Genomic DNA, 57,671 nt, shown 5'->3' on the forward strand with positions numbered 1-57,671 from the left:
GCAGGGGGGACCCTGTGGGAGAGTAGGACGCCGCCGAACAATCATTGTGGGAAAGCCCCGCACCTTATGGTGCGGGGCTTTTCTGCGTTCAGGGGGAGCGGGGGAGAGAAGGGGCGAGGGCTCCCCCAGGGAAGCCCTCGCCGGCCGTTCAGTGCGTGGGGTGGGGGTGTGCCGCCGTCGCCGCCGATGCCGTCGCCTCGCGCAGGGCCGTCTTCGCCCTGGCCGGATTGACCTCGGTGCGGGCGATGACCGTCGGGACCGCGATGCCGGGCATCAGGAGGCGCCACATGCGGGTCACGCGGTCCACCAGGTCGGCGCGGTCCTCGCTCGCCACCGCCGAGTACGTCTGCATCCCCGTACACGACTCGACGACGAATTCGGCCAATTCCGAGGGCTCGATCCCCGACAGGAGCTCGCCCTTCTCGGCCGCCACGCGCAGGCAGTCCGCCATGATGCGGCTCCAGTCCTGGTACGGCGCGATGTCGCGGAAGCCGAAGGAGCCCTGCTCGCTCGTGAGGCGGACGCCGGCGCGGAGCACCACGTCCGTCTGGAGCTGGTGGGCCCAGACCAGGGTGATGTCCACCAGGCGCTGCAGGCCCTCCGAGGAGAGCCAGGGGACGATCGAGTCCGGCTGCGCGTTCATCACGGCGCGGGCCAGGTCTTCCTTCGATTTGAAGTGGAAGTAGAGAGCCCCTGCCGTCAGGTCGGCCTCCGTCAGGATGCGGTTGATGCTCGCGCCGGCGAAGCCAGACTTGTCGAAGACGACTGCCGCGGCCCGCAGGATCTCCTTACGGGTCTGGATGGCCCTCTCCTGCTTCGGCTGCTGCGCCACGGTACCTCCTAGAACAAACAGAACATTTCTTATGTTACGCAAGGATCATTGGTGCTGCCAACCTCCCTGGTGGAGCTCAGGGGGTCTGGGCGGTTAAGGGAGGCATGTCAAGAAATAGCGGGCGTGGCCGAAATCGCTTGGGTAAGCAATGAGCCTTCCTTTACTATTCCTTTGCGCAAAACAAAACGAGCATTCTTTATTTTCATCACTGGAACAGCGTCTGTCACTCGCACCAGCTCTTTTCCATGCTTCTCAGGGGGAATCCAGATGTCCGTCACCGTTGCCAGCGAGAGACCAAGTGACCTGCACGACCTGCTCGCCCACTCCATACCGAGAGAGTTCGTCCACAAGACCGTCGAGTCCGAGGTGCTGCTGACCGGCTGGGTCCCGGTCGGGTCCGACCGGTTCAAGGTCACCGCCCGCTGGCCGGTCGACCACGCCTTCTACGGGCCGGTCAACGGGCACCACGATCCGCTGCTGATCGCCGAATCCGTGCGCCAGACCGTGCCGTTGCTCAGCCACGCGGCCTACGGCGTGCCCTTCGGGCACCGGCAGACCTGGAGCGCCTTCCGGTACGAGATCGACCCCGCCGCCCTGGTCGCCACCGGCGGCCCCGCCGAGGTCGAGATGGACATCCGCTGCTCCGACGTGGTCCGGCGGGCCGGCCGGTTCGTCTCCGTGCGCATGGACGTCGAGATGACCGTGAACGGTGCCCGGCTGGGCTGGGTGGAGACCGCCTTCTCCGACATGTCGCCGGCCGTCTACCCGCGGCTGCGCGGCGCCTACGCCGACATCGACGAGGCCGTGCGGCGTTCCGTACCGCTGGCGCCGCCGATGCCGCCGGGCCGGGTGGCCCGGTCCCGCTTCGTCGACGTGGTGCTCGCGCCCACCGACTCGCCGCTCAGGACCGAGCTGCGGGTGGACCACTCGCACCCGTTCCTCTTCGACCACCCGGTCGACCACGCCCCCGGGATGCTGCTGCTGGAGGCCGCCCGGCAGGCCACGCACGTCGCGGCGGGGGACCGGCCGGTGATCGCCAGTGCCATGGACGTCGTCTTCACGCAGTACGTCGAGTTCGACGCCCGCTGCTGGATCCACGCGGCCATGGAGGACGGCGCCGAGGGGCGGGTCCGTGTCGACGCGGAGCAGAACGGGGTCTCCGCCTTCCGTGCCTACGTCACCACCACTCCGCTCCGGCCGTCCCGCCGGGTCGGCAAGATTCCCGGGCCGCGCAGCTGCCGGGGGCGTTGAGCTCCTTCGGGCCGGCCGGGGGCCGGCCGGCCGACTCGTTCATCTCTCAGGGGGATTCGTCATCATGGTTCAGCCGCTCGCCCATCTGCGCCTCTGCGCCGTCAACATCGACGGGGTCATGCTGGAGGACACCTTCAGCCCCGTCATCCACCACTTCCTGGTCAGCCGCGGCGTCACCTACACCGCCGACGTCGAGCGCGGCATCTTCTCCCAGCGGCGGGCCGTCGCCGGGCGGCTGATGGCCGAGGCGATCGGCGGCGGCATGACCGGGGAGCGGGCGCTGGAGGAGTACTTCGAGGAGCGGGCGCGGTTCGTCGCCGAGCACCCGGTGCGGATCAGCGACGGGGCGGTGGAGCTGCTGGAGCGGCTGCGGGCCGCCGGGCTCGCGACCGTCTGCTACGGCGGGCTCGGCAAGGAGCACTTCGACGCCTTCCTCGGCACGTACGCGGGGCTCTTCGACGAGCCCGGCTACATCTGCACGAACGACGTCAGGCCGGGGCTGCGGGAGATCGCCGCGGACCACTTCGGGCTGGCCTTCGACCAGGTGCTCGTCATCGACGACGTGGCCCGGGTGGGGGAGGAGGCGGGGCGGCTCGGGATGCCGTTCATCGGGTACCCGAGCTCCTTCGCGCACAGTTTCCAGCGGCAGTTGATGGCCGAGGCCGGGGTCCGGCATGTGGTGGACTCGCTGCACGCGGTCGACGGGGAGCTGCTGCGGACCGTCGACGCGGAGGCCGCGGCCCTCGGGCCGGGGCGCTGAACGGATTCGGTACGGACAGAGGGGGAGCGTGAGTTCGATGGGAATGCTGGACGGCAAGGTGGCCATGGTCACGGGGGCTTCGAGCGGCATCGGGGCGGCGGCCGGGCGGCTGTTCGCGGCCGAGGGCGCGGCGGTGGTGCTGGTCGCGCGGCGCAAGGAGCGGCTGGACGCGCTGGTCGGGGAGATCCGCGCGGCGGGCGGGCGGGCGGTCGCCGCGGCGGCCGACGTGACGGACTCGGCGGCGGTCGAACGGGCCGTCGCGCTGGCGGTGGAGAGCTTCGGCGGGCTGCACGCCGCGTTCAACAACGCGGGGTACGCGACGGCGGGGGTGCCGCTGCACGAGATGGACGAGGCGACGTACGAGCGGACCGTCGGCGTCAATCTGGGCGGGGTCTGGAACTGCATGAAGCACCAGCTGCCGGTGATGCTGGGCTCCGGGGCCGGCGGTTCGATCGTGAACACGTCGAGCGTGGCGGGGCTCAAGGCGACCGGGGCGTCGGCCGCGTACGTCGCCGCGAAGCACGCGGTGATCGGGGTGACGAAGGCGGCGGCCTGGGACTACGCGCGGCAGGGCATCCGGGTCAACGCCCTGGTGGTGGGGGCGACCAGGACCGAGATGATGGACGGCGTCCTGGACGCCTTCCCGGACCTGGAGGAGACCTTCCTGGCCGATTCGCTGCAGCACCGCATGTCGGCGCCCGACGAGGTGGCGCAGGCCGCCCTGTGGCTGTGCAGTGACCGTTCCTCCTTCGTCACGGGCAGCGCCATGGCCGTCGACGGCGGGTCCACCGCGCGGTAGGACGGGCTCTCGTGGGGGCGGCCGGGTCTTCCCGGCCGCCCCTTCGCGCGTTCCGCCTTCTGCGGCTTCGGGTCAATGCCGGTGGGTGGCCCACAAACATACAGAACGCTTGCTATTTTTTGAGCACCAGAAGACGCGGGGGCATCGGAGGCAGAGAAGGAGAGCAGTCGGATGGCTATGCAGCTGAGGGCCGTGCGGACGCGCGGCGCGCTGGTCAGGGCGGCGGCGGTCGAGTTCGACGAGGCCGGCTACGAAGGTGCCCGGCTGGCGCACATCAGCGAGCTCGCGGCGGTCTCGATGGGGGCCCTGACCTTTCACTTCCCCGCCAAGTCGGCGCTCGCCGACGCGGTCGAGGAAGAGGGGCTCGCCATCACGAAAGCCCTGGTGGAGCGCCTGTGTGAGGGGCGTGCGCCCGGTCTGGAGGGGGTCATCGGGCTGACCGTGGGGCTCGTGGGACTGCTGGAGGAGGACCTGGTCGTGCGCTCCTCCGTCCGGCTGGCCCGAGAGCGTCCGGGGGGCGCGGGGCGGTGGGCGGAGGTCTGGCTGCCGGCCGTGCGGGACCAGTTGGTGGCGGCGTACGAGGGCGGGCGCTCGCCCCGGGTCGAGGAGCTCAGACAGACCCTCGCGGACATGGTGGTCTATCTGCTCGCCGGGGCGGAGTCCCAGGTCAGAGCGGGTGCTCACGGTCCGTCCAGTGTCACGCGCAGCGTCGCGGACCGGATGGAGCGGATCTGGCGGCTGGCGCTGGCCGGGGTCGCGGCGGGCGGGGCCTGAGGGCCGCTTGAGGGGGCCTGAGGGGGCTTGCTGGACGCCTCCGGAGGGTTTCGCGGGGGCTCGTGAGGTGGGGGAGGCGTCGAAAACCCCTAGAAAAACAAAGCGAACGTTCTGTATGGTTCATCGGGTCGGGGGGCGATCCGTCCTCCGGGGCGCGTGCCCATCGGGCGTTCGCTTGGCGCATCGCAGAGAAACGGGGAAGTCCGTGAACGAAGTCGCCGGGACCACGGTGGATGTCGCGATCGTGGGCGCCGGGCCCGCCGGGCTCTACGGCGCCTACTACGCGGGCTTCCGGGGCCTGTCCGTGGCCGTGATCGACGCCCTCGACGAGCCGGGCGGCCAGGTCTCGGCGATGTACCCCGAGAAGCTGCTGTACGACGTGGCCGGACACCCCGGCATCAAGGGCCGGCAGCTCGTCGACAACCTGCTCGCGCAGGCCGCGCCCTTCGGCACCACGTACCTCCTCGGCCGCACGGCCGTCAGCCTCACCCCGCGCGGTGAGGGCTGGACGCTCGGCGCCGACGACGGCACCCGGATCCACGCGGGCGCCGTCGTGGTCGCCGCCGGACTCGGCCGCTTCGTCCCGCGCAAGCTGCCCTGCTCGATCCCGTACGAGGGCAGGGGTGTCGCCTACCACGTGCCGAGGCTCGCCGACCACGGCGGGCGGGACGTGGTGGTCGTCGGCGGCGGCGACAGCGCGGTGGACTGGGCGCTCGCGCTGGAGCCGATCGCCCGCAGCGTGACCCTGGTCCACCGGCGGGCCACCTTCCGGGCCCACGACTACAGCGTCCGGCAGCTCCACGCCTCCTCGGTGCGGATCCTGACCGACGCGCAGGTCGTCGCCTGCCACGGCGCCGACCGGCTCGAACGGGTCGAGGTCCGCGCGGGCGACCGGACCCTGGAGCTGCCCGCCGACGCGCTGGTCGCGGCGCTCGGCTTCTCCTCCGGGCTGGGCCCGGTCGGCGACTGGGGCCTGGAGCTGGAGCACCGCCGGATCCGGGTGGACCAGTCCATGCGGACCAGCCTGCCGGGGGTGTACGCGGTCGGCGACGGCTGCACCTACCCGGGCCGGGTCCCGCTGATCTCCGTCGGCTTCGGCGAGGCGGGCACCGCCGTCAACCACGCGGCGGTGGCCCTGCGGCCGGGCGAGCGGCTGGCGCCGGAGCACTCCTCCGACACCGTGCCGCCGTCGCCGTCGCCGTCGCCGTCGCCGTCGCCGTCGCCGGCTCCCGCGCCCGCCGCCGTCGCCACTCCCGCGCCCGCCGCGGAGCCCGCCGTCACCGCGCCCGGCACCGCGCCCGTACCCGCGCCGCTCGCCGTGCTCGTCTGAGCCCGGTCCCGGCGCGAACCCACCACTCCCACCCGTACAGAGGGGACCTGGAAGCGATGAAACACACGCTCACACTCATGCCGGACGGCGTCGAGGTGGCCCTGGCGCAGGGCTCGCCCCTGACGGACATCGAGTACGAGACGTCCGAGCCGCTGATCCCGTTCGGCTGCCGCTCCGGTGCCTGCGGCGCCTGTGTCGTCGAGGTCATCGACGGCGCCGAGGCCCTCGGCGAGCGCGATCCCGAGGAGGCCGACTTCCTGGAGGACCTGGGCTGGGCCGACGGCAACCACCGCCTCGCCTGCCAGTGCCGCCTCCTGGCCGCCGCGACCGTCCGCGTCGTGGACCAGTAGCACCGCCCCGCCGTCCGTCAGCGCGAAAGGCCCGTCCGCCGGCCGCACCCGGTCACCCCACACATCGAGTCTCCAGGAGTCCTCATGTCAGTGATCAACCCGGAAGCCCCCGCCGCCCGCCGCGCCGCCCCGGCCGGGCCCCCGGCCCAGGAGCGGGCGGGGTCCGCGCGGCAGCCGCTGCCCCGGCCGCCCGTCGCCGTGGAGCCGCGCCAGAGCATGGCCGTGCTGCCCGGCTTCCTCCAGTACCCGCTGACGGTCTTCACCGGCCGTGCCCTGCCCGGACAGCGCTCCCTCGGCTGGACGCCCACCTTCCACCTGGTGACCGCGACGGCCTCGCTCCTCGTCGGCCTCGGCGTCAGCGTCACCGGCTACGCGCTCGGCGGTCTCGCGCTGCTGCTGCTTCTTCCCGGCTGGGCGATGACCCTGCACGGGATGCGCAACCTGCGGATGATGGTCTACCACCAGTGCTCGCACCGGAACATGTACCGCAGCCGAAAGCCCGACAAGGCCATCGGCCACGCGATATCGAGCCTGCTCGTCATCCAGAACTTCGCCCGCTACAGCCGTGAGCACGTCGCCGACCACCACGCCCTGGGCCACATGACCCTCCAGGACCCCACGGTCCAGGCGTTCCTGGTCAGCCTCGACATGCACCCGGGGATGACCCGGCGGCAGATGTGGCGCCGGCTGCTGCTCAAGCTGGTCTCGCCGCGCTTCCACTTCGCCTTCTCGGTCTCCCGGATCCTCTCCTTCTCCAAGGAGTCCGCCCGCAGCGAGAAGGTCACCGCGCTCGCCCTGTACGGCACGGCCGTCGCCGCCACCGTCCTGACCGGCACCTGGCAGGCGCTGCTCGTGGTCTGGTTCGTCCCGCTCGTGCCGCTCTTCCAGATCAGCAACACCCTGCGCCTGTGCGTGAAGCACACCTTCCCGGTCAAGGGCGTCGAGGACCGGCGCAGCCGCGCCTACTTCACCTCGCTGACCAACGCCATCTTCATCGGCGACGCGGCCCCCTCGCCCGAGCTGCCCGCCGTCCGGCGCGCCCTCGGCTGGACCCGCTGGACGCTGCGGACGCTGTTCGTGCACGCCCCGGCCCGCTACCTGGTGCTCACCGGCGACACCGTCGTCCACGACTACCACCACCGCCACCCGCGCAGCGACGACTGGTCGAACTACATCTTCGCCCGCCAGCGGGACGCCGAGGAGGCCCTGGCCGCCGGCGACCCCAACCGGCCGCCGTACCACGAGGTGTGGGGCCTGGTCCCCGCGATCAGCTACGTCTTCGACTCGCTGTCCTCGGCCGACGCGGAGGAGTTCGACGTGAAGCGCCTCAAGTCCGTCAGCAAGCGCGAGCTGTTCGCCGCCTTCGACGACTGAGCCGCCGCCGCGCCCGCCCGGGGCCCTCGCGGCCCCGGCCCGGCGCGCGGCGCCGAGCGCCCCGCCTCCCCACCGTCTGCCCACTCCGGATTCAGGAACCCATCGATGCGAACCACCTCCCACCAGGAACAAGCGGCTCGTACGGTCATCCTCGGCGTCGCCGCCAGCGACAGCCACGCCGTGGCCAACCACCTCATCGCCTACTCGCTGCGCGGTCTCGGCTTCGACGTCGTCAACCTCGGCACCTGCACCCCCGTCGACGAGTTCGCCGAGGCGTGCGCCCGGCACCCCGAGGCCGAGGCCGTCGTCATCGGCAGCCTCAACGGGCACGTCCACGAGGATTTGCGCGGCCTCGACAAGGCCAAGCAGTCCGGCCGGATCGGCTGCCCCGTCATCGTCGGCGGCAACCTCTCGGTCGGCAGCCACAAGGACGGCTCCTCGCACGAGCGGCTGTACGCGGCCGGGGTCGACCACATCCTGTCCGACCCCTCCGAACTGCCGGGCCTGCTCGACGCGCTGCGCGCCGAGCGCGAGCGCACCGCCCTGGCCGCCGGGCGGGCCGCCTCATGAGCCTCACCTCCCTGCCGGCCCGGGGCCCGGCCCCGCACCCCGACCTGGCGGCGGCCCCGCTGCCGACGCCCGCCGAATCCGCCGCGTACATCCGCGCGCTCGGCAAGCCCACCGCGGCCGAGGTCCTGGACCGCTGCCGCGCCCAGGGCCGGGTCGCCATCCAGCCCCGCTGCGGCGTCGGCGGCCACGAGGAGATGAAGGCGCTCCTCGCCACCCTGGAGGCCGAGGCCAGGCCCGACATCCTCACCCTCACCATCGACTCGCACACCCGGCTGCTGCGCTTCGAGGAGGCCCTGCGCACCCTCAACCTGCGCCCCGCCGACCTCAACGGCTACCCGATGGTCGCGCACGGCTGGCGGCGCGGGCGCGAGCTCAACGAGCTGGTCGCCGCGCCGCTGGAGATCCGGCACGGCTCGCCGGACGCCCGCACCCTGTTCGACGTGTCCGTGGCCTCCGGCATCACCTCCTTCGAGGGCGGCGGCATCTCGTACAACCTGCCGTACTCCAAGGCCGTGCCGCTCGCCGACTCCCTCGGCGCCTGGCAGGACGTGGACCGGCGGTGCGGCGAACTCGCCGAGCACGGGGTGGTCGTCGACCGGGAGCTGTTCGGCACGCTCACCGCCGTGCTCGTGCCGCCGTCGATCAGCCTCGCGATCAGCGTCCTGGAGGCCGTGCTCGCCGCCCGCGCCGGGGTCCGCTGCATCTCCGTCGCCTACCCGCAGGGCGGCCACCTCGCCCAGGACGTCGCCGCGCTGCGCGCCATCGCCGTCCTCGCCGAGCGCTACCTGCCGGACGGTGTCACGGTCCACGCGGTGCTCCACGAGTTCATGGGCGTCTTCCCGCGCGACCGGGGCAACGCCGAGGACCTGATCTTCTACGGGGCCCTGGTCGCCCGCCTCGGCGGCGCCTCCAAGCTGATCACCAAGACCCACCAGGAGGCGTACGGGATCCCCGACACCACCGCCAACGTGGAGGGCCTGCGGCTCGCCGACCGCGCCAACTCGCCGCTGCTCGACTTCATCCGGGTCGACGAGGACCAGGTGGCCCGGGAGCTGGAGTGGATCCTGGCCGAGGTCGCCGACCTGGTCGAGCCGCTGCTGGCCGCCCCCGACCTGATCGGGGCCGTCGTCGGCGCCTTCGCCGAAGGCCGGCTCGACATCCCGTTCAGCGCCAGCCGCTACGCCCGCTCCGACCTCATCCCGCGCCGCGACCGCTCGGGCGCGATCCGCTACCTGTCCACCGGCGCGCTGCCCTTCTCCGCCGCCCACGTGGCCCGCAACACCGAGCTGCTGCACGCGGTGGACGGCCCGGACCCGGCCCTGGACGCGCTGATGCGCGGACTGACCGGCGACATCAACCACTTCCGCCACGTGTTCCGCGAGGAGGAACGGCCCCCCGCCGCCTCCGCCGCCCCGACGCCCGTCTCCGCCCCCGCCCCCGCCGCCGTGCTCACCGAACCGAGGAACTGATCCGATGCGAGCCGTCCATGTCACCGAGGCCGGTGCCCCCTCCGCCCTCCTCCCCACCGAGCTGCCCGAACCGGTCGCCCCGCCCGGCCAGGTCGTCGTCCGCAACGCCGCCGTCGGCCTCAACTTCATCGACGTCTACTACCGCAACGGCACCTACCCGGCCGCGTACCCGCTGGTCCCGGGCCAGGAGGCGGCCGGCGTCGTGACCGCCGTCGGCGAGGGCGTCGACGAGATCACCGTCGGCGACCGGGTCGCCTACGCCACCCAGCTCGGCGCCTACGCCGAGTACACCGCCGTCCCCGCCGCCAAGCTGGTCTCCGTACCGGAGGGCGTCACCCTCGACGACGCCGCGGCCGTGCTGCTCCAGGGCCTGGCCGCGCACTACCTCAGCCACACCAGCCACCCGGTGGCCGCCGGCGAGACCGTCGTCGTCCTCGCCGCCGCGGGCGGGCTCGGCCGGCTGCTCACCCAGCTCGCCGCGCACCGGGGCGCCACCGTCGTCGCCGTCGCCTCCACCAAGGAGAAGCGCGAGACCGCCCTCGCGGCCGGCGCCCACCACGCCGTGCCCTACGAGGACTTCGACACCGCCGTCCGCGAACTCACCGGCGGCGAGGGCGCCCACGCGGTCTACGACTCGGTCGGCGCCGCCACCTTCGAGACCAGCGTGAAGGCGCTGCGCCGCCGCGGCACCCTCGTCGTCTGCGGCCTGTCCAGCGGCCCCGTACCGCCCTTCGACGTCGAGCTGCTGCGCACCTCCGGCTCGCTCTACCTGACCCGCCCGACCCTCGCCGACCACGTGCCGGACGCCGCCTCGCTGCGGGCGGCGGCGGCCGAGCTGTTCCGCTACGTCGCCCAGGGCGTCGTCCGTCCCGAGGTGGGCGCCCGGCTGCCGCTGGCCGAGGCGGCGCGGGCGCACGAGCTGCTCGAAGGGCGCGGCACGACCGGCAAGGTGCTGCTGACGCCATGAGTGTCGACATCGGAACGAGCGCGCCGACGCGTACGGGCACGGGTGCGGGCACGGGGGCGCCCTCGGGCGCGGCGGCGGGCCGGGCCCGCCGGGGCCTGGGCCTCGGCGTGGTCCCGGCGCCCGCGCTCATGCTCGTCGGCATGGTCAGCACCCAGCTCGGCGCGGCCTTCGCCAAGCAGCTGTTCGGCACCGTCGGACCGGCGACCATCACCCTGATGCGGCTCGGCTTCTCGGCCCTCGTGCTGCTGCTGTGGTGGCGGCCCTCGCTGCGCCTGGACCGGCGCACGGCCGGGTCGGTGGCGGCGCTCGGCGTGGCCATCGCGGGCATGAACATCTGCTTCTACCTGGCCATGGCCCGGATGCCGGTCGGCGTGGCGCTGACGGTCGGCATGGCCGGCCCGCTGGCCGTCGCGGGCTTCGCCTCGCGGCGCGCCGCCGACCGGCTGTGGATCGTGCTGGCCGCCCTCGGCATCGGGCTGCTCGGCTGGCAGGGCGGCGCGGCCGGGCTCACCGGGCTGCTGATCGCGCTGGCCTGCGCCGTCTTCTGGGGCTCCTACGTGCCGCTGTCGAAGCGGGTCGGCGCGGTGCTGCCGGGCGGCGGCGGGCTCGCGCTCGCCATGGCCTTCGGCACGCTCTGCTCGCTGCCCGCCGGGCTCGCCGAGGGGGCCGGGACGCTGGCCCGGCCCGAGGTGCTGGCCTTCGGCTTCGGCGTCGCGATGCTGTCCTCGCTCGTCCCGTACACCTGCGAGATGGAGACCCTGCGCCGGGTCTCGGCCACCGTCTTCGGCGTGCTGCTCAGCCTGGAGCCGGCGATCGGCGCGCTGGTCGCCCTGCTCGTGCTGAGCGAGACGCTCTCGCTCGCCCAGGCCGCCGGTCTGGTCGCGGTGGTCGTCGCGTCGATCGGCGTCATCCGGGGCTCCCGCAAGGCCCCCGGATCCGGATCCGGACCCGCGCCCGATCGCGGTGCCGGTGCCGATCCCGGTGCCCGGACCGCCCCCGTACCGGTCTCCCCTCCCGCCCTCACCGAAGGAACCGACAAGTCATGATCTCCACCGGCAGCAAGGCAGCGCTCGCGGGCCGACCCGAGGGCCTGGAGCAGCTCAGGACCCTCCTCGACGCGGCGCTCGGCGCGCTCGGCGACGCGGCCCTCAAGCGCGGCGGCCCGGTCGCCGCCGGCGGCCCGGTCGCCGCCGGCGGCCCGGAGGCGGCGGTGGCCGCCGTGGCCGAGCTGCTGGGCGACGGGCGCTTCCTCGCCGAGGAGCCCGCCGCCGCGAAGGTGACGGAGCTGTTCGAGGCGTACGCCCGCTGGTCCGTCGACCTCACCCACCCCTCGGCCGTGGCCCGGATGCAGTGTGCCCCGACGGCCGCGTCCGCCGCCGCCGAACTGCTCGCCGCCGCGCTCAACCAGTCGCTGCACGCCTGGGAGAGCGGGCCCTTCGCGCTGGAGCTGGAGCGGCGGCTGATCGCCGAGATGGCCTCCTGGGTCGGCTTCGGCGCCGGGGCGGGCGGCACCCTGACGCCGGGCGGCTCGATCTCCAACCTGATGGGGCTGCTGTTCGCCCGCGACCGGGCGCTGAAGGACTCCGGCGGGGCGGGCGAGGTGTCGGCGGCCGGGCTCGCGGGCCGCGCGGTCCGGCCCCGGATCCTGTGCTCCGCCGCCGCCCACTTCTCGGTCGCCCGCGCCGCCGGCTTCCTCGGGCTCGGCCGCTCGGCCGTGGTCAAGGTGCCGGTGGACGACCGGGGCCGGATGCTCGCCGCCGAGGCCCGCCGGATCGTCGAGGGCTTCGCGCCCGACGAGGTGCCCGTCGCCCTCGTCGCCACGGCCGGCACCACCGACCACGGCTCCTTCGACCCGCTGCCCGAACTGGCTGACCTGGCAGCCGAGTTCGGCATCTGGCTGCACGTGGACGCCGCCTACGGCATCGGCGCGCTGTTCTCCCGGACCCTGGCCCCGCTGCTGACCGGCCTGGACCGGGCCGACTCGGTCGCCTTCGACCTGCACAAGTTCGGCTGGGTGCCCGCCTCGTCGAGCGTGGTCGTGGTGCGCGAGCGGCGGCACATGGAGTGCCTGGACGAGCAGGCGGTCTACCTCAACCCCTCCGACGACGAGGCCCTCGGCTTCACCGCGCTGCTCGGCACCTCGCTCCAGACCACCCGCCGCTCCGACGCCCTCAAGATGGCCGCGACCCTGCTCACGGTCGGCCGCGAGGGCATGGGCGACTGGGTGGACGCCTGCCACGCGCAGGCCCGGTACGCGGCGGGCCGGATCGCCGCCGCCGAGGGCCTGGAACTGCTCGCCGAGCCGCTGCTGAGCACGGTGATCTTCCGCTGCGCGCCCGGCTCGGACGCGGCGCCGGCCGACGAGAGCGCCTGGAACGCGGCGGTGCGCAGGCGGCTGATGGCGGACGGGAAGGCGTTGCTGGCCCGGACGAGGATCGCCGGCCCGGACGGCACCCCGCGGGTCCACCTGAAGCTGGTGTTCCTCAACCCGACGACGACCGAGGACGACATCGACGCCCTGCTCGCGGACGTCTCGGCCGCCGCGCGCGGGCTCGCCAAGGAGGCGGCGACGGGGCGTTAGCGGTACGCAAGCGGGACGGCAGGGCGAGGGGGGAAGGTAGATGGTGTCGGCATCGAACGGGGAGGCCGGCGGACCGAACCATCGTCTTTTCCCACGGGGGAGCACCATCATGCGTACGCAGCGCAAGAGCACCGTCCTGGCCGTCACCGCCGTCGCCGTCCTCTCGCTCGGCCTCACCGCCTGTGGTGGCGGCGACGACGCCGCCACCCGCGACGAGGGCGCCGCCTCGGCGTCCCAGGGCCAGGCGGGCGGCTCGACGGGCGGCGCGGGAGACGCCACCACCACCGGCGCCTCGACCAAGGGCGGCACCGCGACGGGCGGGACCACCGGCGGCACCGGGGGCGGCACCGCGGGCGGCTCGACGGCGGGCGGCTCGACCGGCGGCTCGACGGCCGGCGGTTCGACCGGCGGGTCCGCCAAGAACGCCTCGACCGGCAAGTCCTCGGCGAACGCGCCCGCCTGCGCGTACAACGACGTGAAGATCACGGCGGCGAAGGCCGACGAGACGCCGACCGAGCACATCACCCTCACGGCGACCAACACCTCGGGCAAGACCTGCCGCCTGTACGGCTACCCGCTGATCGCCTTCGGCCCGATCCAGACCGCCAAGGACGTCCCGGCCGTCGCCAAGAGCAAGCCCGCCGCTCCGGTGGTGCTCCAGCCCGGCGCGCCCGCGTACGCCAACGTGCGGATCGCGCTCGGCGGCGTGCACGAGGACAACAAGGTCGTGAACAGCTTCAACGTCAACCTCTTCGCGGGCGCCGACCCGGCCGAGGGCAGCGTCGTCGTCAAGGCCCCGGCGGGCGGCCTGGCCGTCGACGAGGCCGTCGCGAAGACCGGCTACTGGACGTACGAGCTCCGCAACGGTGCCGACGAGTTCTGATCCCGCCCGGGAACCGCCTTTCCCGGACCGACTGCGCCGCCTGCCCGCTCAGGCGGCCAGTCCCGTTTTCGCCCCCGCCCCGCACAGCGGCAGCACCGTCGTGCCGGGGAGCGCGGGCGCCGCGCGGACGGCCGCCCAGCAGGCGGCGCCGGTCGGTTCGACGTACAGGCCCCGGCGGGCGAGGTCGAGCTGGGCGGCCCGCAGCTGCTCCTCGGTGACGGTGCGGAAGGTGCCGCCGCAGGCGCGTACCGCGCGCAGGATCTGGGCGGCGCGCGGGGGCGCGGGGATGGCGATGCCCTCGGCGAGGGTGGGGCGGACCGGGGCGGGCGCCTCGGGCTCGGCCGCGCCCGCGCGGAAGGCGGCGGCCAGCGGGGCGACCGCCTCGGCCTGGACGGCGACGAGCGCGGGGCGCCGTTCGACGAGCCCGTGGGCCAGCAGCTCCTCGACGGCGAGGGCGGCGCCGAGCAGCAGCGTCCCGTTGCCGACGGGCAGCACGAGGGTGTCGGGGAGCCGGCCGCCGAGGTCCTCCCAGAGCTCGTAGACGTAGGTCTTGGTGCCGTGCAGGAAGTGCGGGTTGTGGACGTGCGAGGCGTAGAAGACGCCGGGCTCGCCGGCCGCGGCGCGGGCGGCCCGCGCGGTGGCCTCGCGGTCGCCGGGGACGACGACGGTCCGGGCGCCGTGGGCGCGGATCTGCTCCAGCTTCTTGGCGGAGGTGGCCTCGGGCACGTACACGGCGCAGTCGAGTCCGGCGCGGGCGCAGTAGGCGGCGATCGCGGTGCCCGCGTTGCCGCTGCTGTCGGCGAGCACGGTGCGGGGGCCGAGCCGGCGGGCGAGTTCGGCGAGCATGACGGCGCCCCGGTCCTTGAAGGACAGGGTCGGCATGAGGAAGTCGAGCTTGGCCGAGACGGTGCCGTCGAGGGGCACCAGCGGGGTACGGCCCTCGCCGAGGGTCACGTGGGGTGCCCGGGTGCTGTGGGGCGGTTCGGTCGCGAGCGGGAGGACCTCCTCGTAACGCCACAGGGAGTTCACCCGTGGCCCGAGGGACGGGAGGGACACGGGTGCCGAGGTGAACTCCAGGTCCCAGGGACCGCGGCAGCGCGGACAGCACCAGGTGAGCGAGGAGCCGGGGGCGTGGACCTGGCAGCGGGGGCACACGTAGGCGGTCATGGGCGCCAGCATGGCAGCGGTGTGGCGGGTATGTGACGTCGCGTCAGGCGCCCTTGTGCGATTCCCGCGCATCCGCCAGCCTTTCGCTCGGCACCCCGACACGACGAACGGCCCGGGCATCCCTGTGCCCTTTGTCATGCACCTGTCGCGGCTCTGCCGTACCCCCACACAGCAGCGCACCACCAATGAGGAGGACCCCTCACATGTCCGTGATGCGTGATTCCAGGCGCAGGCTGGCCGCCGCGAGCGCCGTCGCCGTCGCCGCCCTCGCGCTCGGCTCCCTCGCCGCCGTCCCGGCCACCGCCGCCGGGACCGGCGCCGAAGGCGTCATCCTGAACGCCGGCGCCGAGGGCACCGTCGCCAACAGCTACATCGTCACCCTCCGCGAGTCCGCCGCGCAGGCGGAGACCGCGCGGGGCCGGGCGATCGCGACGAAGTTCGGCGCGAAGATCAAGCGGACGTACACCGCCGCCCTCAACGGCTACTCCGTCGAGCTCTCCGAGCCGCAGGCGCGCAAGCTCGCCGCCGACCCCGCCGTCGAGAAGGTCAGCCAGAACCGCGTCTTCCACGTCGACGGCACCCAGCCCTCCCCGCCGTCCTGGGGCCTGGACCGGATCGACCAGAAGGCCCTCCCGCTGAACCAGAGCTACACCTATCCGGACAGCGCGGGCCAGGGCGTCACGGCGTACATCATCGACACCGGCGTCCGCATCACCCACAGCGACTTCGGCGGGCGCGCCTCCTACGGCTACGACGCCATCGACAACGACAACACCGCGCAGGACGGGCACGGCCACGGCACCCACGTCGCCGGCACCGTCGCGGGCAACGCGTACGGCGTGGCCAAGAAGGCGAAGATCGTCGGCGTCCGGGTCCTCGACAACTCCGGCTCCGGCACCACCGAGCAGGTCGTCGCGGGCATCGACTGGGTGACGGCGAACGCGGTCAAGCCGGCCGTCGCCAACATGAGCCTCGGCGGCGGGGTCGACTCCGTCCTCGACGACGCCGTGCGCCGCTCCATAGCCTCCGGCGTCACCTACGGCGTCGCGGCCGGCAACGAGACCGACAACGCGGCCAACCACTCGCCCGCCCGGGTCGCCGAGGCGATCACGGTCGGCGCCACGACGTCCACCGACGCCAAGGCCGGCTACTCCAACTACGGCGCGGGCCTGGACCTGTTCGCCCCCGGCTCGTCCATCACCTCGTCCTGGAACAGCAGCGACTCGGCGACCAACACCATCTCCGGTACGTCGATGGCGACCCCGCACGTCGTCGGCGCCGCCGCCCTGTGGCTGGCCGACAACCCGACGGCCACCCCGGCGCAGGTGGCCACGGCCCTGGTGAACGCGGCGACCCCGAACGTCGTGACCAGCCCCGGCAGCGGCTCCCCGAACCGGCTGCTCTTCGTCGGCGGCGGCGGCACCACCCCGCCGCCCGGCAAGAAGTTCGAGAACACCACGGACTACGCGATCAACGACAACGCGACCGTCGAGTCCCCGGTCACCGTCACCGGCGTCACGGGCAACGCCCCGGCCGCCCTCCAGGTCCCGGTGAACATCGTGCACACCTACATCGGCGACCTCCAGGTCCAGCTGATCGCCCCCGACGGCTCGGCCTACACCCTGAAGGCCTTCGGCACCGGCGGCAGCACGGACAACATCAACACCACCTACACCGTGAACGCCTCCTCCGAGGTCGCGAACGGCACCTGGAAGCTGCGGGTCACGGACAACGCCGCGGCCGACACCGGCAAGATCGACTCCTGGGCGCTGCAGTTCTGACGCTCGGCGGAACGACGAGGGCCTGAGCGCGCGGCGCGGGCCCGCATGACGGGGGAGGGGGTGGTCGCCGGAGCCGGCGGCCACCCCCTCGGCGCCGTCCCCGGCCGATACCGGATACCGGTACGGGCCACGGACCACGTACGATGCGCGCGCCCGTTCGATCGCCGATCCGCCCGCCCCGAGGAGCCCCGTACTCGTGGACCCGTCCCAGCCGCCCCAGGATTCTCCGGCCCCGGGAACCCCGGAACCACCCGCCGACGAGCAGCCGAAGGCGGGGCTCGACAAGGCTCCCGCCGCGGAGCCGGTGCCCGCCGAGGCCGCGGAGGCCGACGCGCCGGTGGCTCCCGCCGAGCCGGTGGCCGCTGAACCGGTGGCTCCCGCCCAGCCCGTGGCCGCTGAGCGCGCCGAGCCCGGGGTCGCCGAGCCCGGGGTCGCCGAGCCGCCCGCCGCCGCTCCCGCCGCTCCCGCCGACGCGCCGCCCGCCGCCGCTCCCGCCGCTCCCGCCGATGCGCCGCCCGCCGCCGCACCGCCGGTGCCGCCCGTGCCCGCGCCGCCCGCCGGGCCGTACGGGGCGCCCGCCGGGCCCGTGCCGCCGGGGCCGTACGGTGCCCCCGGTCCGTATCCCGGCGCCCCGGGCCCCTACGCGCAGCCCGGCCCGTACGGCCCCTACGGTCCGCAGGGGCCCGGCGGCGCGCCCGGGCCCTACGGGGCGCCGGCCCGGCCCGGCACCAACGGCCTGGCCGTCGCCTCCTTCGTCTCCGGTGTCGTCTGCTGTCTGCCGCCCCTCGGGCTGGTCTTCGGCCTGATCGCGCTGCCGCAGATCAAGAGGAAGGGCCAGACGGGCAAGGGCTTCGCCATCGCCGGCATAGCCCTGTCCACGGTGAGCTGCCTGCTCATCGTGCTCGGCTTCGTGACCGGGAGCTTCACCGCGTTCTGGGAGGGCGTGCGGGACGAGGCCGACAAGGCCGCCTCCTCGAAGTCCGCGTTCTCGCTGCGCAAGGGCGAGTGCTTCGACGTGCCCGGCAAGATGGAGTCGTACACGGCGGACGTCCGCATCGTCGACTGCGCCAAGCCCCACGAGGGCGAGGTCACCGGGAACTACAAGATCACCGGCTATGACAAGTGGCCCGGCGAGAAGGCCCTCGACGGCCTCGCCGAGGAGCGCTGCCAGGAGATCAACGACGCCTACACCCTGGACAAGTGGGCCGTCCCCGAGGACGTCTGGACCTACTACTACCTGCCCACCAGCATCTCCTGGCGAGGCGGCGACCGTACGGTGACCTGCACCTACGGCACCGACAAGGAGCCGTTCGCCGGCTCCCTGCGCCGGGACGGGCTGACCCTCAACGCCGACCAGCACGCCTTCCTGCTGGCCGTCAACGCGATCGACGCGGCCCTGATGAAGGAGCCCGAGGACGACGCCGACGTGGACCTCGCCGCCAACCGGGCGTGGGCCCAGGAGGTGCTCTCGACCGTCACGGCGGAGAGCCAGGGGCTGCGCACCCGCCGCTGGCCCGCCAACGTCTCCGGGCCGGTCGTCGGGCTCTCCGAGAAGCTCGACGCCGCCGCGAAGTCCTGGCGCAAGGTCGCGGGCGCGAAGGACGAGGAGGCGTTCTGGGCGGAGTACGACAAGGCCTTCGACACCCTCGACCCGGCGATCGAGGCCCCGGCCCGCCGGGCGCTCGGCCTCGCCGACTCCAGCACCCACGGGAACGAGAAGGTCTGACCGGCCGTACAGCCCAAGGCCGTACAGCCCAAGGCCGTCCGGCCTGTCACGGCCGAGAAGGGCCCGGTCCGCACGAGGACCGGGCCCTTCTCACGTCCGGCGGCGGGTCAGCGGCGGCCGCCCAGGACGCCGTTCACGGCGGTGATCAGCTCGCCGTCCGGGGTGTCCCCGTCCAGCGACCAGAACATCGCCCCGCCGAGGCCCTTGGCCCGGACGTACGCCGACTTGGTCTTCAGCACGCGCGGGTCGTCGTAGGTCCAGAAGGTGGTGCCGTCGAACAGCCAGGCGTGGCCGTTGCGGAGGTCGCGGTGGACGGTGGTCGCGCCGCTCTCCGCCAGCTTCTTGAGGGCCTTGTAGTCCTCCGAGCCGGCGCCCCAGGTGCCGGCCGCCGGGCCCGTCGCGGGCTTGCCGAGGCCGGTTCCGCCGCCGGTGACGCCGGTCCAGCCCTGCCCGTAGAACGGCATCCCGACCACGAGCTTGCGGGCGGGCGCGCCGCGCCGCAGCCAGTCGTTCACGGTCTGGTCGACGCTGAAGTCGCCCTTGGTCGCGAAGAGCGCGGACTGCTGGGCGGTGACCGGCTCCCAGGTGCCGTGGAAGTCGTAGCCCTGGAGGTTGACGAAGTCGAGGTCGCGCATGATCTTCCGGACCTCGAAGCCCGCGTCGATCTTGGCGGGCGCGGTGGGCACGAAGGCCGACAGCTCGTAGTGCTTCCGCTTGCGCTCGGTCTTCGCGTACGCGTCGAGCTGGGTGCGGAACTCCCGTACGAGGGCGGTGAAGTTCTGCTTGTCCTCGGGGCGGAAGACGGTGTCGGTGTCGCCCGCGGAGCCGGGCCACTCCCAGTCGATGTCGATGCCGTCGAAGACGCCCGCGGCGGCTCCCGCGCCGCCGCGCGCGCCGTCGACGGGCAGGTTGCCCTTGATGTAGAGGTCGATGCAGGAGGCGACGAGGGCCTTGCGGGAGGCGGGGGTGCGGGCGGCGTCGGAGAAGTGGGTGGACCAGCTCCAGCCGCCCAGCGAGATCATGACCTTGAGTCCGGGGTGCGCGGCCTTCAGCTCGCGCAGCTGGTTGAAGTTGCCGGCCAGCGGCTGGTCGGCGGTGTCGGCGACGCCGTCGACCGAGCCGGCGGCGTCGATCGGGCGCACGTAGTCGGCCCAGGGGTCGGCCTCGCCGGGGACGTTCCCGGTGAAGCACTTGCCCTCGGCGCTGACGTTGCCGAAGGCGTAGTTGATGTGGCTGAGCTTGGCGGCGGTACCGCTCGTCTCCAGGTCCTTGACCTGGAAGTTCCGTCCGTAGACGCCCCATTGGGTGAAGTAGCCCACGCGCTTGTACGCGGGTGCGGCGGGCCGGTCGTGGGTGGGTGCCGCGCCCGCCGAGGGGGTGAGGGCGGCGAGCAGGCCGAGGGAGGCGGCTGCGACGGTGGCGACGGACAGCCGGGAAAGGTTGATGCGGCGCATGAGCCGGAACGTATTGGTCTGGACCATCAACGTCAAGGATTCCGACGGGAGTTCGGTGGCTATACCTGCGGCAAGCGCCTGCGTAAAGGCATGTCATCACTTCGAGTGAAACCCTGGCCCATGCTTGCGGTCGCGCACCCTCGGTTGTCAGGCTGTAGCTGTCAGTCAACCTGAGGGGAGTGTCCCGTGACGTTCGGTGAGCAGCCGGCCTATCTGCGTGTGGCGAGCGATCTCCGGGAGAAGATCGCCAACGGCTCGCTTCCCCCGCACACCCGGCTGCCCTCGCAGGCGCGCATCCGCGAGGAGTACGGGGTGTCGGACACCGTCGCACTGGAGGCGCGCAAGGTCCTCATGGCGGAGGGGCTGGTCGAGGGGCGCTCGGGCTCCGGGACCTATGTCCGCGAGCGGCCGGTGCCCCGCCCCATCGCCCGCTCCGGCTACCGCCCCGCCGCCGGCGCCACCCCCTTCCGGCAGGAGCAGGCGGCCGAGGGCGCCCGGGGCACCTGGGAGTCGAACAGCGAGCAGGAGCCGGCCGACCCCGAGATCGCCGCCCGGCTCGGGATCGAGCCGGGGGAGTGGGTGATGCGCACCCGGTACGTCTTCCGGGACGCGGGCGAGCCGATGATGCTCTCCACCTCCTGGGAGCCGCTCTCCGTCACCGGCCGCACCCCGGTGATGCTGCCCGAGGAGGGGCCGCTGGGGGGCTGCGGGGTCGTCGAGCGGATGGCCGCGATCGACGTCGTCGTGGACAACGTGGTGGAGGAGGTCGGCGCCCGCCCCGGTCTCGCCGAGGAGCTGCTGACCCTCGGCGGGGTCCCCGGCCACGTGGTGATGGTGGTCGAGCGGACGTACTACGCCTCGGGGCGCGCGGTCGAGACGGCGGACGTCGTCGTCCCCGCCGACCGCTACCGGGTCGCGTACCACCTGCCGGTGCGCTGAGAGGGGAGGGGAGGGGGCGGCGGGCGCCCGGACGGAGCGGGGTGCGGGTGGGCACTGAGCGCTGAGCGGTGCGGGGTGTCCGGGCGTGTTCACGCCGAGTTGACGGAGTGTCCGCTCCCGTAACCGCGGGGCAACGGCGCGTCGCGACGGATCGTCACGCCCCGCTCCTACCTTCCTCGTCCGTACCCGCGAACCGGTCGGACGACAGGAGCTCACCCCATGACGGACACGGTCACCCCGCCGGGCACCGAGGCGCCCGCCCCGCCGCCCCGCCGCCGCTACGCGGCGCTCGCCGCCGACGAGAGCCGCGAGGACTACTCGCTGCGCTACGCCCCGCACTCCTTCCGGCGCTGGTCGCCGGGGACGGTCGCGGGCACCGCGCTCGGCGGCATCGCCTATCTCGCCGACTTCGCCATCGGCGCCTCGATCGTCTTCACCTACGGCTTCACCAGCGGGCTCGCCTCGATCCTCACCGCCGCCGTGATCATCTTCCTCACCGGCATCCCGATCGCCCGCGCCTGCGCGCGCTACGGCCTGGACATGGACCTGATCACCCGAGGGGCCGGCTTCGGTTACTTCGGCTCCACCCTCACCTCGCTCATCTACGCCTCCTTCACCTTCATCTTCTTCGCGCTCGAAGGCTCGATCATGGCCCAGGCCATGCACCAGGCCTTCGGACTGCCCGTCGAGCTCGGCTATCTGGTCACCACCCTGATCGTCATCCCGATCGTCTTCCGGGGCATGGGCGCGCTCGCCAAGGTGCAGGCGTGGACCCAGCCCGTGTGGCTGATCGGCCTGGTGCTGCCCTTCCTGGTGCTCGCCTTCGAGGCGCCGGACTCCTGGGGCGCCTTCGTCTCCTTCGGCGGCACCGAGGGGGCCGGCTCCGGCTTCTCCTGGACCGGCTTCGGGCTCGGCACCGGCGTGGCCCTCTCGCTCATCGCGCAGATCGGCGAGCAGGCCGACTACCTGCGCTTCATGCCCGCGCGGACCGAGGCGAACAAGCGCCGGTGGAACCTGGCGGTGCTGGCCGCCGGACCCGGCTGGGTCGTCATCGGCGCCGCCAAGCAGCTCGGCGGCGCCTTCCTCGCCTTCGTCGCCCTGGAGGCGGTCGGCAAGACCCACGCGCTGGAGCCGATCGCCCCGCAGATCGAGGCGCTGAAGCCCTGGCTCGGCTCCTTCGCGCTGCCCGCCGCGGCGCTCTTCGTGATCGTCTCCCAGATCAAGATCAACGTGACCAACGCCTACAGCGGCTCGCTGTCCTGGTCGAACTTCTTCTCCCGGATCACCCACCGGCACCCCGGCCGGGTCTGGTACATCTTCCTCAACCTCGGCATCGCGCTGACGTTGATGGAGATGAACATGTTCGCGGCGCTGGGCAAGCTGCTGGGCTTCTACTCCAACGTCGGCATCGCCTGGATCGCCGCCGTCGCCGCCGACCTCGTCATCAACAAGCGGGCCGGCTGGAGCCCGCCGTACATCGAGTTCAAGCGCGCCTACCTGTACGCGGTGAACCCGGCGGGCTTCGGGGCCATGGCGGTCGCCTCGGTCGTCTCGATCCTCGCCTTCTTCGGCCTCTTCGGCCCGTACGCCGAGGCCTTCTCCACCTTCATCGCCGCCGGGCTCGCGCTGCTGCTCTGCCCGCTCATCGCCTGGGCGACGAAGGGGCGCTACTACCTGGCCCGGCCCAACCCCGTCTGCGGGCCCGGCGCCGAACCGGCGGACGTCACGGCCACCCACGAGTGCCGGGTCTGCGCGACCGCGTACGAGCTGCCCGACATCGCCGACTGCCCCGCCCACTCCGGGCCGGTCTGCTCGCTGTGCTGCTCCCTCGACGCCGGGTGCGGGGACCTCTGCCGCAAGGACCCGGAGGCCGCCGGGCCCGTCCTGATGCCGGTGCCGACCGTCCCGAAGGCCGCGCCCCGGGCGTGAGCTCCGGCCTCCCTCCGCCGGTTACTGGCCAGATACATGTCTCTTCGTGAAAACACGTATCCGCTGTGTAAAGGTCAGGCGTAAGCTCGGGCATATGCGGATTGCGGTTTCCTGGAGATCGTCAGATACGCCCGGCCCGGCGGAGGGAGAAGTCCGATGAGCGAAAGCGGCCCCGTCCTTCCCTGGCTGGTCATACGGCAGGACGACAACGGCAACCGCTACCGCGTCGGGCGGTACGCGACCGAGGCCGAGGCCCGGAAGGTCGCCGACGGCCTCGACTCCCGCGGTCACAAGCAGCTCTACTGGGTCGAGCGGATCGGCTCGCCCGCGCTCTGACCCGACCGGGACCGGCACCGCCGCGACCGGCGTCACCGGGACCGGCGCCCCGGTCCGCCCGGGTTACGCTCCGGCCCATGACCGATCGCGCCGCCCGCCCCGCCGCCCCCGACTCCGCGCCCGGCTCCGGCCCCGCCGCCGCCGTCGTGGTGGTCGCCGGGGCGCTCGTCGACCAGGGACGGCTGCTCGCCGCCCGCCGCAGCGCCCCCGTCGAGCTGGCCGGACGCTGGGAGCTGCCCGGCGGCAAGGTCGAGCCCGGCGAGAGCCCCGAGGCCGCCCTGGTCAGGGAGCTCCGCGAGGAGCTCGGCGTCGAGACCGAGACCGGCCCGCGCATCCCCGGCGAATGGCCCCTCAAGCCCGGCTATGTGCTGCGGGTGTGGACCGCCCGGCTGCTCTCCGGCACGCCTCGGCCGCTGGAGGACCACGACGAACTGCGCTGGCTGGCCCGCCACGAGCTGGACTCCGTCGACTGGCTCGACCAGGACCGGCCCGCCGTCGCCGAGGCCGCCCGGCTGCTCACGGCCCCGCCCGGCCGCTGACTGCCCCGCCCGGCCGCTGACGGCCCCGCCGGCGAGGCCGCGTCGGCGGAGGGCGCGCGCGACTGAGTCCTACGCCGTTCGTGCCACCGTGCGCCCGCACGCCCGCCCCGCGCGATATCCCACTCTCAATATCGGGTATGTGCTGATTAACCCCCCGAAATAGGACGTGGGCCTCGTGATCGACACCGAAGGCGACTGCGCCGAGTGGCACTTCCCGGCGGAGGCCGACGCCGTGCGCACCGCCCGGCACGCGGTACGGGACACCCTGCGGACCTGGCGGCTCGACCCCGTGGTCGGGGACGTGACGATCCTGCTGGTCAGCGAGCTGGTGACCAACTCCCTGCGGTACGCCTCCGGGCCCATCGGGGTCCGCCTGGTGCGCCTGCGGCCGGACGGGAACGGCCCCGGACACGGCCCCGCGCTGCGCGTGGAGGTCTCCGATCCGCTTCCGGATGGACCCACCGAACGCCCCGCCGGACCCGAGGACGAAGGGGGGCGCGGACTCCAGCTCGTGGCCTGTTCCGCACGTCGCTGGGGGACCCGCGCGGACAGCACGGGGAAAACCGTGTGGTTCGAGCTGGCCCTGCCTGGTGAGTAAAGAGAGTGGGACGACGATCAGCGGGCCCCGGCCGGAGACGACCGAGACCACCCTGTGATCGTGAACGTCGTGCCGACGGGGGCCATGGTGCTGAATACTGCGCTCATGGCCGGTCCGGTGCGGTGAGCTGGAGGGGACGGTCGCGTGAGCGAGATACCTGAGACGGCGAGCGGTGTCGTGTGGCAGAGCAGCCCGCCCGGGTCGATCTATGACTACATCCGGGTCGCCTCCTTCTCGATCGGCCCCGACGGGCTCGTCGAGCAGTGGAGCAGGCGGGCCGTCGAGCTGTTCGGCGTGACCGCCGAGGAGGCCAGGGGCAAGGACCCGGTCGAGGCCTTCATGCCCGCCGACCTGCGCGAGCGCGGTCATCGCCGGGTCAGGGAGATCCTCGACGGCAAGGAGTGGACCGGCCTCGTCCCGTTCCGGATGCCGGGGGAGGACCGCCCGCACGGCGTCGCCGAGATGTACGTCATGCCGAGCGAGACCGCGGCCGGGGAGCGGGCCGCCCTCTGCATCGTCGTCGATGTGCGCGCGCTGCGCCGGATCGAGACCGACCTGGCCGCCTCGCAGGCCATTTTCGGCCAATCCCCCTTCGGCTTCCTCCTCTTCGGCACCGACCTCACGGTCAAGCGGGCCAACCGGCGCTTCGCCACCGTCTTCGGCGGCTCCGCCGACGACCACCGGGGCCGCACCGTCCACGACTACCTGCCCGCCGCCGAGGCCGACCGGATGGCCGCCGCGCTGCGCCGGGTCCTGGACACCGGCGAGTCCGTCGCCGACCTCCAGATCGTCGGCGCCGCCCCCGGCTCGACCGACCGCCGCCAATGGTCCGTCAACCTCTACCGGGTGCACGGCGGCTCCGGCCGCCCCGTCGGCGTCGCCGGACTCGGCATCGACGTCACCCGCCGGCACAACGCGGCCCGCGAGGCGGCCAGCGCCCGCCGCAACCTCGCCCTCCTCAACGAGGCCGGCGCCCGCATCGGCACCTCCCTCGACCTGGAGGCCACCGCCCGCGAACTGCTCGCCGTCGCCGTCCCCGGCTTCTGCGACCTCGCCGCCGTCGACCTCTACCAGGGCCTGCTCACCGGCGACGAGGCCCCGCCGGGCCGCTGGGGCGGCTCCCACGACGTCGGCTACGGGGCCGGCAGCGCCGAGCTGCGCCGGGTCGCCGTCGCCAGCGCCGTCTCCGACACCCGCGTCCAGGTCGTCAGACCGCGGGCCGCCGGGGACGACGCGGCGGCCGGGACCGCCGGGGCCGAGCGCGAGGTCTGCTGCGACGAGGGCCCCATCGAGGTCGGCTCGGTCCACCGCTACCCGTTCAACTCGCCCTGTGCCGGGGCCCTGCGCACCGGCCGGGTGCACAGCGTCCCCGGCGCCGAGGGCAGCCTCGTCCAGTCCACCCTCGTCGTCCCGATGGTCGCCCACGACACCGTCGTCGGACTCGTCCAGTTCTCCCGCGCCCGAGGCAGCGAACCCTTCGGCGAGCGGGACCGGGCCCTCGCCGTCGAGCTCGCCGCCCGCGCCGCCGTCTGCATCGACAACGCCCGCCTCTACCGGCGCGAGCACGAGCGGGCCCTCATCCTCCAGCGCAGCCTGCTGCCCCCCGGCGACCCCGAGGCGGCCGGCCTCGACATCGCCTGCCGCTACCTCCCCGGCACCGCCGCCACCGAGGTCGGCGGCGACTGGTTCGACGTCATCCAGCTCCCCGGCCACCGCACCGCCCTGGTCGTCGGCGACGTCATGGGCCGCGGACTGCGCGCCGCCGTCGCCATGGGCGAACTGCGCACCGCCGTCCGCACCCTGGCCCAGCTCGACCTCGAACCCGCCGAGGTGCTCTCCCACCTCGACGAGATCGCCCGCGGGCTCGGCGCCCCCGTCGGCGCCCAGCAGTCCGCCCGCGCCCACAAGTCCCGCGGCCCCGAACTCTCCGAGGTCTACCTGGCCACCTGCGTCTACGCCGTCTACGACCCGGTCACCCGGCGCTGCACCTTCGCCAACGCCGGCCACCTGCCGCCCGTCCTCGTCGAGCCCGGCGAGGAGGCCCTGCTGCTCGACGTACCCCCCGGGATGCCGCTCGGCGTCGGCGGCGAGCCCTTCGAGGAGGTCGAGGTCGAACTGCCCGAGGGCGCGCTGCTCGCCCTCTACACCGACGGGCTCGTGGAGTCCCGCGACCATCCGCTCGACGAGGGCCTGAACGCCTTCCGCAGCGCCCTCGCCAACCCCGGCCGGCCGCTGGAGGACGTCGCCGACCACGTCCTGAGCACCCTCGACACCCGGCACGGCGAGGACGACATCGCGCTGCTGATGGCCCGTATCCAGGGGCTGCCCGCCGAGGCCGTCGGCGACTGGCGGCTGCCCCGGGAGCCCCGCTCCGTCGGCCGGGCCCGCGAGCTGGCCCGCGCCCAGCTGACCGCCTGGGAGCTCGACGCCCTGGTGGACACCGTCGAACTCCTCGTCAGCGAGCTCGTCACCAACGCCCTGCGCTACGGCGAGGGCGAGATCCGGCTGCGGCTGCTGCGCGACCGCACCCTGGTGTGCGAGGTGTGGGACGCGGGCCTGGTGCAGCCGCGCCGCCGCCGCGCCAAGGACACCGACGAGGGCGGGCGCGGGCTCCAGCTCGTCGGACTGCTCAGCGCCGCCTGGGGCTCGCGCCGCACCCCGCGCGGCAAGACGGTCTGGTTCGAGCTGGACCTGCCGGACGGCGACGGGCTCGCCGAGCCGACGGTGGACCAGCTCCTCAGCATGTTCTGAGCGCGGCCGGGGCGCCCCGGCCGCGCCTCAGCCCTTCAGGGCGGCCAGCCGCGCCTCGATCTCGGCCTGGTCGCCGAGCGCGTCGAGCTGCTCGAACTGGGCGTCCAGCGACGAGGCCGCCAGCTCCTCCTTGCCCAGCGCCCGCGCCTCCTCGCGGCGCACCTTGTCCTCGAAGCGGCTGAGCTCGCTCGTCGGGTCGAGGACGTCGATGTTCTTCACCGCGTCCGTCATCGTGTTCCGCGCCCGCGCCGACTTCGCCCGCGCGACCAGCTCGTCCCGCTTGGCCTGGAGCTCGGCCAGCTTCGCCTTCATCTGGTCGAGGCCGCTCCTGAGCTTGGCGACCACCTCGGTCTGCGCCGCGATCGTCGGCTCGGCCGTCCGCGCCTCCTTCTCCGACTGGAGCTGGCGCCCCAGCGCGACCTTCGCCAGGTTGTCGAAGCGGTCCGCCTCCGCGCTCTGCCCGCCCGCCCGCAGCCCGTCCGCCTTGCGGCTCGCGGCCAGCGCCTTGGCGCCCCACTCCTTCGCCGCGTCCACGTCCTCGCGGTGGTCCTGCTCCATCAGGCGCAGATTGCCGATGGTCGCGGCGACCGCCTCCTCGGCCTCCGCGATGTTGGCCGCGTAGTCGCGGATCAGCTGGTCCAGCATCTTCTGGGGATCCTCGGCCTGGTCGAGGAGCGCGTTGATGTTGGCCTTCGCGAGCTGGGCGACCCGGCCCAGGATGGTCTGCTTGCTCATGCTCGGTCTCCTTGGATGGGACAACAGTGCGCGCCGGGAGGGGCGCCGTCAGAACCGGCCGCCGCCGCCCAGCCGGCCGCGCGTGCCGCCGCCGCCGAAGCTGCCGGGCCCGCCGCCGAAGCCTCCGCCCCCGGCCCCCCGGCCGCCCCCGCCGTAGCCGCCCCCGCCGGGCCCGCCGCCCCGGCCGCCGCCGAACAGGCCGCCGAGGATGATGCCGCCGAGCACCGCGCCGCCGAGCCCGCCGCCCGCCGGGCCCGCCGGTCCGCCCGGTCCGCCGAAGCCGCCGGGCCCGCCGCCGAAGCCGTCCGGGTTCCCGTACGCCCGGACGTCCCGCTCGGCCAGCTCCTGGGCCTGCCGGGCCAGCGCGTCCGCCTGCCGGGCCTCCGCCAGCGCCGCCCGCGGGTCGCCCGCCGCCAGCCCGGCCGCCGCGTCCAGCCGCCGCCCCGCCTCGGCCAGCCGGGTGCGGGCCTCGGCGCCCACCGCGCCCCGGTGCGTGGTCACGTAGTCCCCGGCCGCCCCGACCGCCGACCGGGCCGTCAGCAGCGCCTGGTCGAGGAGGGCGCGGGCACGCCGGGTGCCCGACTCGCGCTCCCGGGCGCCCTCCAGCGCCTCGTCCAGGGCCGCGTCCGCCGCCTCGATCCGGCGCAGCGCCTCGATCGGGTCGTAGCGCCCGGAGTCCATCGCCGCGCGCACCTCGGCCAGTACGGCTTCGGCCCGGCCGATCCGGCCCCGCAGGTCCGCCGTCGGCACCTCCTCGGCCGTGCCCGCCAGCAGCCCCCGGGCGTCCGCCAGGTCCGCCTCGGTCTCGGCCAGCGCGCCCGGCAGCCCGCCCACCGCCTCCGCCAGCTCCTTGGCCCGCCGGTCCACCGCCTCGATGAGCCGGGCCGCCTGGTCCACCGCGCCCTCGGCGGCCCGGATCTGCACGGCGGCGGCCCCGTTGTCGCCCGCGTCCAGGAGCTGCCGGGCCCGGTTGACCGTGGAGGTGGCGAAGACCAGCCGGTCCTTGGCCTGCTCGACGTCGCCGGAGACCGGGGCCGCCGCCGACTCGGTGTACCGCGCGCGCATCGCCGCCAGCGCCGCCTCGGCCGTGCCCATCCGCCCGGTCTGCTCCCGGAACGCCGCCTCGACGGCCGCCAGGGCCTTCGGGGCGTCGCCCTCCAGGGCGCGCAGCCGGTCGAAGTCGGCGGACTCGGCGTCCAGCCTCGTGTTGGCGTCCGCGCAGCGCCGCAGGATCTCCTCCAGCATCGAGCGGCGGGTGGCGTCGTCCTCCGGGAACGCGTCGTCGAGCCGCTGGCGCAGCCGGAACGCGGCGGTCAGCTCGGCGTCCGCGTACCGCACCGCCGCCGTGAACGGCTCGGCCGCCTCGTCGCCGAACTGGGCGCTCGCGAAGCCGAGTTCCTCGGTGCTGGTGCGCACCGCGTCGTCGGTGGCGACCAGCGCCTGCCGGGCCCGCCCGTCCAGCTCCGCCAGGCTCGGCCCGGCGGGCTCCTTCGGCGCGCCCCAGCCCTGGCCGGCCGGGGGCGGGGTGCGGGGCCCGCCCTTGCGGCGGCGCCGGGTGTACGCGTACGCGGCGACCGCCCCGGCGCCGCCGACCAGCACGACCGGGAGGACCAGGTCGGTGGCGGAGGAGGAGCCGTCGGGGGCGGCGCCGGGGTCCGCCGGGCCGGGGGTGATCGAGGGGGCGGGCACGGGCTGCCCGGCGAGGACGGCGGTGTAGCCGTGCGCGGCGCCGATCGCCGCGCCCGCCCAGTCGTTCTGCCGCAGCGCGGGCTCGATCGCGGTCCGGGCCACGTCGTCGAGCTGGGCCTCGGTGAAGCGGGAGCCGGGGTCGGCGGAGTAGCCGTACCGCCGGTCGTGGGTGGCGACGGCGAGCAGCACGTCGTCGCGGCCCAGCCCGTTGCGCTCGGCGGTGGCGTCCGCCCACTCCTGGCCCTGGCGGCCGGAGAAGTCCCGTACGTACACGACGAAGAGCTGCACCCGGCGGGCCGCGTAGAGCGCGTCCAGGGCCCGCACCACCTCGGGCCGCCGGTCGCCCAGGGCGCCCACCCGGTCGGTGATCTGCCCCTCGCGGGACAGCGCGACCGGGTCGTCGGCGCGGGCGCCGGGAGCGGCGGGCACGACCAGCCACCACACCGCCACCAGCACCGCGAGCAGGGCTCGGGTGGCTGTTCGCGTCACACAACGGAGGCTATGTCCGCCCGCCTCCCCCCGCGACCGGGCGCGGGGGCTCCGGACCCGGTCCCCCTCACCGCCCCCGGCGGCGGATCCGGTCGCCCAGCCACACCACCGGGTCGTACTTCCGGTCCACGGCCCGCTCCTTCAGCGGGATCAGCGCGTTGTCCGTGATCCGGATGGACTCCGGGCACACCTCCGTGCAGCACTTGGTGATGTTGCAGTAGCCGAGCCCGTGCTCGTCCTGCGCGGTGGCGCGGCGGTCGAGGCCGGTGTCCGCCGCCGCGTCGAGCGGGTGCATGTCGAGCTCGGCGATCCGCATCAGGAAGCGGGGCCCCGCGAAGACGGCCTTGTTCTCCTCGTGGTCGCGCACCACGTGGCAGGTGTCCTGGCACAGGAAGCACTCGATGCACTTGCGGAACTCCTGCGAGCGCTCGACGTCCTCCTGCCGCATCCGGTAGTCGCCCGGCGCCACTCCCTCCGGCGGCACGAAGGCAGGGATCTCGCGGGCCTTCGCGTAGTTGAAGGAGACGTCGGTGACCAGGTCGCGGACGACCGGGAAGGCCCGCAGCGGGGTCACCGTGACCGTCTCCTCGCGCCCGAAGACCGACATCCGGGTCATGCACAGCAGCCGGGGGCGCCCGTTGACCTCGGCCGAGCAGGAGCCGCACTTGCCGGCCTTGCAGTTCCACCGGACGGCCAGGTCCGGGGCCTGGGTCGCCTGGAGGCGGTGGACGGCGTCGAGGACCACCTCGCCCTCGTGCACCTCCACCGTGTAGTCGGTCAGCTCCCCGCCCCCGGTGTCGCCGCGCCAGATCCGGAAGCGGGCCTCGTACGCGCTCATGACTCCAGCTCCTCCGCGGACAGGTACTTGGCCAGCTCCTCGCGCGTGAACAGCGCGAGCAGGTCGGCCCTGATCGGTTCGGTGGCCACGCGCTCCAGCGCGACCGGGGCGCCCGGGGCGGACCCGGCCCGGCACAGCAGGTTCACCGGGCGCCAGGCGCGGTCCATCTCCGGGTGGTCCTCGCGGGTGTGGCCGCCCCGGCTCTCGGTGCGGGCCAGCGCCGCCCGGGCCACGCACTCGCTGACCAGCAGCATGTTCCGCAGGTCCAGGGCCAGGTGCCAGCCCGGGTTGAACTGCCGGTGCCCCTCGACCGCGACCCGGCCCGCGCGCTCCCGGAGCGCCGCGATCCGCTCCAGCGCCTCGGCCATCTCGCCCTCCCGCCGGATGATCCCGACGAGGTCGTTCATCGTCTGCTGGAGCTCCTGATGGAGCGCGTACGGGTTCTCCGGCGCCGCCTTCCCGGGACCGCCCGGCTCGCCGCCCGCGCCCGGACCACCGCCCGGCTCGCCGTCCGGCCCCCGGGGCGCCCAGGCCCCTTCCCCGAAGGGCGCCAGCGCCTCCGCCCGCGCCGCCGCCACGGCGGCCTCGGACACTCCGGCCCCGGACACCCCGGCCCCGGACACCCCGGCCTCGGACACCCCGGCCTCGGACACCCCGGCCCCGGACACCCCGGCCCCGGACACCCCGGCCGTGCCGCCGTGCTCCGCTCCCGCGCCGTGCTCCGCCGCGTACGCCGCCGCGTGCAGGCCCGCCCGGCGGCCGAACACCAGCAGGTCGGAGAGCGAGTTGCCGCCGAGCCGGTTGGAGCCGTGCATCCCGCCCGCCACCTCGCCGGCCGCGAACAGCCCCGGCACGCTCGCCGTCGCCGCCGTGTCCGAGTCGACGGCCACGCCGCCCATCACGTAGTGGCAGGTCGGCCCGACCTCCATCGCCTCCGCCGTGATGTCCACGTCCGCCAGTTCCTTGAACTGGTGGTACATCGACGGCAGCCGGCGCCGGATCACCTCCGCCGGCATCCGGGTCGACACGTCCAGGTAGACCCCGCCGTGCGGGGAGCCGCGTCCGGCCTTCACCTCGGCGTTGATCGCGCGCGCCACCTCGTCGCGCGGCAGCAGCTCGGGCGGGCGCCGGTTGTGCTCGGGGTCCTCGTACCAGCGGTCGCCCTCCTCCTCCGTCCGCGCGTACTTCTCCTTGAAGACCTCGGGGACGTAGTCGAACATGAAGCGGCGGCCCTCGGAGTTGCGCAGCACCCCGCCGTCGCCGCGCACCGACTCGGTGACGAGGATGCCCTTCACCGACGGCGGCCAGACCATCCCGGTCGGATGGAACTGCACGAACTCCATGTTGACCAGCGGCGCCCCGGCGAGCAGCGCCAGCGCGTGCCCGTCGCCCGTGTACTCCCAGGAGTTGGACGTCACCTTGAACGACTTGCCGATCCCGCCCGTCGCGAGGATCACCGACGGCGCCTCCAGCACGAAGAAGCGGCCGGTCTCCCGCTCGTAGCAGAAGACGCCGCCGACCCGCTCCCCGGCGGCGTCCTCCAGCACCCGGGTGACCGTGCACTCCTGGAAGACCTTCAGCCGGGACTCGTACGCCCCGGTCTCCCGGAAGTCCTCCTGCTGGAGGGCGACGATCTTCTGCTGGAGGGTGCGGATCAGTTCGAGCCCGGTCCGGTCGCCGACGTGCGCGAGCCGGGGGTACTCGTGGCCGCCGAAGTTGCGCTGCGAGATGCGCCCGTCGGGCGTGCGGTCGAAGAGCGCGCCCCAGGTCTCCAGCTCCCACACCCGCTCGGGCGCCTCCCGCGCGTGCAGCTCGGCCATCCGCCACTGGTTGAGGAACTTCCCGCCCCGCATGGTGTCGCGGAAGTGCACCTGCCAGCCGTCGTTCGGGTTGGCGTTGGCCATGGAGGCGGCGATGCCGCCCTCGGCCATCACCGTGTGGGCCTTGCCGAAGAGGGACTTGCAGATCACGGCGGTACGGGCGCCCCGGCGCCGCGCCTCGATCGCCGCGCGCAGCCCGGCGCCCCCGGCGCCGACCACGATCACGTCCCACCGCTGTCGTTCCACAGGACTCATCTCAGAAGAACCTCGGGTCGTCGAAGGCGCCGGTGGCGAGCAGGTACACGTACAGGTCGCAGAGGGCGACGCTGAGCAGCGAGGCCCAGGCGAGCGGCGCGTGGCGCCGGTTCAGGCGCCCCGCCCAGGTCCACAGCCGGTAGCGGACCGGGTGCTTCGAGAAGTGCCGCAGCCGGCCGCCCACGACGTGCCGGCAGGAGTGGCAGGAGAGGGTGTACGCCCAGATCAGCCCGATGTTGACGAGGGACAGCAGGGTCCCGAGCCCGGCGTGGCCCCAGGCGTACGAGGAGTCGCGGAAGGCGAGCACGGTGTCGTACGTGAGGATCCCGGCGACCGGCAGGGCCAGGTAGAAGAAGTACCGGTGCGCGTTCTGCAGGATCAGCGGCAGCCGGGTCTCGCCGGTGTACGCGCGGTGCGGCTCGGCGACCGCGCAGGCCGGGGGAGAGGCCCAGAAGCCCCGGTAGTAGGCCTTGCGGTAGTAGTAGCAGGTCAGCCGGAAGCCGAGCGGGAAGACCAGGATCAGCAGCGCGGGCGACAGGCCCCACCAGCTCCCGAACAGGGCCCAGTTCGGGCCGCCGCGCATCGGCACGCAGTTCTCCGCGAGGCAGGGCGAGTAGAACGGCGAGACGTAGGGCGCGGCGTAGTAGTGGGCGTTCGCGAAGGCCCGCCAGGTCGAGTAGGCGACGAAGGCGAGCAGTCCGGCGGCGGTCCCGGCGGGCGCCAGCCACCAGCGGTCGGTGCGCAGGTGGCGGGCGGTGAGGGCGGCGCGCCCCGGGGAGCGCACGCCGGTGGCGACGGTGGTCCTCGGCGGGGGTTCGGTACCTGTGGCCAACGGAGCCTCCTCGGCTCTACGGCGCGGGCGGTCGCGTGCTCCCGGGCCCTCGGCGCGGCCTTCGGGCGGCTGGGGAGAGTGTCGCGCGTCACACCCCCGTTGGGAAGGCGTGCGCACCGGAATCCGGGGGCGCGGGGAGCCGGGCGCGCGCGGGGTGATTGGGCCGCACGAGTGGGGTTCGCCGGCCGGGCCGCCGTGTCGGCGTGGCCGGATCCGGTCCGTCCTTTTCAGTGGATGAGCAGTAGGTGTGATCATCTCCAAATGGCATAAAACTGGACGAACTGGATTAAGGGGTATAAGTCATGTCCCAGGTCGGCGCCCCTCGCGGGAGGACATGCTCCAGGAGCCCCCGCTCCCGCACGCTCCGCTCCGTAGCCACCCTCGGCAGTGCCGTGCTCGCCCTCGCCGTGCTGGCCGGATGCGGCTCCGGCGACGCCGCCGACGAGACCCCCGGCGCCGCCCAGGACAACGCGCCGGCCGGCCGCGAGCAGGTCGCGGACGGAGGCACCCTGCGGTGGGCCGTCGACGCGCTGCCCACCACCCTCAACGCCTTCCAGGCCGACGCCGACGGCGCCACCAACCGGATCGCCGCCGCCGTGCTCCCCGCCCTCTACACCCTGGACGGCCGCGGCCGGCCGCAGCTCAACCCCGACTACCTGGAATCCGCCCAGGTCGTCGAGACCGAGCCCAAGCAGGTCGTCCTCTACAAGCTCAACCAGCAGGCGGTCTGGAGCGACGGGCGCGAGATCGGCGCCGCCGACTTCGTCGCCCAGTGGCGCGCGCTGAGCGGCCGGGACACCGCGTACTGGACCGCGCGCAACGCGGGCTACGAGCGGATCGAGAAGATCGAGCGCGGCAAGAACGACCTGGAGGTGCGGGTCACCTTCGGCAAGCCGTACGCCGACTGGCGCTCGCTCTTCACCCCGCTGTACCCGAAGCAGGTGATGGGCTCCCCGAACGCCTTCAACGACGGGGCCCGCACCGACCTCAAGGCCACCGCGGGACCGTTCCTGCTGAAGGCGGTGGACCGCAAGAGCGGCGACGTCACGCTCGCCCGCAACCCGCGCTGGTGGGGGCAGACCGCCAAGCTCGACAGCCTCGTGCTCAAGGCCGTCCCCCGCGCCGACCGGGCCGCCGCGCTCGCCGCCGGCACGCTCGACCTCGCCGACGTCGACCGCTCCGTCGCCGAGCGGATCGCGCTCGCGGTACGGGACGCCCGGGCCGGCCGCTCCGGCGGGCAGGCCCTCGCCCACGGGCCCGGCGCCGGGATCACCCCCGCCGCCGCCCTGCGCTCCTGGGCCCTGGCGCACGGCTCCGACGAGGAGAAGGCCGCCGAGGTGCAGGCCGCCCGCGAGAAGAACCAGCGGGCCGTCGCCCGGTACGCGGCCGAGCAGGACGGCCTGGCCCGGTTCGTCGTGCGCAAGTCCCTGGAGCCCGCTTACACCCAGCTCTCCCTCAACGGGGAGTCCGGCGCGCTGGCCGACGAGCGGGTGCGCCGGGCGGTGGCCCGCGCGATCAACCGCCAGGAGCTCGCCGACACGGTGCTGAAGCCGCTGGGCCTGCCGGCCACCCCGCCCGGCAGCCACCTGGCGCTCGCCGGCCAGGCCGCGTACGCCGACAGCAGCGACGCCCTCGGCGACCAGGACACCCAGGAGGCGCGGGCGCTCCTCGCCGACGCGGGCTGGGTGCCCGGCGGCGCGCTGAAGAAGCCGGCCGGGGCGAAGGCGGGCAGCGCCGCCGAGAAGGCCGGGAAGGCCGGGAAGACCGGGAAGGCCGGGGACGCCGAGGAGAAGGGCGCCGAGAAGACCGCCGAGAAGACCGACGAGAAGGCCGCGGGGCGCAAGGACGCCGACACGGCCTCCGACGACGGGCTCTACATCGTCGGCGACGACAAGCCCGGCGAGCGCCGGGCCGCCCCGCTGATCGGCGCCGGCGGCCCCGAGAACGGCACCAACATCCTCGCGCCCGCCCCCGTCGCCGCCCTGCAGAGCGCGGCCCTGCTCCGCCAGGCCGAGGCGCTGGAGACCGGCACCGGCACCGGCGCGGGCGCGGCCGAGGCCAAGGGCGCGGCGGGCGCCTACGCCCCGCGCGGCTCCGCCGCCCCGGCCGCACCGGCCGCGGCCGACGCGGGGGCCGCCGCTCAGGCGCTGGGCAAGGACGGCAAGCCGCTCAGCCTCCGCTTCGTCCTGCCCTCCGGGCCGGGCTCGGAGTCGCTGCGGGCGGTGGGCGACCGGATCGTCCGGATGCTCGACGCGGTGGGCATCCGCACCTCGGTGACGAAGGTCTCCGACGACAGCTTCTTCAAGGACCACATCGCCTCCGGCGACTACGACCTGGCCCTCTACTCCTGGCCCGCCAGCGCCTTCCCGGCGACCGACGCCCGGCCGATCTTCGCCAAGCCGGAGCCCGCCTCCGACGGCTCACTGCTGGTCGAGCAGAACTACGCCCGGGTCGGCACCGACCGAATCGACCAGTTGTTCGACCAGGCGGTGGCCACCCTCGACGAGGACGAGTCCCGCGAACTGGTCCGCCAGGCCGACGCCCGGATCTGGGCCGCGGCCGGCTCCATCCCGCTCTACCAGCGCCCCCAGCTGGTCGCCGCCAGGACCGACCTGGTGAACGCCGGCGCCTGGGGCCTGGCCGCCCCCCGCTACCAGGACATCGGCTACAAGAAGCCCGCGTCCGCACGCGGAGCGGAGCGCAACACCCGCAAGTGAGCGCACTACCGTAAAGCCGCCGAAAGTCCAAGTCGCAAGCTCAGAAGCAGCTCAAGTTCCTTGCCCGCCGGTGCCCCCGGCGGGCAGGATCGCGTCGGCCCCTTGACCCGGCCCGCACACTTCTCACCGCTTCTCACCGCGGTTTCCGCCGCGTTCCCGCCGTACGTCCACACGGCACCAGCAGCACCCGCCGGACGCCCCCCAGCGCCGGCGGAACCCCCCAGTAGAACCCCTCGGATCCCGGGTGGGGAAGCCCCTTGCGCGGCAGCCCCGTACCATAGGACATAGCCGTGGCGCGTCCGCCCGGCGGGCGTAAGAGGAACTGACGCCGCATCCCACGATCCGAGAGAAGCGCAAGCACCCATGCCCACGCGCCACGACATCCGTAACGTCGCCATCGTCGCCCACGTCGACCATGGCAAGACGACCATCGTCGACGCCATGCTCAAGCAGGCCGGTGCCTTCGCCGCCCACCAGCACCTCGACGACCGCATGATGGACTCGAACGACCTGGAGCGTGAGAAGGGCATCACGATCCTCGCCAAGAACACGGCGGTGAAGTATCACCCCAAGGACGGCGGGGCCCCGATCACGATCAACATCATCGACACCCCCGGTCACGCCGACTTCGGTGGCGAGGTCGAGCGCGGTCTGTCGATGGTGGACGCGGTCGTCCTCCTCGTGGACGCCTCGGAGGGTCCGCTCCCGCAGACCCGCTTCGTGCTGCGCAAGGCCCTCCAGCAGCGCAAGCCCGTCATCCTCTGCATCAACAAGACGGACCGCCCGGACTCCCGGATCGACGAGGTCGTCAACGAGACCTACGACCTCTTCCTCGACCTGGACGCGGACGAGGACCAGATCGAGTTCCCGATCGTCTACGCCTGCGGCCGTGACGGCATCGCCTCGCTGACCAAGCCGGAGAACGGCACGGTCCCCGCGGACAGCGACAACCTGGAGCCGTTCTTCAGCACCATCCTGGAGCACGTCCCGGCCCCGTCGTACGACGAGGAGGCCCCCCTCCAGGCGCACGTCACCAACCTGGACGCCGACAACTTCCTCGGCCGCATCGCGCTCCTGCGCGTCGAGCAGGGCGAGCTGCGCAAGGGCCAGACGGTCGCGTGGATCAAGCGCGACGGCACGATCTCCAACGTCCGCATCACCGAGCTGATGATGACCGAGGCGCTCACCCGCAAGCCCGCCGAGGTGGCGGGCCCCGGTGACATCTGCGCCGTCGCCGGCATCCCCGACATCATGATCGGCGAGACCCTGGCCGACCCGGAGAACCCGATCGCGCTGCCGCTGATCACGGTCGACCAGCCGGCCATCTCCATGACCATCGGCACCAACACCTCGCCGCTCGTCGGCCGTGGCGGCACCGGCAAGGGCGCGGAGGCCAAGTCCGCGGTCAAGCAGCGCAAGGTCACCGCCCGCCAGGTCAAGGACCGTCTGGACCGCGAGCTGATCGGCAACGTCTCGCTCCGCGTCCTCGACACCGAGCGTCCGGACGCCTGGGAGGTCCAGGGCCGCGGTGAGCTCGCGCTCGCCATCCTGGTCGAGCAGATGCGCCGCGAGGGCTTCGAGCTCACCATCGGCAAGCCCCAGGTCGTCACCAAGCTGGTCGACGGCAAGGTGCACGAGCCGGTCGAGCGCCTCACGGTCGACGTGCCCGAGGAGCACATGGGCGCCGTCACGCAGCTCATGGGCGTCCGCAAGGGCCGCATGGACAACATGTCGAACCACGGCTCCGGCTGGGTCCGCATGGAGTTCGTCGTCCCGTCCCGAGGCCTCATCGGCTTCCGCACGGAGTTCCTCACCAACACCCGAGGCACCGGCATCGCCCACTCGATCCACGAGGGCCACGAGCCGTGGTTCGGCACGCTGACCACCCGTAACAACGGCTCGCTGGTCGCCGACCGCGCCGGTGCCGTCACCGCCTTCGCGATGACGAACCTGCAGGAGCGCGGCGTGCTGTTCACCGACCCCGGCACCGAGGTGTACGAGGGCATGATCGTCGGCGAGAACTCGCGCTCCGACGACATGGACGTGAACATCACCAAGGAGAAGAAGCTCACCAACATGCGCTCCGCCTCCGCCGACTCCTTCGAGGCGATCGTCCCGCCGCGCAAGCTGTCCCTGGAGCAGTCCCTGGAGTTCTGCCGCGACGACGAGTGCGTCGAGGTGACCCCGGAGGCCGTGCGCATCCGCAAGGTCATCCTGGACCAGAACGCGCGTGGCCGCGCCTCCTCGCGCGCCAAGAACGCCTGACGCGACCCCGAGGTGTCGCGAGCGTCACGTGCGCACCTGCGCGCGTGACGCTCCGGCGTGAGTCCTGAAGGGCCCGGCCCCCGCCTGAAGAGGCGGGGGCCGGGCCCTTTTTCAACGTTTAGTCAAGTTCATTACGGAACCCCACTGTCCGGATATCGGTCGTCGCTCTCCGGAACATGTGTTAACAGTCCGTTTCGTCGGTGTCTGTCTGTGCTCGCTTTGTCCGGATTTCGGTCTTCGGTGGCTTGGCGATGTTGTCAAAACGAGACCACTTAAGTGTGGTTTACGGCCCGGACGTACTTAATAGTTGGCTCCATTGAGCTCGGGTCAATGGGTCACGCACTGTGGGGAGTGCCGACTCACGAGCACACTCGGGGCACTTGAGTGCAAAGCCGTCAGGGGTGTCGGCAGAACTCGGAGTGTCCTTCTTGTAGTGACAAGTGGACTCATGAGGAGGAACCCATGCGCGGTGCCAAGAGCGCCAAGTGGGTAGCGGGCGCGATCGTCGTCGCCCTGGCAGCGACCGCCTGTGGCGGGGGTAAGAGCGACGGCGGCAGCGACGCCAAGGGCGCTGTTGACCCGAACGGCATCTTCTCCATCGAGCTGGGCGAGCCTGAGAAGCCCCTGCTCACCGGCGACACGATGGAGTCGAACGGCTCCGCCGTCATGGCCGGCCTGTTCTCGACCCTGGTCGACTACAAGCCCGACGGCTCGCTGGAGATGATCAACGCCGAGTCGGTCACCACGACGGACTCGAAGACCTGGACCGTCAAGCTCAAGCCGGGCTGGACCTTCCACGACGGCACCGCGGTGACCTCGAAGTCCTTCGTGGACGCGTGGAACTGGAACGCCAACGTCAAGAACGCCCAGGGCCTCTCGTCCTGGTTCGAGGACGTCGTCGGCTACGACAAGGTCCACCCCGAGGGCGAGGGCGCCAAGCCCACCTCGGACAAGCTGGACGGTCTGAAGGTCGTCGACGACACCACCTTCACCATCGAGCTCAAGAAGCCGGTGCCGTACTTCGCGCACAAGCTCGCCTACATCGTCTTCGCTCCGCTGCCGGAGTCCTTCTACAAGGACCCGAAGGCCGGCGGCGAGAAGCCGGTCGGCAACGGTCCCTACAAGTTCAAGTCGTGGGACCACAAGAAGCAGATCGAGATCACCCGCTTCGACGGCTACAAGGGCCCGAACAAGGCGAAGAACGGCGGTGTGGTCTTCAAGAACTACACCACCCTCGAGGCTGCGTACGAGGACCTGAAGTCGGGCAACGTCGACGTCCTGCGTCAGCTCGCCCCGAAGGACCTGCCGGTCTACCGCCAGGACCTCGGCGACCGCGCGGTCGACCAGGCGTACTCCGCGATCCAGACGATCGCCGTCGCCTTCTACGCCGACCAGTGGAAGAAGCCGAAGCCGGTCGACCCGAAGGTCATCCAGGGCCTCTCGATGGCGATCGACCGCGCCACCATCACGAAGACCGTGCTCAACGGCACCCGTGAGCCGGCGACCGGCTGGGTCGCCAAGGGCGTGCTCGGCTACCAGCCGAACGCGGTCGAGGTCACCAAGTTCGACCCGGCCAAGGCCAAGGAGCTCATCGCGGCCGGCGGCGGCGTCCCCGGCAACAAGATCTCCATCCAGTACAACGCCGACGGTGGGCACAAGGAGTGGGTGGAGGCGGTCTGCAACAGCATCACCCAGGCCACCAACGTCCAGTGCGTCGGCGACGGCAAGCCGGACTTCCAGGCCGACCTGACCGCTCGCAAGACGAAGCAGGTCAAGTCCCTGTACCGCTCCGGCTGGGTGCTCGACTACCCGGTGAACGCCAACTTCATCTCGGACCTGTTCCGTACGGGTGCGGGCGGCAACCAGGGCGACTTCTCCAACAAGGAGCTGGACGCCAAGATCGCGGCGGCCGACTCGGTCAAGACGCTCGACGAGTCCGTCAAGGCGTACCAGGCCATCGAGAAGGACCTGGTCAACTACATGCCGTCGATCCCGCTCTGGTACTACAAGGTCAACGCGGGCTACTCGGAGAAGGTCACCGGCGTGGCCTACGGCCAGGACGGCGACCCGATCCTGACCGGCGTCGAGGTCAAGAAGTAATCACCCAAGCGTAGTCCGCTCGCCGCAGCGCGGGGCTGACGGGTCGTCAGCCCCGCCTCGGTGCCTTACGCAGTGGCTGGGGGGCCCTTCCGCGACATCAGCATGCCCGAACGCGGGCAGGCTGTCGGGGGAGGGCCCGTCGGCTGCGGCCGTCACATCTCAACGGAGGCATGATGGGGCGCTATGTCGCACGACGACTGCTCCAGATGATCCCGGTTTTCCTCGGGACAACCCTGCTGATCTTCCTCATGGTGCACAGCCTGCCCGGTGATCCCGTGCTCGCTATGTTCGGTGACAAGGGCGCGGATCCCGCGACCCTCGCCGCCAAGCGCCACGAGCTGGGTCTCGACAAGTCGCTGCCGGAGCAGTACTACGTCTATATGCGGGACATGCTCCTGCATTTCGACTTCGGTACCCAGATCCGCAACGGCCGTCCGGTCACCGAGGTGCTGGGTGAGGCGTTCCCCGTCACGCTCCAGCTGGCCTTCCTGGCCTTCACGTTCGAGCTGGTCTTCGGCATCGGCCTCGGCATCATCGCCGGTCTGCGCGCCGGCCGCCTGGCCGACAACGCCATCCTGATCTTCACGCTGCTGATCATCTCGATCCCGGTCTTCGTGCTCGGCTTCCTGATCAAGATGCAGTTCGCGTTCAACCTGGGCTGGATCGCGCCGAACGTCTCCACCGAGGTGAACTGGGACGAGCTCATCGCCCCGGCGATCGTCCTCGGCGGACTCTCGCTCGCCTACGTGGCGCGCCTGACCCGGACCACCATGGCGGAGAACCTGCGCGCCGACTACATGCGCACGGCCATCGCCAAGGGCCTTCCGAAGCGCCGCATCATCGGCGTCCACCTGATGCGCAACTCGATGATCCCGGTCATCACCTTCCTGGGCACCGACATCGGCGCGCTCATGGGCGGTGCGGTCGTCACCGAGAAGATCTTCAACATCAAGGGCGTCGGCGGTCTGATCGCCGAGTCGATCTCCCGTCGCGAAGGCGGCACCCTGGTCGGCCTCGTGACGATCCTGGTGATCGTCTACCTCCTCACCAGCCTTCTCATCGACCTGCTGTACGCGGTCCTGGACCCGAGGATCCGTTATGCCTGACGTGACCAAGACCGCGGCCCCCGTCGACGGCGGCGTCGCCTCCCCCTCTGCCGACGCACCGGCGCCGGCCGCGAAGCAGGAGAAGACGCGCAGCCTCTGGGGCGACGCGTGGACGGACCTGCGCCGCAACCCGTACTTCATCGTCTCCGCGGTGATGATCTTCTTCCTGCTGCTGATCGCGGCCGTTCCGGGGCTGTTCAGCAGCGCGTCGCCGACCAGCGGCGACCTGGTGAAGCACTTCCTCGGCAAGCCCGAGCTGAGCCACATCGGCTCGCCCGAGTGGCTCGGCTACGACGGCCAGGGCCGGTCCGTGTACGCCCGGCTGATCCACGGCACCCGCGCCTCGATCATCGTCGGCGTCTGCGTCACCCTGATCGTCACGATCTTCGGCGGCCTGATGGGCATGATCGCCGGCTACTTCGGCGGCATCACCGACGCGGTCCTCTCCCGGATCACCGACGTCTTCTTCGGCATCCCGTTCCTGCTCGGCGCCATGGTCGTGCTCCAGTCCTTCACCGAGCGCACCGTCTGGGTCGTCGTCGGAGCGCTGGCCTTCCTCGGCTGGACCCAGATGGCCCGCGTCATGCGCGGCGCCGTGATCACGGTCAAGCAGGCGGACTACGTCCACGCCGCCACGGCGCTCGGCGCCGGCACCACGCGGATCCTGTTCCGGCACATCCTGCCGAACGCCATGGCCCCGCTGATCGTCGTCGCCACCATCTCGCTCGGCGGGTACATCTCCGCCGAGGCGACCCTGTCCTACCTGGGTCTGGGCCTCGCCTCCCCGACCGTCTCCTGGGGCGTCGACATCTCCACCGCCGTCGACCAGATCCGAGTGGCCCCGCACATCCTGCTGTGGCCCTCGATCATGCTGAGCATCACCGTGCTGGCGTTCATCATGCTCGGCGAAGCGGTCCGCAACGCCCTCGACCCGAAGATGCGCTGAGGAGGGCGTAAGTGACCATCATCGACAACCCCGCGACGGTCCCCGCGCCGCGTGGCGGCGACCAGACCGGTCCGCTGCTCGAAGTCCGTGACCTGCACGTCGAGTTCCACACCCGCGACGGTGTGGCCAAGGCGGTCAACGGCGTCAACTACTCGGTGAACGCCGGTGAGACGCTGGCCGTGCTCGGTGAGTCCGGCTCCGGCAAGTCCGTGACCGCCCAGGCCATCATGGGCATCCTCGACATGCCGCCCGGCAAGATCCCGCAGGGCGAGATCCTGTTCCGCGGCCAGGACATGCTCAAGATGTCCAACGAGGAGCGCCGGCAGATCCGTGGCCGGAAGATCGCGATGATCTTCCAGGACGCGCTGTCCTCCCTCAACCCGGTCCTCTCCGTCGGCTACCAGCTCGGCGAGATGTTCCGCGTGCACCACGGGCTGTCCAAGAAGGACGCCAAGCTCAAGGCCATCGAGCTGATGGACCGGGTCAAGATCCCCGCCGCCAAGGCGCGGGTCTCCGACTACCCCCACCAGTTCTCCGGCGGTATGCGCCAGCGCATCATGATCGCCATGGCGCTGGCCCTGGAGCCGGACCTGATCATCGCGGACGAGCCCACCACGGCGCTCGACGTGACCGTCCAGGCCCAGGTCATGGACCTCCTCGCGGAGCTCCAGCGCGAGTTCAACATGGGCCTGATCCTGATCACCCACGACCTCGGCGTGGTCGCCGACGTCGCGGACAAGATCGCGGTCATGTACGCCGGCCGGATCGTCGAGCAGGCCCCGGTGCACGAGCTCTACAAGCGCCCGGCCCACCCGTACACCCGCGGTCTGCTGGACTCGATCCCGCGCCTGGACCAGAAGGGCCAGGAGCTCTACGCGATCAAGGGCCTGCCGCCCAACCTGCTCCGCGTCCCCACCGGCTGCGCCTTCAACCCGCGCTGCCCGAAGGCCACGGACATCTGCCGTACGGAGATCCCGGCCCTGACGCCGGTCACCGAGCAGGACGGCACCGATCTGCCGGGCCGCAAGAGCGCCTGCCACTTCTGGAAGGAGACGATCCATGGCTGAGCTCAGCACGAACGACGAGGCCGTGGCCGCGGCCCTCGACGCCCCCGTCGAGCGCGGTGAGCCGATCCTCCAGGTGCGCAACCTGCAGAAGCACTTCCCGCTGACCCAGGGCATCCTCTTCAAGAAGCAGGTCGGCGCGGTCAAGGCCGTGGACGGGGTCTCCTTCGACCTCTACCAGGGCGAGACCCTCGGCATCGTCGGCGAGTCCGGCTGTGGCAAGTCCACCGTCGCCAAGCTGCTGATGAACCTGGAGCGGGCCACCGCGGGCGAGGTCTTCTACAAGGGCCAGGACATCACCAGGCTGTCCGGCCGCGCCCTGAAGACGGTGCGCCGCAACATCCAGATGGTCTTCCAGGACCCGTACACCTCGCTGAACCCGCGTATGACGGTCGGCGACATCATCGGCGAGCCCTTCGACATCCACCCCGAGGTGGCCCCGAAGGGCGACCGGCGCCGCAAGGTGCAGGAGCTGCTGGACGTCGTCGGTCTGAACCCGGAGTACATCAACCGGTACCCGCACCAGTTCTCCGGCGGCCAGCGCCAGCGCATCGGCATCGCCCGGGGCCTCGCGCTCAACCCCGAGATCATCATCTGCGACGAGCCGGTCTCCGCCCTGGACGTCTCCGTCCAGGCGCAGGTCATCAACCTGATGGAGAAGCTGCAGGACGAGTTCAACCTGTCCTACATCTTCATCGCGCACGACCTGTCGATCGTCCGGCACATCTCCGACCGGGTCGGCGTGATGTACCTCGGCAAGATCGCCGAGATCGGCACGGACACCGAGATCTACGAGCACCCGACCCACCCGTACACGCAGGCCCTGCTCTCCGCGGTGCCGGTGCCGGACCCCGAGGCCCGCGCGAACCGCGAGCGGATCATCCTCACCGGTGACGTCCCCTCGCCGGCCAACCCGCCGTCGGGCTGCCGCTTCCGCACCCGCTGCTGGAAGGCCGAGGAGCGCTGCAGCACCGAGATCCCGCTGCTCGCCGTCCCGGCGCGCTTCCGCGGGGTCGACACCCCGGCCGCGCACGAGTCCGCGTGCCACTTCGCCGAGGAGAAGACGGTCCTCTCCGTCTGATCCACCCGGGCGTACGAGGCCCCCGGCACCCGCAAGGGCGCCGGGGGCCTTCGCGTGCCCGCGCCCGGGTCCGCCCGCGCCCGGAGGGCCGCCGGGCGGGCCCGTTCATCCGGACGCCGTAAAAGTGCACTCCCGTCAATATCGGGTGATATTGGGGCCTAAGTCAGACTGAGGACATTCGGGAGGCACTCCATGCGCGGAGCCACGCACGCCAAGTGGGCCGCTCTGGCCACCGCCGTCGCCCTCGCGGCGACCGCCTGCGGCGGAGGCGGCGACAGCGGCGGCGGCGGGGCCGGGGGCACCGTGAGCTCGTCGTGGGGCGACCCGCAGAACCCGCTGGAGCCGGCGAACACCAACGAGGTGCAGGGCGGCAAGGTCCTCTCCATGATCTTCCGGGGGCTCAAGCAGTACGACCCGAAGACCGGCGCGGCGAACAACATGCTGGCCGACAAGATCGAGACCACCGACTCGACCAACTTCACCATCACCCTCAAGGACGGCTGGACCTTCTCCGACGGCGAGAAGGTCACCGCGAAGTCCTTCGTCGACGCCTGGAACTACGGCGCCCACCTGAAGAACAACCAGAAGAACGCCTACTTCTTCGGCTACATCGACGGCTACAGCCAGGTCCACCCCGACAAGGGCGAGCCCACCGCCCAGACCATGTCGGGCCTCAAGGTCGTCGACGACAAGACCTTCACCGTCAAGCTGTCGCAGAAGTTCTCCACCTTCCCCGACACGCTCGGCTACGCCGCCTTCGCCCCGCTGCCCAAGGCGTTCTACGACGACCACGCGGCCTGGCTCTCCAAGCCGGTCGGCAACGGCCCGTACACCGTGGACTCCTACGCCAAGGGCTCCCAGATGGTGCTCAAGAAGTGGGACGGCTACCCCGGCACGGACAAGGCCCAGAACGGCGGCATCACCCTCAAGGTCTACACCGACAACAACACCGCCTACACCGACCTGACGGCCGGCAACCTCGACCTCGTCGACGACGTGCCCGCCTCGCAGCTCAAGAACGTCTCCGCCGACCTCGGCGACCGGTACATCAACACCCCCGCCGGCATCATCCAGACGCTCTCCTTCCCCTTCTACGACCCGGCGTGGAACAAGCCCGGCCAGGAGAAGCTGCGCACGGGCCTGTCGATGGCGATCGACCGCAAGCAGATCACCGAGACGATCTTCCAGAAGACCCGCACACCCGCCCAGGACTGGACCTCGCCGGTGCTCGGCGAGAAGGGCGGCTTCAAGGACATCTGCGGCGCCTCCTGCGTCTACAACCCCACCGAGGCGAAGAAGCTGGTCGCCGAGGGCGGCGGCATCCCCGGCGGCACGATGAAGATCTCGTACAACGCCGACACCGGCTCCCACAAGGAGTGGGTGGACGCCGTCTGCAACTCCATCAACCGGGCCCTCGGCAACAACACGGCCTGCGTCGGCAACCCCGTCGGCACCTTCGCCGACTACCGCAACCAGGTCACCCAGGGGAAGCTCGACGGCCCCTTCCGGGCCGGCTGGCAGATGGACTACCCGCTCATCCAGAACTTCCTCCAGCCGCTGTACTACACCGGCGCCTCCTCGAACGACGGCAAGTACACCAACCCCGAGTTCGACAAGCTGGTGAACCAGGCCAACGCCGAGACCGACACCTCCAAGGCCGTCGGGCTCTTCCAGCAGGCCGAGACGGTGCTGAAGAACGACATGGGCTCCCTCCCGCTCTGGTACCAGAACGGCAGCGCCGGCTACTCGGACCGGATCGAGAACGTGATGCTCAACCCGTTCAGCGTCCCGGTCTACGACCAGATCAAGGTCAAGTGACGTCGTAGCAGGTCGGCGGCGTACGGCCCGGCCCGCGGAGCTCCGCGCCGGGCCGTACGCGCTCCCGACGCCCGCCCACCCGCCCACCTCCCCCCGCTCCGGAGGCTTCCATGGGTCGCTATGTGATCCGGCGGCTGCTGCAGATGATCCCGGTCTTCTTCGGCGCCACGCTGTTGATCTTCCTGATGGTGAACGTGATGGGCGACCCCATCGCCGGACTCTGCGGCGACCGGGCGTGCGACCCGGCCACCGCCGCCCAGCTGAAGAAGGAGTTCGGCCTCGACAAGCCGGTCTGGCAGCAATACCTGATCTACATGGGCAACGTCTTCACCGGCGACTTCGGCACCGCCTTCAACGGGCAGCCCGTCACCGAGCTGATGTCCAGCGCCTTCCCGGTCACCATCCGGCTCACCATCGTCGCGATCCTCTTCGAGATCGTCATCGGCATCAGCCTCGGCGTCCTCACCGGCCTCAAGCGCGGCCGGCCCGTCGACACCACCGTGCTGCTGCTGACCCTGGTCGTGCTCTCCGTCCCCACCTTCGTCACCGGCCTGCTGGTCCAGCTGCTGCTCGGCGTGAAGTGGGGCTGGATCAAACCCGCCGTCTCGCCCGAGGCGCCCTTCAGCGAGCTGATCGTCCCCGGACTGGTCCTCGCCTCCGTCTCGCTCGCGTACGTCACCCGGCTCACCCGGACCTCCATCGCCGAGAACCGGCGCGCCGACTACGTCCGCACCGCGATCGCCAAGGGCCTCCCGCGCCGCCGGGTCATCACCCGCCACCTGCTGCGCAACAGCCTGATCCCGGTGGTCACCTTCATCGGCGCCGACGTCGGCGCGCTGATGGGCGGGGCCATCGTCACCGAACGGATCTTCAACATCCACGGCGTCGGCTACCAGCTCTACCAGGGCATCGTCCGCCAGAACACCCAGACCGTGGTCGGCTTCGTGACCGTCCTCGTCCTGGTGTTCCTGCTGGCCAACCTCCTGGTCGACCTCCTGTACGCCGTCCTTGACCCGAGGATTCGCTATGCCTGAGCCGCGCGAACCGTTTGAGCCGCTGGAGTCGTACGGCGAAGAGGGCCGGGCCATCGCCTCGACCGGCGCCGGCGGCGCCGCCGACCTCGCCACCGCCGAGGCGGAGACCCTGGAGGGCGCCGGCCCCGCCGGGCCCGGCGGCCCCGAGGGCACCGGCGCCGACAAGAAGCCCCGCTCGCTGTGGTCCGACGCCTGGCACGACCTGCGCCGCAACCCCGTCTTCATCGTCTCGGCGCTGGTCATCCTCTTCCTGGTGGTCATCTCCATCTGGCCCTCGCTGATCGCCTCCGGGGACCCCCTCGACTGCGACCTCTCCAAGGCCCAGGAGGGCTCCCAGCCCGGCCACCCCTTCGGCTTCAACGGACAGGGCTGCGACGTCTACACCCGGGTCGTCTACGGCGCCCGGACCTCCGTCACCGTCGGCGTCCTCGCCACCCTCGGCGTCGCCCTCCTCGGCGGCGTCCTCGGCGGACTCGCCGGCTTCTTCGGCGGCGCCTGGGACGGCGTGCTCTCCCGGATCACCGACGTCTTCTTCGCCATCCCCGTCGTCCTCGGCGGCCTGGTGCTGCTGTCCGTGGTGACCAGCGCCACCGTCTGGCCCGTGATCGGCTTCATGGTGCTGCTCGGCTGGCCGCAGCTCTCCCGGATCGCCCGGGGCTCCGTCATCACCGCCAAACAGAACGACTACGTCCAGGCCGCCCGCGCCCTGGGCGCCTCCAACTCCCGGATGCTGCTGCGCCACATCGCGCCCAACGCGATCGCCCCCGTGATCGTCGTCGCGACCATCGCGCTCGGCACCTACATCGCCCTGGAGGCGACCCTCTCCTACCTGGGCGTCGGCCTGAAGCCGCCGACGGTGTCCTGGGGCATCGACATCTCCTCGGCCTCGCAGTACATCCGCAACGCCCCGCACATGCTGCTCTGGCCGGCCGGCGCGCTCGCCGTCACGGTGCTCGCCTTCATCATGCTCGGCGACGCGGTGCGCGACGCCCTCGATCCCAAGCTGAGGTAGGGGACCATGCTGCTCGAAGTGCGTGACCTGCACGTGGAGTTCCACACCCGCGACGGGGTGGCCAAGGCGGTCAACGGCGTCAACTACTCGGTGGACGCGGGGGAGACGCTGGCCGTGCTCGGCGAGTCCGGCTCCGGCAAGTCCGTCACGGCCCAGGCCGTCATGGGCATCCTCGACATGCCCCCCGGCAAGATCAGCGGCGGCGAGATCCTCTTCCAGGGACAGGACCTGCTCAAGCTGAAGGAGGAGGAGCGGCGGAAGATCCGCGGCGCCAAGATGGCGATGGTCTTCCAGGACGCGCTGTCCTCCCTCAACCCGGTGGTCAGCGTCGGCGAACAGCTCGGCGAGATGTTCCAGGTCCACCGGGGCATGTCCAAGAAGGACTCCCGGGCCAAGGCCGTCGAGCTGATGGACCGGGTCCGCATCCCCGCCGCCAAGGAGCGCGTCGGGCAGTACCCGCACCAGTTCTCCGGCGGTATGCGCCAGCGCATCATGATCGCCATGGCGCTGGCCCTCGAACCCGATCTGATCATCGCCGACGAGCCGACCACCGCCCTCGACGTCACCGTCCAGGCCCAGGTGATGGACCTGCTGGCCGAGCTCCAGCGCGAGCTCAACATGGGGCTCATCCTCATCACCCACGACCTCGGCGTGGTCGCCGACGTCGCCGACAAGATCGCCGTCATGTACGCGGGCCGGATCGTCGAACAGGCCCCGGTGCACGAGATCTACAAGCGCCCCGCCCACCCGTACACCCGGGGCCTGCTCGACTCCATCCCGCGCCTGGACCAGAAGGGCCAGGAGCTCTACGCGATCAAGGGCCTGCCGCCCAACCTGCTCGCCATCCCCTCCGGCTGCGCCTTCAACCCGCGCTGCCCGCTGGCCCAGGACGTGTGCCGCACCGACGTGCCGCCGCTGTACGAGGTCACCGAATCGCCCGTGCCTCGGTCGAGCGCCTGCCACTTCTGGAAGGAGTGCCTCCATGGCTGAGGCGATTCTCCAGGTCCGCGACCTGGTCAAGCACTATCCGCTGACCCGGGGCATCCTCTTCAAGAAGCAGGTCGGCGCGGTCAAGGCGGTGGACGGCGTCGACTTCGACCTCGCCGCCGGCGAGACCCTCGGCATCGTCGGCGAGTCCGGCTGCGGCAAGTCGACCGTGGCCAAGATGCTGGTCAACCTGGAGCGTCCGACCGCCGGCTCCATCCTGTACAAGGGCGAGGACATCACCGCCATGTCCCCGCGCGCCCTCAAGGCCGTGCGCCGCAACATCCAGATGGTCTTCCAGGACCCGTACACCTCGCTGAACCCGCGCATGACCGTCGGCGACATCATCGGCGAGCCGTACGAGATCCACCCCGAGGTCGCGCCCAAGGGCGACCGGCGCCGGAAGGTGCAGGACCTGCTCGACGTCGTCGGCCTCAACCCGGAGTACATCAACCGCTATCCGCACCAGTTCTCCGGCGGCCAGCGCCAGCGCATCGGCATCGCCCGGGGGCTGGCCCTCCAGCCCGAGATCATCGTCGCCGACGAGCCCGTCTCCGCCCTGGACGTCTCCGTCCAGGCCCAGGTGATCAACCTGCTGGAACGGCTCCAGAACGAGTTCAGCCTGTCGTACGTCTTCATCGCGCACGACCTGTCGATCGTCCGGCACATCTCCGACCGGATCGGCGTCATGTACCTCGGCCGGATCGTCGAGATCGGCTCCGACGCCGAGATCTACGACCACCCCACCCACCCCTACACCCAGGCGCTGCTCTCCGCCGTGCCGGTCCCCGACCCGGACGCGCGCGAGCACCGCGAGCGGATCATCCTCGCCGGCGACGTGCCCTCCCCGGCGAACGTCCCCTCCGGCTGCCGCTTCCGCACCCGCTGCTGGAAGGCCCAGGAACGCTGCTCCCTGGAGGTCCCGCTGCTCGCCGTCCCGGCGGTCTTCCGGCTGACCGACAGCCCCGCCAGGCACGACTCGGCCTGCCACTTCGCCGAGGAGAAGCAGGTGGTGCCCCCGGAGAACGGCACCCAGAACGGCACCGCCGCACCGGAGGCCCCGGACACCCCGCCCGAGGCTTAACCTCCGGGCAACCCCACCGAATCGGATCCGATATACGGACGCGGCACGCTCGGTCTCGTACGGCCGTGCGGGTGCCGTCGTACCGGCCGGGGCGCGCCATGTCGCCCCGGCCGGTCGCTCCGCCGGCCGACTTGACGCACCATCCCGCCGCATTCGCCGAACCGCTTGTTCCGGCCGTTCGCGACCGTGAGTATCGGCCCCGTGACTGTGACACGAACGGCACGTCTCACCGGCGCCGCCCTCTGCGCCGCGCTCGCCCTCGTCATCGTCGTCTGGCTGCTGAGCGACCTGGCCGCCTTCCGCTCGCCCGCCGAGCTGCTCTGGTACTGGGCGGGGGACCGCGACTTCCTGCTCAGGCGCCGGGCCGCCACCTCGCTCGTCGACCCGCTGCTGCTGCTCGCCTACGCGGCCACCGCGCTCGCCGCCCTGCGCTCCCCGCTGGCCGGCCCCGCGCTCGCCGTCACCGGGCTCACCACCCTCGCGCTGCGGCTGCCCGGGCTGTGGGCCTCCGGCGTCGACGCCCTGGTCACCACCCTGCTGACGCTCGCCCTCGGCGCCGGACTCGTCGTCACCGCCGCCGCCGGGCGGCGCGACGCCCACGAGCCCGAGCGCCCCGGAGAGCCCGGCGGTCCCGCCCGGCCGCGCCCCGGACCCGCCGTCGCCGCCGGGGCGCTGTGCGGGCTCGCCGCCCTGGTCTGGACGGCCTGGGAGGTGCACTGGGCGACCGCGCTGCCGGCCGAGTTCACCGTCGACCGGTTCACCGGCGGGCGCTCCCTGCTGCTGCCCGTGCTCGCCGTCCCGCCCGGCTGGCTGGCCGTCGTGCTGATCCTGCTGCTGTCCGCCGCCGCCCTCAGCGCCCTCGCCCGCGCCCGGCACGCCCGCCCGGTCGGCCTGCTCGCCGGACTGCTGCTGGCGGGCTGGGGCACCGGCGGCGTGGCCACCGCGCTGAACGCCGGCTGGTTCGCCGACTTCGCCCGGCTGGAGGGCGACGCCCGGCTCTCCGTCGCCACCTCCGCCTTCGCCGTGCTCGCCGGAGCCGCCGTCATGGTGCTGCTGGCCCGGCCGGGGGAGCGCCGTCCGGCGCCCTACCGCCCCGTCGCCGCCCTGCCCCCGGCCCCGCCCGCCCGCCGCCCGCCCGGCTGGTGAGCCGCCCGCCGGTCAGGCCGGCCCGAGCCTCAGGGGGTGTCTGACCATTCCCGCCGGGTCCGGCCCGCCCGGAGCGCACGCACCGGACGACCCGGCCTGATCCGGCGCGAATGGTCAGACACCCCCCAGCGCCCGCCGCAGGAAGTCCACCTGGAGCAGCAGCAGGTTCTCCGCCACCCGCTCCTGCGGCGTCATGTGCGTGACGCCCGACAGCGGCAGCACCTCGTGCGGCCGGCCCGCCGCCAGCAGCGCCGAGGACAGCCGCAGGGTGTGCGCCGCCACCACGTTGTCGTCGGCGAGCCCGTGGACCAGCAGCATCGGCCGGGCCGGCGCCACCGCCCCGCTCAGCCCCTCGTCGGTGACCAGCGAGTTCGCCGCGTACACCGCGGGCTCCGCGTCCGGGTGCCCGAGGTAGCGCTCGGTGTAGTGGGTGTCGTACAGCCGCCAGTCGGCGACCGGGGCGCCGACCACCGCCGCGTGGAAGACGTCCGGCCGGCGCAGCGCCGCCAGACCGGCCAGATAGCCGCCGAAGGACCAGCCGCGGATCGCCACCCGGCCGAGGTCCAGCGGGAACTCCCCGGCGAGCGCGTGCAGCGCCTCGATCTGGTCGTCGAGGGCGCCGGCCAGGTTCCCGGCGACCGCCTTCTCCCAGCCGGGGGAGCGGCCCGGCATCCCGCGCCCGTCGGCGACGACCACGGCGAAGCCCTGCTCGGCGAACCAGCGCGAGACCAGATACGGGTTGTGCGCGGCGAGCACCCGCTGCCCGTGCGGCCCGCCGTACGGGTCCAGGAGCACCGGCAGCGGCCCGTCGCCCGCCGACCAGCCCGACGGCAGCAGCACGGCGCACGGGATCCGCCGGGCGCCCGCCTCGACCAGCCGCGCCCCGGCGGTGAGCGGCGGCGTCTGGGCGTACGAGACGACCTCGGCCACCGGCCGCCCGTCCCGCAGCACCCGGGCCACGCTCCCGGGGGTGTCGGGCCGGGCCGAGGACAGCACCGTCACCGCGCCGGAACGCACCGCTCCGTGCACGCCGGCCCCCGCCGAGACGCGCACCGCGCCCTCGTCACCCACCCGGTACACATGGATCTCACCGATCTCAGGAGCCTCCGCGGCCTCACCGGCCGACGCCGAGATCAGGACATCTTCCGCTCCCACGTCGAGCACCGCCCGCACGTGCAGCGAGGCGTCCGTCAGCACCCGGTCGCCGACCGCCAGCGCCCGCGCGCCGCCGGTGTCCACGATCCGCACCAGCCGCCCGTCCGGGGTCCGCGCCGGGACCCCGGAGAACAGCTCCAGCCACACCGGGTCCTCGTCCCGGCGCAGCACCCGGGTCGCCCCCGTGTCCGGGTCCACCTCCAGATACGCCTGCGCCCGCTGGTCCCTGGCCTGCACCAGGAGCAGCGGCGCCCCCGCCGCCGACCAGTGCGCGCGGGCCAGGTACGGGTAGGCCGCCCGGTCCCACACCACCTCCGTACGGGCCCCGTCGAGGTCCGCCAGCCACAGCCCGACCTCCGCGTTGGGCGTGCCCGCCGCCGGATAGGCCACCGGCCGGGGCTCCCGGTCCGGGTGCGCCGGATCGGCGATCCACCAGCGCCGCACCGGCCGTTCGTCCACCCGCGCCACCAGCAGCCGGTCCGAGGCGGGCGCCCACCAGAAGCCCCGGCTCCGTCCCATCTCCTCCGAGGCGGCGAACTCCGCGAGGCCGTACGCGACGCCCTCCGCCTCCGGCTCGGCCAGCGCCCGGTCGCCGCCGCCCCCGGCCTCCGTCACGCGCAGCGCCCCGCCCGCCGCGTAGGCCACCAGGCGCCCGTCCGGCGAGGGCCGCGGATCGACCACGGCCCCCGGCACCGGCAGCTCCCGGGCCGTCCCGGCCCGCAGGTCCGCCGTGAACAGGCGCCCGGACAGCGCGAACGCCGCCGACTCCACGGCCCCGTCCACGGCGTAGCCCACGATGCCGCCCGAGCCCTCCCGGCCGCGCTCACGGCGCGCCCGCTCCTCGGCCGGCAGCTCCTCCTCCGCGCCCGCCAGCAGCGCCCGCGGGTCGGCCGCCAGGCGCTCGGCGCCGGTGGCCGGGTCCAGCACCCACAGCGCGTGCGTCCGGTCGGTGCCCGAGGCGGAGCGGACGAAGACCACCCGCTCGCCGTCCGGCGAGACCGCGAACCCGCGCGGGGCGCCGAGCGTGAAGCGCTGCGTGCGCGCGGAGAGACGGGGGAACGAAGAGGACAGCGGAGGCAGGGAGTCTCGTGACGACGTCATGTGACCGAAACTAGCGTCCGTGCGCCCCCTCATGCCCCCGTACACCGATCGATGCGATCGCACGGATAGTTATGATCCGTAGCGCTAGGTGGGTATGCATCTCCTGGCACATGCCAACTGAAGGTCCGACCCGAAGAAGTATGGAGGTGAACCGCCGTGGCACTCTCGATTTCGGTGGTTGTGCTGCTGGCGATCGTCGTCTTCCTGCTCATCCGGAAATCAGGGCTCAAGGCCGGGCACGCGGCGATCTGCGCGCTCCTCGGGTTCTACCTCGCGAGCAGCTCCATCGCGCCCTCCATCAGCACGCTCACCACCAATGTGGCGAGCATGATCGGCGGACTCAAGTTCTGACCTGCCGCCGCCGTGTCGGCCCCGCCTCGTAGGCTGGGGCCATGACGGTTCTCCCTGCCCGTCGTCTGCTCCTGGTGCACGCCCACCCGGACGACGAGTCGATCAACAACGGCGCCACCATGGCCAGGTACGCGGCCGAGGGCGCCCAGGTCACCCTGGTGACCTGCACCCTGGGCGAGGAGGGCGAGGTCATCCCGCCCGAGCTCGCCCATCTCGCGCCCGACCGGGAGGACCGGCTGGGCCCGTTCCGGCTCGGCGAACTCGAAGCGGCCATGAAGGAGCTGGGGGTCGCCGACCACCGCTTCCTCGGCGGCCCGGGGCGCTTCCGCGACTCCGGGATGATGGGCGCCGAGCAGAACACCCGGCCGCACGCCTTCTGGAACACGCCCGTCGACGAGGCCGCGCCGTACCTCGTGGAGGTGATCCGCGAGACCCGTCCGCAGGTCCTCGTCACCTACGACCCCGACGGGGGGTACGGGCACCCCGACCACATCCAGGCCCACCGGGTCGCCACCCGCGCCGCCGAACTGGCCGCCGACCCGGCGTACCGGCCGGAGCTCGGCCCCGCCCACGCCATCGCCAAGATCTACTGGAACCGGCTGCCCCGCCCGGTCGTCGAGGCCGGCTTCGAGCGGCTGCGCGCCGAGGGCTCCGTCTTCCCGGCGGACGCCGGGATCGGCGACCTGCCGGGTGTCGTCGACGAGACCCGGATCACCGCCGAGATCGGCGGCGACGGCGCCCACGCGGCCCGCAAGACCGCCGCCATGGCCGCCCACGTCACCCAGATCGCCGTCGACGGCCCCTTCTTCGCCCTCTCCAACGACCTGGGCCAGCCGATCTTCACCACCGAGTACTACGAGCTGGTCCACGGCGTGTCCGGCGCGCCCTCGGGCGAACGCGAGACCGATCTCTTCGCCGGGGTCACCCCGTGAAGGGCCGTCACGTCTGGTACGTGATCCTGGTCGTCCTCGGCGCCCTGGTCGGCACCGCCGGCTCGCTGGTCCAAGCCGCCTGGTTCCCGGCCGGGTTGCTGCTGGCGCTGCTCGCCTCCGCCGCCGTGTTCTACGGCGGCCGGATCGCCACCGGCAGCCAGCTCGGCGTCGCCGCCTCCGGCGGCGGCTGGCTGGTCGCCATCGTGCTGCTCAGTTTCGGACGCCCGGAGGGCGACGGCCTGTTCGCCGGCGGCCTCGGGGAGATGGTCTTCCTGCTCGGCGGCATGGCCGTCGCTGTGATGTGCGCCACGATGGGCCGGCTTTCCCGTCCGGTGGCCTGAACAGCCCCGGAAGATCCGGCCGCACGCCGCCCACCAGGCCGGACGTCCGCCGGTACGGCCTGACTTCGGCCGGATCGGCCCTGGCCGATCCACGTCGGGTCGGGTACTGGGCGGCGGCGGCCAGTATGGTGGTGCGCGCCGTCGACCGCCCCGATCACCTTGAGCGTCAGCCAGAGCGGGCGGCGGAGCCAACCGGGAGATCCTGCTTTGAGTCGTGAAACTGGTCGAGAGACTGACAGTTCGTCCTCCGGCGCCCAGGCGCGCGGCGGGGCCGCGTACCCCTCGGGCACCCCTCCGTACGGGCTCCGCCCGGGCCAGGAGGCGAGGGAGGAGGCCCCGGCGGCCTCCGCACCGCCCGAGGAGCCCAAGACCGAGACCACGCTGACGACCCGTATCCGGATCAACATCCCGGGTTCGCGTCCGATCCCGCCCGTGGTCGTCCGCAAGACCGTCGCCGAGGCCGCCCCCGAGGCCGCCCAGGCCCCGGCCGCCGAGCCCGAGCCGGAGCCGGTGCTCCCGCCCGAGCCGGAGCCGGAGCCGGTCGCCCAGACCGAGCCGCCCCGGGCGGAGGAGAAGCCCACCAGCGACTGGTTCGCGCCGCGCAAGCCGTCCGCCGCCCCGCCGGCCCCGAAGCCCGCCGCCGCTGCCCCGCCGCAGGCCCAGGTCGGGCCCGCCGCGCCGGCCGCGCCCGGTTTCGCCGGCGGCGCCGCCGCCGACGGCGTGCCCGCGAGCACCACCCAGAGCATGGCGATCGTCACGCCCCTGAGCGGCGGCCCCGGCCACACGCCCGCGGGCGGCACCCCGGTCTTCGACCCGGGCGCGGGCAACCCCCTGTACGACTCCGGCCCGGCCCACCAGCCGGCCCCCGGCACCCCGGGCCACACCCCGCCGGGCGGCACGCCGCTGTACGACGGGACCCCGTCCGGGGGCACGCCCCTGTACGACGGGACCCCGGCGGGCGGCACGCCGCGCTACGACGGGACCCCCGCCGGTGGCACCCCGCTCTACGACGGGACCCCGGCGGGCGGCACCCCGCTCTACGACGCCGGCCCCGGGCACACCCCCGCGGGCGGCACCCCCGCGGTCACCCCGCCCAGCGGCCCGACCACCGGGGTCACCGGCACCAGCGCGGTCGCCGGCCCCGGCCACCCGCACCCCGGCACCGCGCCCTACGGCGCCCCGGGCGTCCCCGGAGCCCCGGGCGGCGCCGGACTGCCCGGGATGACAGGCGGGCTGCGCATGTCCGACGACACCGCGGTGCTGACCCCGCAGAGCCCCGCCCCCCTCGGCGGCCCGCAGGACGGCGGGCACGTCTCGGGCGCCACGCTGAACAGCGGCGCCCGCCAGGACGCGCCCTTCGCCGGCGAGCGGTACGACGAGTCCGCGCCCGCCCCGGCGGCACCGGCCCCCCGCCGGTCCGCCCCCGCCCCGGCCCCCGCGCCCGCCAAGAAGGGCCGCTCCAAGCTGGTCCTCGCCGGTGTCGGCGTCGTCGGCCTGGTCGGCATCGCGTACGGCGCTGGACTCCTGATGAACCACTCCGACGTCCCCAAGGGCACCACCGTGCTCGGCGTGGACATCGGCGGCGGCACCAAGGAGGAGGCCGTCGGCAAGCTGGA

The 57,671-nt window shown here is 72.8% G+C and carries 47 protein-coding genes (1 of these 47 running past the window's edge); 38 read left to right on the forward strand and 9 right to left on the reverse strand.

Annotated elements, in window-relative coordinates:
• Positions 1-148: 148 nt before the first annotated feature.
• Positions 149-832, reverse strand: a complete 684-nt coding sequence (locus tag ACZ6J5_RS26935; protein WP_469395720.1) for a ScbR family autoregulator-binding transcription factor — start codon at positions 830-832, stop codon at positions 149-151.
• Between the two features lie 267 nt (positions 833-1,099).
• On the opposite strand from ACZ6J5_RS26935, the gene ACZ6J5_RS26940 reads away from it, so the two are divergent.
• From ACZ6J5_RS26940 to ACZ6J5_RS27000, 13 genes are all read left to right on the forward strand, one after another.
• Positions 1,100-2,083 (forward strand): ScbA/BarX family gamma-butyrolactone biosynthesis protein, encoded by a 984-nt coding sequence (locus ACZ6J5_RS26940; protein WP_469395722.1) that lies wholly within the window; start codon positions 1,100-1,102, stop codon positions 2,081-2,083.
• Between the two features lie 64 nt (positions 2,084-2,147).
• The gene (locus ACZ6J5_RS26945) at positions 2,148-2,843 is read left to right on the forward strand and encodes an HAD family hydrolase (protein ID WP_469395724.1); all 696 of its coding nucleotides are present in this window, start codon (positions 2,148-2,150) and stop codon (positions 2,841-2,843) included.
• Positions 2,844-2,880: 37 nt separating this feature from the next.
• A complete protein-coding gene (locus ACZ6J5_RS26950; RefSeq protein WP_469396073.1) occupies positions 2,881-3,642 on the forward strand; it encodes an SDR family NAD(P)-dependent oxidoreductase in 762 nt (253 codons plus the stop codon).
• Between the two features lie 171 nt (positions 3,643-3,813).
• Positions 3,814-4,416, forward strand: coding sequence for a TetR family transcriptional regulator (locus ACZ6J5_RS26955; RefSeq protein ID WP_469395726.1), 603 nt, complete (start codon positions 3,814-3,816; stop codon positions 4,414-4,416).
• A gap of 205 nt (positions 4,417-4,621) precedes the next feature.
• A complete protein-coding gene (locus tag ACZ6J5_RS26960) occupies positions 4,622-5,746 on the forward strand; it encodes an NAD(P)/FAD-dependent oxidoreductase (protein ID WP_469395727.1) in 1,125 nt (374 codons plus the stop codon).
• Positions 5,747-5,823: 77 nt separating this feature from the next.
• On the forward strand, positions 5,824-6,096 hold the full coding sequence (locus ACZ6J5_RS26965) for a 2Fe-2S iron-sulfur cluster-binding protein (RefSeq protein WP_469395729.1): 273 nt from the start codon (positions 5,824-5,826) through the stop codon (positions 6,094-6,096).
• Positions 6,097-6,180: 84 nt separating this feature from the next.
• Positions 6,181-7,470: a fatty acid desaturase gene (locus ACZ6J5_RS26970; RefSeq protein ID WP_469395730.1), complete on the forward strand. Its 1,290-nt coding sequence runs from the start codon at positions 6,181-6,183 to the stop codon at positions 7,468-7,470.
• 105 nt (positions 7,471-7,575) lie between these two features.
• Positions 7,576-8,040 (forward strand): cobalamin-dependent protein, encoded by a 465-nt coding sequence (locus tag ACZ6J5_RS26975; protein ID WP_469395732.1) that lies wholly within the window; start codon positions 7,576-7,578, stop codon positions 8,038-8,040.
• Complete coding sequence (locus ACZ6J5_RS26980) at positions 8,037-9,509, forward strand: methylaspartate mutase (protein ID WP_469395734.1); 1,473 nt, start codon at positions 8,037-8,039, stop codon at positions 9,507-9,509. The genes ACZ6J5_RS26975 and ACZ6J5_RS26980 overlap by 4 nt, the downstream gene beginning before the upstream one ends.
• Positions 9,510-9,513: 4 nt before the next feature.
• On the forward strand, positions 9,514-10,476 hold the full coding sequence (locus tag ACZ6J5_RS26985) for a quinone oxidoreductase family protein (protein WP_469395736.1): 963 nt from the start codon (positions 9,514-9,516) through the stop codon (positions 10,474-10,476).
• Complete coding sequence (locus tag ACZ6J5_RS26990; protein WP_469395738.1) at positions 10,473-11,522, forward strand: EamA family transporter; 1,050 nt, start codon at positions 10,473-10,475, stop codon at positions 11,520-11,522. The genes ACZ6J5_RS26985 and ACZ6J5_RS26990 overlap by 4 nt, the downstream gene beginning before the upstream one ends.
• A complete protein-coding gene (locus tag ACZ6J5_RS26995) occupies positions 11,519-13,057 on the forward strand; it encodes a pyridoxal phosphate-dependent decarboxylase family protein (protein ID WP_469395740.1) in 1,539 nt (512 codons plus the stop codon). Before ACZ6J5_RS26990 ends, ACZ6J5_RS26995 begins: the two co-directional genes overlap by 4 nt.
• 109 nt (positions 13,058-13,166) lie before the next feature.
• Positions 13,167-13,940: a DUF4232 domain-containing protein gene (locus ACZ6J5_RS27000; protein ID WP_469395742.1), complete on the forward strand. Its 774-nt coding sequence runs from the start codon at positions 13,167-13,169 to the stop codon at positions 13,938-13,940.
• Between the two features lie 48 nt (positions 13,941-13,988).
• Here ACZ6J5_RS27000 and ACZ6J5_RS27005 read toward each other — a convergent pair whose 3' ends face one another.
• The gene (locus tag ACZ6J5_RS27005) at positions 13,989-15,119 is read right to left on the reverse strand and encodes a pyridoxal-phosphate dependent enzyme (protein ID WP_469395744.1); all 1,131 of its coding nucleotides are present in this window, start codon (positions 15,117-15,119) and stop codon (positions 13,989-13,991) included.
• A 191-nt stretch (positions 15,120-15,310) separates the two neighbouring features.
• Here ACZ6J5_RS27005 and ACZ6J5_RS27010 point away from each other — a divergent pair, with 191 nt between their 5' ends.
• Both ACZ6J5_RS27010 and ACZ6J5_RS27015 read left to right on the forward strand, forming a co-directional pair.
• Positions 15,311-16,888 (forward strand): S8 family peptidase, encoded by a 1,578-nt coding sequence (locus tag ACZ6J5_RS27010; protein ID WP_469395746.1) that lies wholly within the window; start codon positions 15,311-15,313, stop codon positions 16,886-16,888.
• A 196-nt stretch (positions 16,889-17,084) separates the two neighbouring features.
• Positions 17,085-18,614, forward strand: a complete 1,530-nt coding sequence (locus tag ACZ6J5_RS27015) for a DUF4190 domain-containing protein (RefSeq protein ID WP_469395748.1) — start codon at positions 17,085-17,087, stop codon at positions 18,612-18,614.
• 107 nt (positions 18,615-18,721) lie between these two features.
• On the opposite strand, the gene ACZ6J5_RS27020 is transcribed toward ACZ6J5_RS27015, so the two are convergent.
• The gene (locus tag ACZ6J5_RS27020; RefSeq protein ID WP_469395750.1) at positions 18,722-20,068 is read right to left on the reverse strand and encodes a glycoside hydrolase family 18 protein; all 1,347 of its coding nucleotides are present in this window, start codon (positions 20,066-20,068) and stop codon (positions 18,722-18,724) included.
• Between the two features lie 186 nt (positions 20,069-20,254).
• On the opposite strand from ACZ6J5_RS27020, the gene ACZ6J5_RS27025 reads away from it, so the two are divergent.
• The 6 genes from ACZ6J5_RS27025 (at position 20,255) to ACZ6J5_RS27050 (ending at position 27,160) form a co-directional block, all read left to right on the forward strand.
• On the forward strand, positions 20,255-21,007 hold the full coding sequence (locus ACZ6J5_RS27025) for a GntR family transcriptional regulator (RefSeq protein WP_469395752.1): 753 nt from the start codon (positions 20,255-20,257) through the stop codon (positions 21,005-21,007).
• A gap of 219 nt (positions 21,008-21,226) precedes the next feature.
• On the forward strand, positions 21,227-22,936 hold the full coding sequence (locus ACZ6J5_RS27030) for a purine-cytosine permease family protein (RefSeq protein ID WP_469395754.1): 1,710 nt from the start codon (positions 21,227-21,229) through the stop codon (positions 22,934-22,936).
• Positions 22,937-23,092: 156 nt separating this feature from the next.
• Positions 23,093-23,272 (forward strand): SPOR domain-containing protein, encoded by a 180-nt coding sequence (locus ACZ6J5_RS27035; protein WP_362474546.1) that lies wholly within the window; start codon positions 23,093-23,095, stop codon positions 23,270-23,272.
• Between the two features lie 77 nt (positions 23,273-23,349).
• A complete protein-coding gene (locus tag ACZ6J5_RS27040) occupies positions 23,350-23,811 on the forward strand; it encodes a (deoxy)nucleoside triphosphate pyrophosphohydrolase (RefSeq protein WP_469395756.1) in 462 nt (153 codons plus the stop codon).
• Between the two features lie 175 nt (positions 23,812-23,986).
• On the forward strand, positions 23,987-24,409 hold the full coding sequence (locus ACZ6J5_RS27045) for an ATP-binding protein (protein WP_469395758.1): 423 nt from the start codon (positions 23,987-23,989) through the stop codon (positions 24,407-24,409).
• A 144-nt stretch (positions 24,410-24,553) separates the two neighbouring features.
• On the forward strand, positions 24,554-27,160 hold the full coding sequence (locus tag ACZ6J5_RS27050; RefSeq protein WP_469395760.1) for a SpoIIE family protein phosphatase: 2,607 nt from the start codon (positions 24,554-24,556) through the stop codon (positions 27,158-27,160).
• A 27-nt stretch (positions 27,161-27,187) separates the two neighbouring features.
• Here the strand turns inward: ACZ6J5_RS27050 and ACZ6J5_RS27055 are convergent, their stop codons facing one another.
• The 5 genes from ACZ6J5_RS27055 to ACZ6J5_RS27075 form a co-directional block, all read right to left on the reverse strand.
• Positions 27,188-27,895, reverse strand: coding sequence for a PspA/IM30 family protein (locus ACZ6J5_RS27055; RefSeq protein WP_469395762.1), 708 nt, complete (start codon positions 27,893-27,895; stop codon positions 27,188-27,190).
• Between the two features lie 48 nt (positions 27,896-27,943).
• Entirely contained in the window at positions 27,944-30,073 is a 2,130-nt protein-coding gene (locus ACZ6J5_RS27060) for a TPM domain-containing protein (RefSeq protein WP_469395764.1), read from the reverse strand.
• Between the two features lie 67 nt (positions 30,074-30,140).
• Positions 30,141-30,911 (reverse strand): succinate dehydrogenase/fumarate reductase iron-sulfur subunit, encoded by a 771-nt coding sequence (locus ACZ6J5_RS27065; RefSeq protein WP_469395766.1) that lies wholly within the window; start codon positions 30,909-30,911, stop codon positions 30,141-30,143.
• Entirely contained in the window at positions 30,908-32,986 is a 2,079-nt protein-coding gene (locus ACZ6J5_RS27070) for a fumarate reductase/succinate dehydrogenase flavoprotein subunit (RefSeq protein ID WP_469395768.1), read from the reverse strand. The genes ACZ6J5_RS27065 and ACZ6J5_RS27070 overlap by 4 nt, the downstream gene beginning before the upstream one ends.
• 1 nt (position 32,987) lies before the next feature.
• Positions 32,988-33,818 carry a hypothetical protein gene (locus ACZ6J5_RS27075; RefSeq protein WP_469395770.1) on the reverse strand — a complete coding sequence of 277 codons (831 nt, stop codon included), beginning with the start codon at positions 33,816-33,818 and terminating at the stop codon, positions 32,988-32,990.
• A gap of 302 nt (positions 33,819-34,120) precedes the next feature.
• On the opposite strand from ACZ6J5_RS27075, the gene ACZ6J5_RS27080 reads away from it, so the two are divergent.
• From ACZ6J5_RS27080 to ACZ6J5_RS27140, 13 genes are all read left to right on the forward strand, one after another.
• Positions 34,121-36,535: an ABC transporter family substrate-binding protein gene (locus ACZ6J5_RS27080; protein WP_469395772.1), complete on the forward strand. Its 2,415-nt coding sequence runs from the start codon at positions 34,121-34,123 to the stop codon at positions 36,533-36,535.
• Between the two features lie 363 nt (positions 36,536-36,898).
• Positions 36,899-38,800, forward strand: coding sequence for a translational GTPase TypA (gene typA, locus ACZ6J5_RS27085; RefSeq protein ID WP_469395774.1), 1,902 nt, complete (start codon positions 36,899-36,901; stop codon positions 38,798-38,800).
• 462 nt (positions 38,801-39,262) lie between these two features.
• A complete protein-coding gene (locus tag ACZ6J5_RS27090) occupies positions 39,263-40,900 on the forward strand; it encodes a peptide ABC transporter substrate-binding protein (RefSeq protein WP_469395776.1) in 1,638 nt (545 codons plus the stop codon).
• A gap of 173 nt (positions 40,901-41,073) precedes the next feature.
• The gene (locus tag ACZ6J5_RS27095; protein ID WP_469396075.1) at positions 41,074-42,006 is read left to right on the forward strand and encodes an ABC transporter permease; all 933 of its coding nucleotides are present in this window, start codon (positions 41,074-41,076) and stop codon (positions 42,004-42,006) included.
• Positions 41,999-42,952, forward strand: coding sequence for an ABC transporter permease (locus ACZ6J5_RS27100; protein ID WP_469395777.1), 954 nt, complete (start codon positions 41,999-42,001; stop codon positions 42,950-42,952). The genes ACZ6J5_RS27095 and ACZ6J5_RS27100 overlap by 8 nt, the downstream gene beginning before the upstream one ends.
• A gap of 11 nt (positions 42,953-42,963) precedes the next feature.
• Entirely contained in the window at positions 42,964-44,019 is a 1,056-nt protein-coding gene (locus ACZ6J5_RS27105) for an ABC transporter ATP-binding protein (RefSeq protein WP_469395779.1), read from the forward strand.
• Positions 44,012-45,097: an ABC transporter ATP-binding protein gene (locus ACZ6J5_RS27110; RefSeq protein WP_469395781.1), complete on the forward strand. Its 1,086-nt coding sequence runs from the start codon at positions 44,012-44,014 to the stop codon at positions 45,095-45,097. Before ACZ6J5_RS27105 ends, ACZ6J5_RS27110 begins: the two co-directional genes overlap by 8 nt.
• Positions 45,098-45,289: 192 nt before the next feature.
• Entirely contained in the window at positions 45,290-46,915 is a 1,626-nt protein-coding gene (locus ACZ6J5_RS27115) for a peptide ABC transporter substrate-binding protein (protein ID WP_469395783.1), read from the forward strand.
• A gap of 110 nt (positions 46,916-47,025) precedes the next feature.
• Positions 47,026-47,949 carry an ABC transporter permease gene (locus ACZ6J5_RS27120; RefSeq protein ID WP_469395785.1) on the forward strand — a complete coding sequence of 308 codons (924 nt, stop codon included), beginning with the start codon at positions 47,026-47,028 and terminating at the stop codon, positions 47,947-47,949.
• On the forward strand, positions 47,942-48,961 hold the full coding sequence (locus ACZ6J5_RS27125; protein ID WP_469395787.1) for an ABC transporter permease: 1,020 nt from the start codon (positions 47,942-47,944) through the stop codon (positions 48,959-48,961). The genes ACZ6J5_RS27120 and ACZ6J5_RS27125 overlap by 8 nt, the downstream gene beginning before the upstream one ends.
• Positions 48,962-48,967: 6 nt before the next feature.
• Positions 48,968-49,951: an ABC transporter ATP-binding protein gene (locus ACZ6J5_RS27130; protein ID WP_469395789.1), complete on the forward strand. Its 984-nt coding sequence runs from the start codon at positions 48,968-48,970 to the stop codon at positions 49,949-49,951.
• Positions 49,944-51,029: an ABC transporter ATP-binding protein gene (locus tag ACZ6J5_RS27135; protein ID WP_469395791.1), complete on the forward strand. Its 1,086-nt coding sequence runs from the start codon at positions 49,944-49,946 to the stop codon at positions 51,027-51,029. The genes ACZ6J5_RS27130 and ACZ6J5_RS27135 overlap by 8 nt, the downstream gene beginning before the upstream one ends.
• Positions 51,030-51,230: 201 nt before the next feature.
• Entirely contained in the window at positions 51,231-52,175 is a 945-nt protein-coding gene (locus ACZ6J5_RS27140) for a hypothetical protein (protein WP_469395793.1), read from the forward strand.
• Between the two features lie 114 nt (positions 52,176-52,289).
• Here the strand turns inward: ACZ6J5_RS27140 and ACZ6J5_RS27145 are convergent, their stop codons facing one another.
• Positions 52,290-54,431 (reverse strand): prolyl oligopeptidase family serine peptidase, encoded by a 2,142-nt coding sequence (locus ACZ6J5_RS27145; RefSeq protein WP_469395795.1) that lies wholly within the window; start codon positions 54,429-54,431, stop codon positions 52,290-52,292.
• 156 nt (positions 54,432-54,587) lie between these two features.
• Between ACZ6J5_RS27145 and ACZ6J5_RS27150 the strand changes: the two genes are divergently transcribed.
• The 4 genes from ACZ6J5_RS27150 to ACZ6J5_RS27165 all read left to right on the forward strand — a co-directional run.
• The gene (locus ACZ6J5_RS27150) at positions 54,588-54,782 is read left to right on the forward strand and encodes a hypothetical protein (protein ID WP_046911704.1); all 195 of its coding nucleotides are present in this window, start codon (positions 54,588-54,590) and stop codon (positions 54,780-54,782) included.
• A gap of 41 nt (positions 54,783-54,823) precedes the next feature.
• Complete coding sequence (gene mshB, locus ACZ6J5_RS27155; RefSeq protein ID WP_469395797.1) at positions 54,824-55,714, forward strand: N-acetyl-1-D-myo-inositol-2-amino-2-deoxy-alpha-D-glucopyranoside deacetylase; 891 nt, start codon at positions 54,824-54,826, stop codon at positions 55,712-55,714.
• Positions 55,711-56,055 carry a DUF6113 family protein gene (locus ACZ6J5_RS27160; protein ID WP_469395799.1) on the forward strand — a complete coding sequence of 115 codons (345 nt, stop codon included), beginning with the start codon at positions 55,711-55,713 and terminating at the stop codon, positions 56,053-56,055. The genes mshB and ACZ6J5_RS27160 overlap by 4 nt, the downstream gene beginning before the upstream one ends.
• A 207-nt stretch (positions 56,056-56,262) precedes the next feature.
• A protein-coding gene (locus ACZ6J5_RS27165; RefSeq protein WP_469395801.1) for a peptidoglycan binding domain-containing protein crosses the window boundary here: on the forward strand, positions 56,263-57,671 show its 5' portion. 781 nt of this gene lie beyond the right edge of the window; the window shows 1,409 of its 2,190 coding nt (coding positions 1-1,409); its start codon is at positions 56,263-56,265; the stop codon falls past the right edge of the window.

This window comes from Streptomyces sp. NPDC042100, from assembly GCF_055582325.1.

Excerpts from the sequence above, each read along its gene's own strand:
- ACZ6J5_RS27070 (WP_469395768.1), bottom strand. The coding sequence starts at position 32,986 with ATGAGTCCTGTGGAACGACAGCGGTGGGACGTGATCGTGGTCGGCGCC.
- ACZ6J5_RS26950 (WP_469396073.1), top strand. The coding sequence starts at position 2,881 with ATGGGAATGCTGGACGGCAAGGTGGCCATGGTCACGGGGGCTTCGAGC.
- ACZ6J5_RS27095 (WP_469396075.1), top strand. The coding sequence starts at position 41,074 with ATGGGGCGCTATGTCGCACGACGACTGCTCCAGATGATCCCGGTTTTC.
- ACZ6J5_RS27000 (WP_469395742.1), top strand. The coding sequence starts at position 13,167 with ATGCGTACGCAGCGCAAGAGCACCGTCCTGGCCGTCACCGCCGTCGCC.
- ACZ6J5_RS27125 (WP_469395787.1), top strand. The coding sequence starts at position 47,942 with ATGCCTGAGCCGCGCGAACCGTTTGAGCCGCTGGAGTCGTACGGCGAA.
- ACZ6J5_RS27020 (WP_469395750.1), bottom strand. The coding sequence starts at position 20,068 with ATGCGCCGCATCAACCTTTCCCGGCTGTCCGTCGCCACCGTCGCAGCC.
- ACZ6J5_RS27080 (WP_469395772.1), top strand. The coding sequence starts at position 34,121 with ATGTCCCAGGTCGGCGCCCCTCGCGGGAGGACATGCTCCAGGAGCCCC.
- ACZ6J5_RS27035 (WP_362474546.1), top strand. The coding sequence starts at position 23,093 with ATGAGCGAAAGCGGCCCCGTCCTTCCCTGGCTGGTCATACGGCAGGAC.
- ACZ6J5_RS26980 (WP_469395734.1), top strand. The coding sequence starts at position 8,037 with ATGAGCCTCACCTCCCTGCCGGCCCGGGGCCCGGCCCCGCACCCCGAC.
- ACZ6J5_RS26985 (WP_469395736.1), top strand. The coding sequence starts at position 9,514 with ATGCGAGCCGTCCATGTCACCGAGGCCGGTGCCCCCTCCGCCCTCCTC.
- ACZ6J5_RS26975 (WP_469395732.1), top strand. The coding sequence starts at position 7,576 with ATGCGAACCACCTCCCACCAGGAACAAGCGGCTCGTACGGTCATCCTC.
- ACZ6J5_RS27005 (WP_469395744.1), bottom strand. The coding sequence starts at position 15,119 with ATGCTGGCGCCCATGACCGCCTACGTGTGCCCCCGCTGCCAGGTCCAC.
- ACZ6J5_RS27065 (WP_469395766.1), bottom strand. The coding sequence starts at position 30,911 with ATGAGCGCGTACGAGGCCCGCTTCCGGATCTGGCGCGGCGACACCGGG.
- ACZ6J5_RS26970 (WP_469395730.1), top strand. The coding sequence starts at position 6,181 with ATGTCAGTGATCAACCCGGAAGCCCCCGCCGCCCGCCGCGCCGCCCCG.
- ACZ6J5_RS27110 (WP_469395781.1), top strand. The coding sequence starts at position 44,012 with ATGGCTGAGCTCAGCACGAACGACGAGGCCGTGGCCGCGGCCCTCGAC.
- ACZ6J5_RS26940 (WP_469395722.1), top strand. The coding sequence starts at position 1,100 with ATGTCCGTCACCGTTGCCAGCGAGAGACCAAGTGACCTGCACGACCTG.
- mshB (WP_469395797.1), top strand. The coding sequence starts at position 54,824 with ATGACGGTTCTCCCTGCCCGTCGTCTGCTCCTGGTGCACGCCCACCCG.
- ACZ6J5_RS27010 (WP_469395746.1), top strand. The coding sequence starts at position 15,311 with ATGTCCGTGATGCGTGATTCCAGGCGCAGGCTGGCCGCCGCGAGCGCC.
- ACZ6J5_RS27130 (WP_469395789.1), top strand. The coding sequence starts at position 48,968 with ATGCTGCTCGAAGTGCGTGACCTGCACGTGGAGTTCCACACCCGCGAC.
- ACZ6J5_RS27120 (WP_469395785.1), top strand. The coding sequence starts at position 47,026 with ATGGGTCGCTATGTGATCCGGCGGCTGCTGCAGATGATCCCGGTCTTC.
- ACZ6J5_RS26955 (WP_469395726.1), top strand. The coding sequence starts at position 3,814 with ATGGCTATGCAGCTGAGGGCCGTGCGGACGCGCGGCGCGCTGGTCAGG.
- ACZ6J5_RS26945 (WP_469395724.1), top strand. The coding sequence starts at position 2,148 with ATGGTTCAGCCGCTCGCCCATCTGCGCCTCTGCGCCGTCAACATCGAC.
- ACZ6J5_RS27100 (WP_469395777.1), top strand. The coding sequence starts at position 41,999 with ATGCCTGACGTGACCAAGACCGCGGCCCCCGTCGACGGCGGCGTCGCC.
- ACZ6J5_RS26995 (WP_469395740.1), top strand. The coding sequence starts at position 11,519 with ATGATCTCCACCGGCAGCAAGGCAGCGCTCGCGGGCCGACCCGAGGGC.
- typA (WP_469395774.1), top strand. The coding sequence starts at position 36,899 with ATGCCCACGCGCCACGACATCCGTAACGTCGCCATCGTCGCCCACGTC.
- ACZ6J5_RS26990 (WP_469395738.1), top strand. The coding sequence starts at position 10,473 with ATGAGTGTCGACATCGGAACGAGCGCGCCGACGCGTACGGGCACGGGT.
- ACZ6J5_RS27115 (WP_469395783.1), top strand. The coding sequence starts at position 45,290 with ATGCGCGGAGCCACGCACGCCAAGTGGGCCGCTCTGGCCACCGCCGTC.
- ACZ6J5_RS27135 (WP_469395791.1), top strand. The coding sequence starts at position 49,944 with ATGGCTGAGGCGATTCTCCAGGTCCGCGACCTGGTCAAGCACTATCCG.
- ACZ6J5_RS27030 (WP_469395754.1), top strand. The coding sequence starts at position 21,227 with ATGACGGACACGGTCACCCCGCCGGGCACCGAGGCGCCCGCCCCGCCG.
- ACZ6J5_RS27040 (WP_469395756.1), top strand. The coding sequence starts at position 23,350 with ATGACCGATCGCGCCGCCCGCCCCGCCGCCCCCGACTCCGCGCCCGGC.
- ACZ6J5_RS27055 (WP_469395762.1), bottom strand. The coding sequence starts at position 27,895 with ATGAGCAAGCAGACCATCCTGGGCCGGGTCGCCCAGCTCGCGAAGGCC.
- ACZ6J5_RS27145 (WP_469395795.1), bottom strand. The coding sequence starts at position 54,431 with ATGACGTCGTCACGAGACTCCCTGCCTCCGCTGTCCTCTTCGTTCCCC.
- ACZ6J5_RS26965 (WP_469395729.1), top strand. The coding sequence starts at position 5,824 with ATGCCGGACGGCGTCGAGGTGGCCCTGGCGCAGGGCTCGCCCCTGACG.
- ACZ6J5_RS27090 (WP_469395776.1), top strand. The coding sequence starts at position 39,263 with ATGCGCGGTGCCAAGAGCGCCAAGTGGGTAGCGGGCGCGATCGTCGTC.